Origin of the sequence: Streptomyces sp. NPDC056061 (genome assembly GCF_042266885.1) — a bacterium.
Taxonomy (GTDB): domain Bacteria; phylum Actinomycetota; class Actinomycetes; order Streptomycetales; family Streptomycetaceae; genus Streptomyces.
This window is the reverse complement of record NZ_JBHJWQ010000024.1, coordinates 57,672-115,342: the sequence shown is the minus strand read 5'-3', so window position 1 is coordinate 115,342 and position 57,671 is coordinate 57,672. Positions and strand designations below refer to the sequence as shown.

Here is a 57,671-nt window from a genome sequence, read left to right as displayed (position 1 = left end):
GGCGACGACCGCGTAGGGGGCGGTCAGTCGGGCGTCGGTGTCCAGCGTGACCGTGACACGCCTGTCGTCGGCGCGGAGTTCGGTGGCGCGGCGGCCGAGTTCCAGGCGGCACGACTCCGTGCTCCTCAGCTCCGCGGTGATGGCGTCGGCGAGCCCGGGGCCGTCGGTATGGCCGCCGAGGACGTTGTTCAGGACCGGGATGCGGTACAGGTTGCGGCACAGCGTGTCCGGCTCGATCAGCACCGAGCGCATGCCGACGCCCGCGGCCGTGCGAGCGGCGGCGCAGCCTGCGGGGCCGCCGCCGATCACGATCAGGTCGGTGTCGGTGTCGGTGTCGGTGTCGGTGCCGGTGCCGGGGGCGACCGGCGAGCCGGTGGGGGACGGTGTGTCGGCCATGGGGGTCATTCCAGCACCGCTCATCCGCCGCCGTGCACCCCTGTCGCGTTCCCGGCCCGGAGACTTCGGCGACGGCGTCGGCCTCCGGCCCGCGCCCGCCCGCCACGGATTACGGGACGGCCCCGGCTCACCGGGCCGTCACCCCTCGGCCAGCATCCGGTCCGCCACCCGGGCCGCCGCGCGGCCGTCGTCGAGGTCGCAGAAGTCCCGGCGGAAGCTCGCGTACGCCTGCGCGTACCGGGCCGCCGACGCGGCAAGGGTGCCGGCGTCGCGCAGCACCGCGGCGATGTCGTCGGTACGGGCGAGCAGCGGGCCCGGGGCCCTGGCCTCGAAGTCCAGGCAGAAACCGCGCACCGTGTCGCGGTAGTGCGCCAGGTCGTGGCTGTGGAAGAGCATCGGGCGGCCGGTGTGCGCGAAGTCGAACATCACCCCGGAGTAGTCCGTCACCAGCACATCGGCGATCAGCAGCAGTTCCGCGGTGTCCGGGTGCGCCGACACGTCGCGCACGCCGTGTTCCTCGGGCACGCTTCCGGCGGCCCGGGGGTGGCGTCGCACCAGCAGGGTGTGGCCGTCGCCCTGGGACCGGGCCAGTGCTGCCAGGTCGAGCGCCGGGTCCCAGCGGTACCGCGGGTGGACGTCGTCGGCGCCGGACGGGTGGGCCAGGTGGTCGCGGTAGGTCGGCGCGTACAGGACGACCCGGCGGCCGTCCGGGATGCCGAGCCTGCGCCGTACCCGCTCGGCGGTCTTGGCCCGGTCGGCGGAGAACAGCAGGTCGTTGGCGGGCGAGCCCACCTCCAGGACCTCGCCGTGGTAGCCGAGCGCGCGGCGCAGCACCGGGGTCGAGCGGCGGCTCGGGGAGACCAGGAACGACCACTGGGCCGCCCGGTGGGGGAGTGAGGCGTGCGACTGGTGGTCGGCGTACAGGGTGTCGCGGAGGTCGGCGCCGAAGCGGCCGAGCGGGGTGCCGTGCCAGGTCTGCACCACGGTCTGGCCGGGCCGCCGCTCGAACCACTCGGGCAGCTGGCCGGCGGCGACGATCAGGCGGGACCGGGCCAGCGCCTCGTGCCAGGCGGCGCTCCGCTCGACGACCGGGGTGGCGGAGGGCGGGACGTGGCCGTGGAGTCCGTCGGTGACCCACAGGTGCTCCGACGCCACGCCCCGGCGCACGAGTTCGGCGTGCACGGCGCGCGGCGAGCCGCCGCCGGTGTAGAGAACGGCGTCCCGCAGCGGCAGCGCGCGTCGCGCCGGGTAGTGCGTGGAGCGCAGTTCGGCCCGGCGGTACGCGCCCCGCTCGGCGACGGGGAGTACCGGACCGGCCCACAGGGTCATCCGGTCGCCGAACCGGCGCTCCAGGGCGAACTCCCGGCCGAACGAGGGGGCGTCGATGCCGATGCGGGGCGGCGGGAGCCGGACGCCGAGCGTGGTCGGCACCCGGACCGGTCGGCCGCCCAGCCGGGCCTCCCAGTGCCCCTCGGACAGCCCCGCCGCCACCGAGGGCGCCAGGAACGCGGTGAAACGGCGCCCCTCGTAGGCCCCGGCCGCCCTCTCCCCGTAGGTTCCCGCTCCCGTGCGCGGTGCGGCGTGGGTCACCGGGACGGTCACCGTCTCGCGCAGCGTCTCGTGCCGCAGGACCAGGCGGGCCGGTCCGTCGCCCTGCCGCATCGCCGTCCCGGCGCCGGTGACCCCCTCGACCCGCAGCGCGCCCTCCGCCGTCCATACGGCGGTGTCCACGAACGGCTGCCCGCTCAGGTCCAGCACCAGCTCGCCCGCCGCGTCGGCCACCACCGGCGGTGCCGGGTCCGGGGCCGCGGCGAGCGGCACCCGCGACCCGTCCGCCAGCACCAGCCGCACCCGCCACCGTGCGCCGGGCTCCGGCTCCACCTCGCGCGGCGCCCGGTGCGGTGCCGCCGGAGCGGCGGCCATCTGGGCGAGGTCGGCGAGCGGGATCCGCACCGTGAACCGGTCGTCCGCCCGGCACTCGACCGGGTGGCCGAACTCCTGGTCCGTCACTCCGTCGCAGGTCAGCACCACGGCCCTCGGCCGGGCCCCCGCGTACAGCCTGCCGGTCAGTTCCAGTTCCTCGCCGAAGCGGCGGCCCTCGCACCGGGCCGGCAGTCGGGTCAGGGACAGCCGGAGCCGTCCGCCCCGGTAGTCGAGCACCGCCCGCCGCCCGTCGCCCAGGTCGTGGACGAGCGGCTGCACGGCCCCCGCCTCCACCGCCCGGACGGCCACCCGGCGGACCGTCCCGTGGGCGGCCACCATGACCCCCACCATCCACTCGCCGTCCCGCAGCCGACGCGGATCGAGCGTCAACTCGAAGCCGGAATGTTCGTAATCATGCAGCTCCTGACCGGAGTTGATGGTTGCCTCGGGTGACGGAACGTTTCGCATCGGTACCGTGCGCAGGTGCCTGCCCCGGACCGAACGCACCATGCCCATCTTCAGCGAGTGCCGCGGCGATCCGGCCGGCAGATTGCGGATGTACGCGTAGCCGCGCAGCCGCAGTTTCCCGTCGTCGTCCCAGCGTGCTCCCGACAGCCGCGCCACCGCCGGGAGATCGGAACGGGAGACGCGCGCGAGGTCCGGCAGGCCCGGGAAACCCGCCTGCCGCAGCCCCGGCACGCCACCGACCACGAACGTTCCGGCGCCGTTGGCCCGTTCGAAGGTCAGCACGGACACCAGGTCCGCGAGCCTGCGCTCCCGCACCAGCCGCCACTTGAACCGCAGCTCCACCGGCAGTTCTTCGAGCGCGTCCCTGCCCGGCACGTCCATCCGCTCCATCCGGTCCAGGAACGCGCCCGCGCCCGCCATGAACGCCTCCCGGTACGCGGGCCCGCCGGAGGCGAGCCCCTCCAGGAAGTACACGAAGTCGTCGCGCAGGCAGGACAGGTCGTACCGCCGCCGTGCCCCGGAGTTCGCCCTCCCGCCCCGGCCCGAGAGGAACGCGCTGACCTGCTCGCACATCGCGATCCGGTCCCGGACGCCCCGCACGTCCGTGCGCCGCCGGGTGATCGACCCCTCCCGCACGCGCCAGTAGTAGACGTGCTCGGGCAGGACGTCGACCGAGCCCGCGAGGTAGTGCGCCGGGATCACCACCGGGGTGTCCTCGTAGAGCCGCCCCTCCGGGAAGGCGAAGGCGTGCTGGTCCCAGAAGGAGCGCCGGAACACCTTGTTCCAGGCGACCCGGTCGGTCAGCAGGCGAGGATCGCGGCTGATGTGTGTGCGGGCCCGGTAGGCGGTCAGCCAGCGGTACTGCCACGCCTGCTGACGCCCCTGCTCGTTCAGCCGCCACACGTTGCCGGTCGCGAGATCGGAACCCGTCGACTCCAGCGAGGCCAGCATCCGCGCGAAGGCGTCGTGGACGACGACGTCGTCGCTGTCGACGAACGCGAGGTACGGCACGTCCGGTGTGGTGAGCCGCACCCCGGTGTTGCGGGCGGCGCTCAGCCCGGCGTTGTCCTGGCGCACGTAGCGGAAGCGGCGGTCACGGGCGGCGAAGTCCTCGGCGATGGCCGTGCTGTCGTCCGTCGAGCCGTCGTCGACGAGGACCACCTCGACGGCGCCGACCGACTGCCCGGCCACCGACCGCAGACAATCCTCCAGGTGGTCCTCGACGTTGTGGACCGGGACGACGACACTGAGGCGCGGCTTCATGCCCGCTCAACCGGGTCGAACGCCACGGGTCACCGGCACTGCCCCGATCGGGTGAACGGCGGACGCGGCGGACGGCCGGTCGCGGGTGTTCGACCGCCCGTCACGGACCGGAGGACACCCCGGTTCCCGGCCGTGCCCGAACAGGGGAGAACCCCTCCGCCGGCGCCGGACGCCGCTCCCGTTCCCACGGCTCGTCGTGGGAACGGGAGTTACGGCCCGGGGAGCCTGCTCCCCGCTGCTCCCCAGGCCGTTATCCTCGGCTGCCATGCTCCTCAGCGTCGTCGTCCCCGTCCACCGCGCCCAGGGATACCTCAGAGCCACCCTGGAATCCGTGCTCGGCCAGGGGCCGGACGGTCCGGACGTGCTCGTCGTCGACGACGCGTCGCGGGACGGCAGCGCCCTGATCGCCGCCGAGTTCGCCGCCCGCGACCCGCGGGTCCGGGTGCTCAGCCTCCCCGAGCACCGCGGCGCCGGTTGGGCCCGCAACGCCGGGGCGGCCGAGGCGCGCGGGCGGTACCTGCTCTTCCTCGACGGCGACGCGCTGCTGCGCCCCGGCGCGCTGGAGGCGATGACCGGGCGGCTGGACGGGGGCGGACCGGACGTGCTCCTGCTCGGGCACGACCGGATCGACTGGTGGGGCGAGGTCGTCGCCCCGGAGCCCGGCCCCGGGGACGCCGGCGGGGCCGGGCGCGGGGAGTCGGCTCCGCGGCGGGGGACGGCGACCCGGGAGCCGGCGCCGCGCACGGCGTCCGGCCTCGTGCGCGACGGCCTGTCCACCGCCGTCCCGCGCCTGTTCCGCCGCTCCTTCTGGACCACCCACGGCCTGCACTTCACCGACGGCCCGTACGAGGACGTCCTCCCCTGCCTGCGCGCCACACTCCTCGCCGCCGACGCGGGCACCCTCGACGCCCTCGACCGGATCTGCGTCCGTCATCGCCTGCGGCGCGGCGGCACCTTCGCCACCACCCCCGGGCGCGACCACTTCGCGGTCCTCGACGCCTACGAACGGCTGCGCGCCGGGACCGGACACGACCCGCGGATCGAGGAGGCGCGCGTCCGCCACCTGAGCGCCGTCCGCGACGACCCCGGCCGGATCGCCCCCGCGGACCGCGCCGCCTTCCACCGCGCCGCCGCCCTCCCCGGCAGCTACGCCGCCCACCGCGCCCAGGAGACCGCCCGCACCGCCCGCACCCGCACCCGGGCCGCGCTGCGGGCCCGCAAGAAGACGCTGCGGGCCCGTGTCATGCGAGCCGCCTACCGCACCGACCTGCACCGCCCGCTGGACCCGAACCTCGCGGTGTACGGCGCCTACTGGAACCGCGGCGTCGCCTGCAACCCGGCCGCCATCCACGCCAAGGCCCTCGAACTCGCCCCGCACGTCCGGGGCGTCTGGGCCGTCTCCTCCCGTCACCTCGACCGCATGCCCCCCGGCGTCCCGTACGTCATCGAGGGCTCCCGCGCCTACTGGCGGGCCATGGCGAGCGCCACGTACCTGATCAACAACTCCAGTTTCCCCGGCGGGTTCACCAAGCGCCCCGGCCAGCGCTACCTCCAGACCCACCACGGCACCCCGCTGAAGACCATGGGCCTGGACCAGCGCGCCTACCCCGCCCTCACCCGGGGCGCCGGCCTGGAACGGATCGTCGCGCACGCCGACCAGTGGGACTTCTCGCTCTCCGCCAACCCGCACACCACCGAGATCTGGGACCGGGTCTACCCGTCCGGCTACGAGCACCTGAACCTCGGCTACCCGCGCAACGACGTCTACTTCACCGCCGGACCCGAACGGGCCGCCGAGATCCGCCGCAGCCTCGCGATCGACCCGGACCGCACCGTCCTGCTGTACGCGCCCACCCACCGCGACTACCGCAAGGGCTTCCTCCCCCCGGTCGACCTGGACCGGCTGACCCGCGAACTCGGGCCGCGGTACGTGGTGCTGGTACGGGCGCACTACTTCTACGGCCGCTCGGCGCACCTGGCCGCCGACACCCGGGTGCGGGACGTGACCGGGCATCCGTCCGTCGAGGAACTCTGCCTGGCCTCCGACGCGTTGATCACCGACTACTCGTCGCTGATGTTCGACTACGCCTGCCTGGACCGCCCGATCATCACCCACGCCCCGGACTGGGCCGCCTACCGGGCCTCCCGCGGCACGTACTTCGACCTGCTCTCCGGCCGCCCCGGTGACACCCCGGGCGCGGTCACCACCACCGACGACGAACTGCTGGAGACGCTGCGCGGCGGCGAGTGGCGCTCGGCGGAGGCGGCCCGGCTGCGGTCCGCGTTCCGGGAGCGCTTCTGCCCGTACGACGACGGGCACGCGGCCGAGCGCGTGGTGCGGCGGCTGTTCCTGGACGAGGGCGCGTAAGTACCGTCCCGTGCTCCCGAACGGCGGTGCGTAAGCACGGTGCGGGCGATGTCATCCGTTCGGGAGAGCGCGCGACCGGTGACCCCGGCGCGCCCTTGCGGTTGAGCCGTACGCACAGTCAGGCCCCGATGAAGGACGTCCCGCCATGCCGCCACGGCTCAGTGTCGTCGTACCCGTCCACAACATGGAGCTCTACCTGACGGACTGCCTGAAGTCCCTCGCGGAGCAGACCATGACCGACCTGGAGGTGGTGATGGTCGACGACGGATCCACCGACGGCAGTGCGGCCGTGGCCACCGGATTCGCCGCCCGGGACAGCCGGTTCCGGCTCGTCAGCCAGGCGAACGGCGGCCTCGGGCACGCCCGCAACACCGGGGTCCGGCACTGCCACCCCGGCGCCCGCAACCTCGCCTTCGCCGACAGCGACGACGTGCTCCCGCCCCACGCGTACGAACTCCTCCTCGCGGCCCTGGACGAGACCGGCTCGGACTTCGCGTCCGGCAACGTGCTGCGGCTGAAGCCCTCCGGGAAGCTCCAGCAGTCGCCCAACTTCCGCAAACCGATGGCGACGACCCGGCTGCGCACCCACATCACCCGCGACTGGGACCTCGCCGCCGACCGGATCGCCTGCAACAAGGTCTTCCGCCGCTCCTTCTGGGACGAGCACGCCTTCGCCTTCCCCGTCGGCGCGCTCTACGAGGACGTGCCGGTCATCCTGCCCGCCCACTTCCTGGCCCGCTCCGTCGACGTGCTGAACGACACCGTCTACCACTGGCGCGAGCGCGCCGGCTCGATCACCTCCCGCCGCGCCGTCGTCCGCGGCGTCCAGGACCGGGCCACGCACGTCCTCGGCGTCTCGGCCTTCCTGGACGAGCACCGCGGCGCCGCCGACAAACGGCGCTACGACGAACACGTCCTCGCCAACGACCTGTGGTACTTCATGGAGGCGCTGCCCGACGGGGACGAGGAATACCGGCGGGCCTTCCTCACGTACGCCAACGAGTTCACCGACCAGGTCGACCCCGCGGTCCTGGACGCGCTCCCGCTGCGGCTGCGGCTGATGTGGTACCTGGCGCGCGAACGCCGGACGGACGAACTGCTGGCGCTGCTCGCCCACGACCGGGCCGAACCCGGCGCCTTCGCGGTCCGGGGCGTGCGCCGGCGCAGCGCCTCCGTCCCGGTGCTCACCGCCCCGGTGCCGCCCCGGGTGCTGCGGGTCACCGAACGGGACCTGCCGCTCACCGCCCGGCTGCGGGACGCCCGGTGGCGCGACGGCAGGCTGCACCTGTCCGGGTACGCCTACATCCGGAACCTGCCCGCCGCCTCGCGCGGCAGCGAGTTCCGGGCCGGCTGGCTGCGGGCCGGGCGCCGCCACCTGGTGCCGCTGCGGCTGCGCACCGTGGTCGACCCCGAGGCCACCGCCCGTTCCCGGCAGAGCCTGCACGACTACGACCGGTCCGGATTCGAGACCGTCGTCGACCCGGCCCGGCTGCGCATCGACGCCACCGACGGACCCGAACGCCTCACCTGGCGGGCGGAGATCGGCATCGCCGGGCACGGCATGCTGCGCCGCTCCGGCCTCTCGACGAACGAGGCGGCGGCCCCGCCGCCGGTGCACCGGCCCGACGGCGACCACCGCATCGTGCCCGCCTTCGAGGGCGGCACACTGGTGCTGCACGCCGAGCGCATCGACGCCCGCTTCGAGTCGCACCGGGCGCGCGACACGGGCGACGGGACGGCCGGTGTGGTGATCGACGGCATGGTCCGTGCCCGCAGCGGCGGGGGACCGCTGCGCCTCTCCCTCACCCACCGCCCCTCCGGAACGTCCTTCGACTGCCCGGTGACGGTGCACGCGGACGCCGGGTTCCCGGCGGCGCGGTGGCGGCGCTTCACGGCCGACATCCCGCTCGCCGCCTTCGCCGGGGCCCGGCGGGCGGCGGGCGGCGGGACGACGCCCGCGCACATTCCCTACAGCCTGCACCTCGTCGGGCCGGACGGGCGCAGGACACCGATCGACGTACCGGGGCCGGTCCTCCCGGGCCGCTATCCGCTGGACGCGGACGTCCGAGAAGACGGGGACGCGGGCGGGAAGGGGGAGGGGGAGGAGGACGGCGACGCGGGCGTGCGGCGCGAGCTCGGGCTCACCGCGAGCTCGCGGGGCAACCTGCTGATCAGCGACCGCACCGTGCAGCCCGCCGCCGACCTGGCGACCTGGACGCACGACGGCCGCCTCGTCCTGGAGGGCACCTACCCCGACCGCCCGGGACGGCCCGTCGAACTGGTGGCCCGGCACGGCGGACACGACGAGGAGATCGTCCTCCCCGTGGCGTTCTCCGGGGAACCCGGGGCACGGCGCTTCCGGGCGACGCTCCGGCCCGACGCCGTCGACGGCCCCGGCGGCCCGCTCCCGCTGGGCCGGGGGCACTGGTACCTCTTCCTCCGCGAGCGGACCGCCGACGGCACCGGGGCGTACGAGGCCCCGCTGCGCATCCCGGCCGCCTCGCACCGCGCGCTCCCCGTCGCCCGCACTCTCGGCGGCCGGGAGTACACCGTCGAACGACGCTTCCACGACCAGCTGCTGATCGCCTCCGCACCGGTGCTCCCCGCCGCGGAACGCGGCCCGCGCGCCGGGCGGCTGCTGTGCGAGGCGTACCGGCGCCTGGGCACCGCGCCGCTGCGCGACACCGTGCTGTACAGCAGCTTCGACGGCCGCCAGTACTCCGATTCGCCACGCGCCGTCCACGAGGAGCTGGTCCGGCGCGGCGGCGAGCACGAGCACCTGTGGGTGGTTCGCGACCAGCAGGCACGTGTCCCGGACGGCGTCAGGGCCGTCGAACACGGTTCGGCCGCATGGCACGAGGCACTGGCGACCAGCCGGCACATCGTCACCAACACCCAGCTCCCCGAGTGGTTCGTGCGGCGCGACGGCCAGTTCGTCGTCCAGACCTGGCACGGCACTCCCCTCAAGCGGATCGGACTCGACCTCGCGGGCACTGCTCAGGCCAACGCCGCGTACATCGCCAGCATCGAGAGCCGCGCCCGCCAGTGGAGCGTCCTGGTCTCCCCGAACAGCTTCTCCACCCCCGTCCTGCGGCGCGCGTTCGGTTACGAGGGTGAGGTCCTGGAGTGCGGCTACCCCCGCACCGACCTGCTCCGCGCCCCGGACCGCACCAAGGTCGCCGCGGCCGTACGGGAGCGGCTCGGCATCCCCACGGACAAGCGGGTCGTGCTCTACGCCCCGACCTGGCGCGAGGACCGGCCGCAGGGCGACGGTCGCTACGCCCTCGATCTGCGGCTCGACCTTGCCGAGGCCGAGCGTGAACTCGGCGCCGACACCGTCCTGCTGGTACGCCGCCACTACCTCGTCGCCGACCGGCTCCCGGACTGCGGCACCGGCTTCGTCCGCGACGTCTCGCGCCACCCGGACGTCGGCGAACTGATGCTGATCAGCGACGCCCTGGTCACCGACTACTCCTCGCTGATGTTCGACTTCGCCCTCACCGGCCGCCCGATGCTGTTCCACACCCACGACCTGGCGCACTACCGCGACACCCTGCGCGGTTTCTGTTTCGATTTCGAGGCCCGCGCCCCCGGCCCGCTGATCCCCGACTCCGCCGCCCTCGTCGAGGCGCTGCGCGACCCGGTGCGCGCCACCGAGGCGCACGAGCGGGCGTACGAGGCGTTCCGCCGGGACTTCTGCGACCTCGACGACGGGCACGCCGCCGCGGCCGTCGCCGACCGCATGCTCCGGACGGACGGCCCGGTCACGAATGGCCCGTCCGAGTGATTCGGGAATGCGGATGCCTGCGTCGCTTTGCAGGGAATTGACACCTCGATACCTGTGCGTGCGCGCACCGTTGCATCACTCGGAGTCCTCGTGTTGCTACGTTCTGTATTCATGGGTATCCGAATGCGGTGCGTGACCCGGGACGTGCGGCGGGCGAGAACAGTGGTGCTCGCCGCCGCGGCCGTGGGTCTCCTCACCCGAATGCTGATCGCGGCGAACAAACCCGGTCCGGCCGACGTGCACATCTTCCGCGGTTTCGCCGAGGCCGTCGTGCGCCACGGCCCCATTCGGATCTACGAGCAGCCTTTGCCGGGACTGCCCGTCTACAACCATCCGCCGCTGGCCGGGTGGCTGCTGCTCGGCCTCCACGAACTCACCGAACTCGGAATTCCGTTCGGAATCCTGATCAGATCACCCGCCTCGATCGCCGATTTCTTCTGCGCGCTTCTCGTGTTCGAGATCGTGCGCCGCCGCGCCTCCCTCGGCGCGGCGGTCGCCTGCGGGGCGGGTGTCGCCCTGAGCCCCGTGCTGATCGCGACCTCCGGCTACCACGGCAACACCGACGCGGTCGCCATCACCTTCGCCCTGGCCGCCGCCCACCTCCTGGTGGACCGCAGGTCCCCGTCGGCCGCCGGAGTGGCCGCGGCGCTCTCGATCAGCGTCAAGTTCGTCCCGGTGGTGGCGATCCCGGCGCTGTTCGTCGTCGCGCTGCGGGCGGGCCGCCCGGCCCTGCTCCGGTTCACCGCGGGTTTCACCGCCCTGATCGCCCTCGTCTGGGGGCCCGTCCTGGTGACGGTGCCGGAGAACCTCATGGAGAACGTCCTGGAGTACGCGGGCGGCAGTTGGCGCCTCTGGGGCATCGTCCGGTTCGCCGACGTTCTCGGACTGCCGGATTCGTTCATCGCCTTCGTCCAGGGCGACGGCCATTTCCTGTTCGTGCTGGCCTGCGTGGCGGCCGGGGTGTGGCTGGCCCTGCTGCGGCCCGGCCAACTGCCGGTGATCGTCGGCTTCACGATGGGACTGCTGCTGCTCCTGTCCACCGCCTCCGCGCTCCAGTACCTGACCTGGGCGGCCGCAGGGCTCTTCGTCATCGGGTTCTGGGAGGGCGCCGCGTACAGCTGCCTGCTCGGCCTCACCGCCCTCCTCGGTTACCAGGGACGTTCCGCCGTGCGCTGGAGCGACCCGGTGCTGCACCTGGCCGAGGCCGGCTGGGCCGTCCTCGCCGTCGGCCTGGCCGTCGGGGTCCGCAGGATCCTCGCCGCCCCGCCGGTCCCGCCCCCGCGGGGCACCACCGAGGACCCGGCCGCGGTCGCCGCCCCCCGCTCCCCGCGGCCCACCGGCTCCCCCGTCGCGTGACCGCGCCACCGGGCGCCGGGCCGCCGCTCCCCGGACACCGGGCCCGCGATCACCGAACCACCCACCAGCGAGTACCGAGCACGACTGGAGAACGCCCCGTGACGGAAAGCCCGAGCCCCAGGATCGGCATCCTGGTGGTCGCGTACAACGCCGAGACGACACTGGAGCGGACCCTCGACCGCATCCCGGAGGACTTCCGGTCCAGGATCGCCGAGATCCTCATCCTCGACGACGCGAGCCACGACGCGACCTTCACCGCGGGCTGCCGCTGGTCGCAGACGGAGGGCATGCCGCGCACCGTCGTCATGCGGCACACCAAGAACCTCGGATACGGCGGGAACCAGAAGGCCGGATACGCCCTGGCCGCCGCACACGGACTCGACATCGTCGTGCTGCTGCACGGCGACGGGCAGTACGCCCCGGAATTCCTGCCCGACATGGTCGCACCGATCGAACGCGGCGAATGCGAGGCCGTGTTCGGCTCGCGCATGATGAAATCCGGATCTGCCCTCAGGGGCGGCATGCCGATGTACAAATGGCTCGGCAACCGCATTCTCACCCGCCTGGAGAACACTCTCCTCGGATCCCGGCTCACCGAATTCCACTCCGGATACCGCGCCTACAGCGTCGCCGCACTCAAGAGACTGCCGATCGACCGGAACACCGACGCGTTCGACTTCGACACCCAGATCATCGTCCAGTTGCTCGACGCCGGAATGCGGATCAGGGAGATCCCGGTCCCCACCTACTACGGCGACGAGATCTGCTACGTCAACGGCATGAAATACGCGAAGGACGTCGTCAAGGACGTCCTCGAATACCGGCTCGCCGTCAAGGGATTCGGCACCTGCCCGTGGATCCCCAAACCCGTCGAGTACGCGTTCAAGGAGGGCGACGGCTCCTCGCACGCCGTCATCCTGGAACGGATGCGCGGTATGCCGCCCGGCCGGGTCCTCGACCTCGGCTGCTCGGGCGGCCTGTTCGCCGAGCGTCTCGAAGCCCTCGGCCACGAGGTGACGGGCGTGGACTACGTCGAGGTGCCCGGCGTGCGCGAGAAGTGCACCCACTTCCACCTCGCCGACCTGGAGGCCGGACTGCCTGCGGCGATCGGCACCGACTACGACTACGTGGTCGCCGGTGACGTCATCGAGCACCTCTCCCGGCCCGAACGGGTGCTCGGCGAGATCGCCGGGGTGCTGCGGCCGGGCGGCAGGGTGCTGCTCTCCGTACCGAACTTCAGCCACTGGTACTCCCGGCTCCGGGTCGCGCTCGGGATCTTCGGCTACGACCGGCGCGGCATCCTCGACGAGACGCACCTGCGCTTCTTCACCCGGGCCAGCCTGCGCCGCACCGTCCGCGGTGCCGGGTACGACGTCCTGCACCTCGCGTCCACCGGGGCCCCGTTCTGGGCGCTGCTCGGCGGCGGGCCGCTCCCGGCGGTCCTGGGCGGGCTGTCGAAGCTGCTCACCCGGATCCGGCCGACGCTGTTCGGCTATCAGTACGTCGCCCTGCTCACCCCGCACGCGGCCGAGACGATCATCGCTGGAGAGCACGTCGATGTTCAGGACATCCTCAACCGACAGTACGTCCCCGCGGACCGGGTCGGGGTCTGAGCGGCCGACGCCCGAACCCGGCGGGGAGCGGCCGACGGCCTGCGAGGCCACCGTTCCCCGTCCCGCCCCCGCCCCGGCGTCCGGGACGCCGGGCGGCACAGTCAGGAGCAGGACCTTGACCCTCCCCAGTCTGATGCTGCTGCTGTTCGCCGTGTTCTCCTCGGCGGGCGGCCAGATCATGCTCAAGCACGGGATGAAGGGGGCCGCGGCCGCCGCCGCGCACGGCGGCGGATCCGTCGCCCTGCGCGCCGCGACCAGCCCCTGGGTGGTGCTCGGCCTCGTCGTCTTCGCGGTGTCGGCCGTCGCCTGGATGACCACTCTGGCGAAGGTCCCGCTGTCCATCGCCTACCCGTTCAACGCCCTCGGGTACCTGCTGATCGTGCTGGCCGGGGCGACCGTGCTGCACGAACGGACCTCGGTGTGGACCTGGGGCGGCTCGCTCCTCGTTGTCGTCGGCCTGGTCACGGTGATGGCAGGTCAGCAGCGTTGAGCGCGCGGCGCCGGACGGGCCCCGTCAACCGGCCCGTCCGGCGGTCCGTTCCGCGACCTCGCCCAGCAGCACCCGCCGCACCACCCGTTCCGAGGCGCGGCCGTCCCCGTACGGGCAGAACCGGGCCCGGAACGCGGCCCGCAGCGCCTCGTTCGCCGGGCTGCGCCAATCGCCGTCGCGGAAGATCCGGATCAGCTCGCCGGTGCTCCCGGAGACCGCCCCCGGGGTGTCGCCGGGCCGCCCGGACAACAGGTCGAAACAGACTCCTCTGACCGTGCGGTACGTCTCCCAGTCCGGGGCGTGCACCACGATCGGCCGGTCCAGATGGGCGTAGTCGAACATCACCGACGAGTAGTCCGTCACCAGCGCGTCCGCCGCCAGGCACAGCTCCTCGATCCGCGGATGCTCGCAGACGTCCAGGAGCGAGGGGTGCTCGGGCAGCCCGCCCCCCTCGTAGAAGTAGTGGGCGCGGACCATCACCACGGTGTCCGGGCCGACCGCCTCGCAGAACCGGACCAGATCGAGCCTGCTGGTGAACGCCGCCTCGTAGTCGCGGTGCGTCGGCGCGTACAGCACGGCGCGCACACCGGGCCGGAGGCCGAGACCCCGGCGGATCTCCGCGATCCGCTCCGGCGTCGCCGTGGTGAGGGCGTCGTTGCGCGGATAGCCGCATTCGAGGGGGCGCGCGGTGCCCGGGTAGGCGCGCGCCCACACCTCCGTGGAGTGCGGGTTGGCGGAGACGCTCCAGTCCCACCGGTCGACGCGCCGCAGCAGCCGGTCGAAGTTCAGCCCCTGGGCCGCCGCCGGATAGTCCTGCTGATCGAGCCCCATGATCTTCAACGGAGTGCCGTGATGGGTCATCACATGGACTTGGCCGGGGCGTTTGACCAGGTGGTCGGGGAAGTTGACGTTGTTGAAGAAGTACGTGGCACGGGCCAGCAGCCGCCAGTAGCGGCGGGTCCCCGGCACCACGTGGTCGATCCCCTCGGGCACCGCGGCCACCTGGTTCTCCGCCACCACCCACACACCACGCACCTCCGGGGCAAGTTCCCGGGCCTTGCGGAACACCGCCTCCGGATTGCAGCTCACCCCGCGGTTCCAGTACGCCGCGTAGACCGCGAGCCGCGGGTCCAGCGGAAGCCTGCGTTGCCACCAGTAGTACGGCCCGACGAGCGTGCGCCGGATGTGCGACCGCAGCCTGCCGGGCGCCGCGCGCAGGGTCCGGCGCAGGGCCAGTGCCGCGTCGAGGGCGCCGAGCGCGACGTACCGGCCGCCGCCCAGCAGCCGCGGTCGCAGGCCGCCCGCACCGGCCGGGAAGCGGTGACCGGCGGGCCGGTGCGCACGGTGGAAGGCCGCCACCGACCGCGCGTAGCGCCTGCGCCGACGGGTCACCGCCCCGTATTCGGCGACGAGTTCGCGTACCGCCCGCTCGAACAGCAGGACCGGCACGGGCTGCGGCAGCGACCGGTCCCGGACGAACTCCATCAGGGCGGCGTACGCGTCGACGAGCGCGTGCGGCGCCGGGGCGTCCGCGGGGTGCGCGCCGGTGCCCCGGCCCGCCGTGCCGGCCGTCCGCGGGGCGGGCAGCGGCCGTCGGCCGCGGTGTTCGACGCAGGCGAGGGGGAGCGCCGCGACGGAGGAGGCCGCGGCGAGGGTGCGCAGGGCGTACATCCGCTCCCCGTGGGGTCCCGGCCCGAAGGCCGGGCCCTGCTCCTCGTGGAAGGCGCGGCGCACGGCCCGGTTCCAGCAGACCGGTGCGATGTCGAGCAGCCCGGGGTGCTCGGCGAGGGTGAACCGGCCGTCGGGCAGACCGGCGAGCAGTTCCAGCGACCGGGCGGGCCGCGAACGCCCCCGGAACGGCCGTCGGTGGTGGCCGAACAGGAGCACGTCCGGATCGCCGGTGGCGGCCAGCCGGCCGGCGACGGCCGCCAGGGCGCCGGGGAGCAGGACATGGTCGCCCTCCAGGAGGACCAGGTAGTCCCCGGTGGCCCGCCCGGCCCCGGCATTGCGCCGCCCGTCCGGACCGGCCCCCGGCGGCAGGTGGACGGCCCGCACCCGGTCGTCCCGGGCGGCGAACTCGTCGAGCACCAGCCCCGAACCGTCGGGCGCCTCGTCGTCAACCCCGATCACCTCGAAGTCCGTGAACGACTGGCAGAGCACCGAATCCAGGCAGGCACGGAGCTGTCCCCGGGCGTGGCGGACGGGCACGACGACACTCAGCCGGGGCATGCGGGCTCCTTCTCGGACTCGGAAAGCATGTGTGCGGGGCGGGCGGGTACGGCCGACGGTCAGGGACGGTCCGCGGGCCGTGCCCCGGTCAGCCCGTCGGTGGGGGCCTGCCGAACGGCCGGGACCGCGACCTCGGCCGGGGCGCCGACCGGGAACCGTGCCGGGGCGATCGCCGGGGGCGCGGGCCGGCGCTCGGCGGGCGGCACCGGGACCGGCCGCACGGTCTCCTCGCCCAGGAAGACCCGGCGCACCACCCGCTCCGCCGCGTTCCCGTCGTCGTACGGGCAGAACCGCTCCCGGAACGCCGCCCGCAGCCGGGCGGAGCGGGGGCCGTACCAGTGACGGGTCGCGAGGATGCCGAGGAGTTCGTCGTCGCTGTGCGCGATCGCCCCGGGCGGGCAGCCGCGCAGGTCGACGCAGGTGCCGCGGGCCGCCTCGTACGCCTCGCGGTCGGCCCAGTGCAGGACGATGGGCCGGTCCAGGTTGGCGTAGTCGAACATCAGCGAGGAGTAGTCGGTGATCAGCGCGTCCGAGGCGAGTGCCAGCGCCTCGACGGACGGATGACCGGTCACGTCGATGACGCGCGGGTGCGGATCGCGCAGCGGTGCCGCCCCGTACGTGTAGTGCGCGCGGTCCAGGATCACGAAGCCGGGGCCCAGGACCCGCAGCACGCGCGCCAGGTCGAGGCCGGGCGGCACGTCGCGCCGGTAGTCGCGGTGGGTGGGCGCGTACAGCACGGCCACGGCGCCCACCGGGATGCCGAGGGACGCGCGCAACCGGGCCACGTCGTCGGCGGTGGCCCGCTGGTGGACGTCGTTGCGCGGGTATCCGTACTCCAGCGTGGCGCAGCGCGCGGAGGCCGACGGGTACACCCGCTCCCACACGAGGGTGGAGTGGAGGTTCGCGGACAGCGAGAAGTCCCACGTGTCGACGCGGGCGAGCAGGCGCCCGAAGTCCATGTCCCGGGCCGCGGCGGGGCGGTCCCGGAGATCGAGGCCCATCGTCTTCAGCGGGGTGCCGTGATGGGTCTGGAGCAGCACCTGACCGCGCCGCTTGACCAGCCGCCGGTCGAAGTTGACGTTGTTCACCAGGTACTTGGAACGGGCGAGCGCCCGCCAGTGGGCCCGGGTCCCGGGGGTGATCCGGCGGGTCGCGGCGGGCAGGGTGTGCGCGTCCTCGGGACCGCAGATCCACGCCGTGCGAAGGCCGGGCACCAGCTCGCGGGCCTTCGCCTCGATCGCCGCCGGGTTGCAGGCGTAGCCGCGGTACCAGTACGCGGCGAACACCGCCCGGTCCGCCCGGACGGGCAGCCGCAGCTGGACGTGGTAGTACCCCTGGAGCGCGGCGGCGCGCAGCACCCGGACCGCGGCCGTCGCACGCCCGCGCAGCCGTCCGCGGCACGCCCGCGCGGCCCACATCAGCCGGTACGTGCGGTGTGCGCCCAGCCGGATCAGGCCGTGGCGGACCCGGGCCCGGAGCGGGACGCGGGTACCGGGGCAGCGGTGGCGGCGGCGGTGGGCGCGGGCCCGGCGGAAGAACTCGGCGCGGCTGCCGCGCGGCAGCCGGTCCCGCGCGGTGTACACGGTGCAGAAGTGGTCGAGCATCCGGCGGAACAGCACCGGTCGCCAGGGCGCGAGCGCGGGGCGGGCGTCGACGAAGGCGAACACCCGGTCGTACTGGTCGAAGACGTCGAAGTGCTTGCGGCTGGTGGTGGCCAGGATGTTGCCCCGGCGCCGTTGCCGGTACCCGACGCACACCCGGTCCAGGACCGCGATCGAGCGGGCGGCCATCAGCGCCGGATACGTCCAGGGGGTGTCCTCGTAGTAGCCGGGCGGAAAGGCGAGTTCCTCGGCCTCGACGAACGCGCGCCGGTACGCCTTGTTCCAGGCGACCATGAGGACCTTCAGCAGGCCGGGCCGGTCGGTCAGCGCGAAGGAGGCGGGGCCGGTCTCGGCGAGGTGATCGGCGAAGGTGTTGCGCACGCTCTCGCCGTTCCAGTACGTGCGGGCGTAGTCGTAGACCAGGACGTCGGGTTCCCCGGTCGCCCCGATCCGGTCGGCGACGGCCCGCAGGGCGCCGGGAGTGAGCGTGTCGTCGCCGTCCAGGAAGATCAGGTAGTCGCCGGTGGCGCGGGCGATCCCGGCGTTGCGCGCCCGGCCCAGACCCACGTTCTCCGGCAGGTGCAGGGCCCGGACGCGGTGGTCCCGGTCGGCGTACTCGTCGATGAGGGTGCCGCAGGCGTCGGGCGAGCGGTCGTCCACCGCGATCAGCTCGAAGTCCTCGAAGGACTGGGTGAGCACCGAGTCCAGGCACTCCTGCAGATATGCCTGGACCCGGTAAGCGGGCACGATGACACTGAACCGGGGCACAACACATCCAGAGGGCGTTCGCGGTGCGTGGGGGGCGGTCCGCAAACGTCGGACGGAGTGCCGGAGTTACGTCAAGACGCGGCAAATACGGGAAACGGCAGGTGGGGTGGTCCTGTCGCGGTGAACAGGACCACCCCCGCGTTGACGCACAACCGTGCGTTTCCACGTCACTGCGGTGTCGCCGCGGCATCGCCACGACGTCACCGGGGCTTCACCCACCGCTCTCCCCGCCAGGGATCGGCCGGGCAGTCCCTGGCTAGGCCGTGTCTGACAATTCCACGCGGGCGGGCGCCGCCCCGCACGGGCCCTCGCCGCGTTGCCGAAAAGCCCTGGTAGCTCCGCTACAAGGACTTCCCGGCGCCTTGCGATGCACCGCACAGGACGACGCCCGCTGATCCACGCGGAATTGTCAGACACGGCCTACTTCACCGCGCCGGCCATCACACCGGAGACGAACTGGCGCTGGAAGGCGAAGAAGACGGCGAGCGGAATGACCATCGACACGAAGGCGCCCGGCGCCAGCACGTCGATGTTGTTCCCGAACTGCCGTACCTGCTGCTGGAGCGCGACCGTGATCGGCGGCGAACCGGAGTCCGCGAAGATCAGCGCGACCAGCATGTCGTTCCACACCCAGAGGAACTGGAAGATGCCGAGCGAGGCGATCGCCGGACCGCCCAGCGGCATCACGACCCGGGTGAAGAGCCGGATCTCGCCCGCCCCGTCGAGCCGGGCCGCCTCCAGCAGCTCCCGCGGGATCTCCGCGAAGAAGTTCCGCAACAGGAAGATCGCGAAGGGCAGACCGAAGGCCGTGTGGAAGATGACCACACCGAACGTGGTCTCGAAGATCCCGATCGCGCCGAAGAGCTTCGAGACCGGCACCAGGGCGACCTGCACTGGCACCACCAGGAGTCCCACCACCACCAGGAACCACCAGTCCCGGCCGGGGAAGTCCATCCAGGCGAAGGCGTACCCGGCAAGCGAGCCGAGCACGACCACCAGGACGGTCGCCGGGACGGTGATCATCACCGTGCTCAGCAGGGAGTGGGTGATCGTCGAATTGTCCAGCAGCCGGGCGTAGTTGTCGAAGGTGATCTGCGACGGGGCGGTGAACACCTTCCACCAGCCGTCGGCGGCGATGTCGTCCGCGCCGCGCAGCGAGGAGAGCAGCAGCCCGATCGTCGGCATCAGCCAGAACAGGGCCACCAGCACGAGGAAGACCCGCATCGCACCGCCCCCGGCGCGTGCGGCCGCGCGTGCGGCGAGGGACTGCTCGGCCCGCACCGGACCGGTCCCGGCGGACGTGGTCGAGGCGGTCGTCATCGGCGCCCCTCCTTCCGGATCCGGCGGATGTTGACGTACATCACCGGGAGTACCAGCAGCAGCAGGAGCACGGCGATGGCGCTGCCGATGCCGAGGTCCGCGTCGGTGCCGAACGAGGAGCGGTAGAGCTGGAGCGCCAGCACGTTCGCGTCGGCCAGCGAGGAGCCCGGCGAGATGATGAAGACCAGGTCGAAGACCTTCAGGACGTTGATCATCAGCGTGACCAGCACCACCGAGAGGACCGGTGCGAGCATCGGCACCGTGATCCGGCGGAACACCTGCCACTCGTTCGCGCCGTCCACCCGGGCCGCTTCGAGGAGTTCACGCGGCAGGCCCGCCAGGCCCGCGGCGATCAGCACCATCGCGAACCCGGCCCACATCCACACGTAGGAGCCGATGATCGCCGGGGTGACGAGGGTCGGGCCGAGCCATTCGACACCGTTGTACGGCTCCCGGAAGTTCTTCGCGGGGAGCCGGAGTTCGGCGCCGTCGGCCGACGCGGGCAGGGTGAACACCCCGTCCGGGCCCGCCTTCGCGGAGGCCACCACCTTGCCGTCCTTGACCGCCTCGACCTCGATGCCCCTCAGCCCGAGCTCCTCGGCGTCGATGACGTTCGGCCGCCCGCCGCCACCCTTGGTGAAGTCCAGCCACGCGGTGCCGGTGATCTTCCCCGGCTCCGCCGCGGCGGCCTTCGCCGGCCTCGCGTCCGACGGCATCTTCGCCGGTGCCACGCCGACCAGCGGCAACTGCACCGGCTGTCCGGCCCGTACCGGCACCTTGGTGACGAACGAACCGCCTTCGCCCGGCTTCAGCGGGTGGACGGGCAGCGGGTGCGCGTTTGGGTAGCCGGCCGACTCGGCGAAGGTGTCGTGCACCCCCACCCAGACGGCGTTGGCGACCCCGCGCTCCGGTGCCTGGTCGTACACCAGCCGGAAGATGATCCCCGCGGCGAGCATGGAGATCGCCATCGGCATGAAGACGATCAGCTTGAAGGCGGTTCCCCAGCGGATCCGTTCGGTGAGCACCGCGAAGATCAGCCCGAGGGCGGTGGAGACGGTCGGCGCGAACACCACCCAGATCGCGTTGTTCTTGATCGCCGTACGGATGGTGTCGTCCGTGAACAGCGCCTTGTAGTTGTCGAGCCCGGCGAAACCCGTGCCCGCCTGGTCGAGGAAGGACCGGTAGACGGAGTACGCGATCGGGTAGACCACGAGCGCGCCGAGCAGCACCAGTGCCGGGGCCAGGAACAGCGCGGCGACGACCTTGCGGGTGCCGGTCACGCTCCCGCGACGGCGTCCCGGACCACCGGAGGGTCCGCCGGACGGCTTCCTGGGCGCCGGTACCGACGGCGGCGCGGACGAATGCGTATCGGCGGGGGGCACCGCGTCGGCGCCCCCCGCTGCGGCTGTCGTCATCGCGTCAGCTCTTGTACGCCTTGGCCGCGTCGGACTCCAGTTTCGCCTGGGTCCCCGCGATGTCCTTCGGGTTCTTCAGGAAGTCCTGGAGGGTCTTCCACTCGCCCTTCCCGGGCGTCCCGCCGAACGACTGCGGGGCCTGGTCGGACATGTCGAACCGGACCGTGTCACCCGCGCCGATCAGCGCCTTCGCCATGGTGCGCTGCACCTCGTTGGGGTACGCGGCGGCGTCCAGGGCCTTGTTCGGCGAGATGAAGCCGCCCTGCTCCGCCATGATCTTCGCCGCGTCGGTGGAGGCCAGCCAGGTGAGCAGGGCCTGCGCGCCCTTGCCGTCCTTCAGGGCCACCGCCGCGTCGCCGCCCGTCACCACGGGTGACTCGGCGCCGACCGCCGGGAACGGGAACACCTTGGCGTCCGTCCCGATCTCCGCCTTCGTCTGCGCGATGTTGACGCCCACGAAGTCGCCCTCGAAGACCATCGCCGCCTTGGGCTGGTCGCCCCCGGTGAAGGTCTGGGTGACCGAGGCCGGGAACTCCGTCTGCAGCGCCCCGTCCGCCCCGCCCGCGATCAGCGACGGCTTGCCGAAGAGTTCGGCGAGGGTGGTCAGGGCGTCCTTGACGGACGGGTCCGTCCACTTGATCCGGTGCCGGGCCAGCTGGTCGTACTTCTCCGGGCCCGCCTGCGAGAGGTAGATGTTCTCGAACCAGTCGGTCAGCGTCCAGCCGTCCGCGCCGCCGACCGAGACCGGCGCGACGCCTGAGGCGGAGACGGTCTCGGCGGTCGCCAGGAAGTCCTTCCAGGTCTTCGGCTCGGACGCGCCCGCGTTCTCGAATGCCTTGGCGTTGTACCAGATCAGGGACTTGTTGGCGGCCTTGAAGTAGACGGCGTACTGAGTGCCGTCCACCGCGCCGAGGTCCTGCCAGACCTTCCCGTAGTTCTTGGTCAGCTGGGCCTTGGCCTCGGCCCCGACCGGCTTGGCCCACTTCTTCTGCGCGGCCTGCTGGATCGCGCCGACCTGCGGGATCAGCGCGACGTCCGGCGGCTGACCTCCCGCGATCTTCGTACCGAGGAAGTTGATGATCGGGTCCTGCGCCGGGACGAAGGCGACCGATGCCCCCGTGCGCTTCTCGAACTCCTTGAGGACCTTGACGAAATTGGCCTGTTCGGCCCCCGTCCAGACCGCCGCGACCGAGAGCTTCTCGCCGTCCAGCTTCGGCAGGGCGACCGACGGGCTCCCGCTGTCGCTGCCGGAGCTCTTGTCGGACTTCTCTTTTCCGCTGTCGTCGTTGCCGCCGCAACCGGTGAGGGCCAGCGCGCCGATGGCGGTGAACACCGCGGCTGCTCTGCTGATCCGATGGGTGGTGCGCATAGCTTCCCCGTCTCTCACATCGTTGTGTCCGCACAGTCCTACGCCGGGTGTACGAGCGCCGCAATACCGATCCCCACGCCAACTCCTTGATCGTGATGGGCTCGTGACGTGGTGTCAGTCGGGTGGGAGGGCGGTGCGACGCCGGGCGGGCGGCGTGCCGGAAGGGGACGGTGGTGCGTGCCGCCGCAGCCTGCGGCGGGGGACCGCGGCGCATCGGGGGGCCGGTGCGCGACTGCGACCGGAGCCGCGCACACCGGGACGGGCACAGGGGTGGCACGGGGCCGCGGGGCGGGCCCACCGGCGGGATGGGCACGGGACGGCGGGGCGGGCCCGGAGGACGGCATCGCGGCACGGGCACGACGGCGTGCGGCCGCGTGCACCGTCGGCGGGTGCCGGGCATCCGCTCTCGGCCGGCGGGCGCCCGGCGCCGGGTCTCGGGCCCCGGCCGACGGTCGGTCCGGTACGACGGTGCGGGGACGCGGGGGTACCGGACCCGTCGGTCAGGAGTGGACGGGGCCGAGCGGGGCCACCGGTTCGGCGTCCACCGACCGGGCCGCCCGTTCCAGCGCACTGGCCAGCAGGGCCAGGTCCGTCGGGCCGTTGCCCAGCTCGCGGACCGGCCGGCGGGTCGGCGGGTCACCCATCCGCTGCCACTCCAGCGGGACGACCGTGGGGCGGGACGTCGCCGTGCGCGGTATCCGTCCCGTCACCCGGCCGCCCTGGAACGGGGTAACCCGCCCGTCCGGATGGCCCAGCCTGCCGCGTCCGGGCACCGGATCCTCCGGCGAGCGCGGGACGACCGGGGCGTCGAGCACGATGCGCAGCCGGGCCCCCCGCGCCAGATCCGTGTCCTCGGTACGGTCCGGACGGGCGGACGCGGCGATCAGGTGGACGCCGAGCCTGCCGCCCTCCCTGGCCACGGCCTCCAGGGCCCGTACGACCGAACCGGCGGCGGGACGGCCCGGACTGCCCAGTGAGGGGGCGACCAGGGCGTCGAAGTCGTCCACCAGGACGACGAGCCGGGGCAGCGGGGACGGGCCGGGGGCCGGGGGCCGCGCGCCCGCGGGCCGCAACCGGAGCGTCCCGCTCATCGGGGAGTCCACGTCACCGCGCTGTTCGGCGCCGCTCGGCGGGCGCTGCCCGATCATCCGTCGTGCCGCCTCCCGCTGCTGGTGCCACGCGGCGAAGTCGTCCTGCCCGAGCAGTTCGGCACGGCGCTTCAGCTCGCCGCCCAGCGCCTGCGCGAACTCCCGCATCCGCACCGGGTCGGAGGCCGCCAGATGCGTGAACGCGTGCGGCAACTCGGCGCAGGGGCGCAAGCCCTCGCCGCGTTCGCCGCCGGCACCGTCGACCAGCAGGAGACCCAGCCGGTCGGGCCGGTCGGCGGCGGCCAGCGAGGCGGCGACGGCGCGCAGCAGCTCCGTGCGCCCGCTGCCGGACGGCCCCTCGACGAGCAGGTGGGGGCCCTCCTCCGTCAGATCCACGCCGACCGGGCCGTGCGGGCCTGCCCCCAGCACCATGACGGGCCGCCCGAACACCGGGACGGTCGCACCCGCACCCGCGGCCGTGCCGTGGTCCGGCTGCGAGCCGGTGCGCGCCGCCGGGGAACCGTGTCCGGCCACCGCTTTGCCCGCGCCGCTCCGCGCCGCGACCGGGGGAGCGTCGGCACGCGCGCCACTGACCCGGTGGGAAGGCCCCGACGCGCCGGAACGGGGGCCTGCGGCTGCCGGGGCGTCGCCGCCGGACCAGGAACCGGTCCCGGGAACGGTACGGGAGCTCGGCGGGTCCCCGGACGGGTCCTGGCGTCCGCCGTCGCCCCGGGCGGCGCCGGAGTACGGGGTGCGCCCGGAGCCGCGGGCCCCGTGTTCCGTTCCCGCCGCGTCGGTCCGGTCGGTCCCGCGGGCCTCGTACGCCGCGTCGGCGGTGAAGTCGTGGCTCACCGTGCCGATGTGGGTGACGGTGTCGCTGCCCGGGTACGGGGTGCGCCCCGTACCGCGCCCGGACGGCCCGCCCGGCACCGGGCCGCCGCCCGTGCGCTGGGCGCCCACGCGGGGGGTCGCGCCGCGCGGGGCCGGGTACGGCGTACGGCCCGAGCCGGGCGCCTCAGCCGCAGTGCCGCCGCCCGCGTGCCCGCCCGGACGTCGGCCCGGACCGTGCGACGCGGCACCGGGACGCTCATCGGCCGCGGCGGCCCAGCGGGCCATCAGGGAGGCCGGGGTGGCCCGCGCCAGGCCCAGCTCGTCCAGCAGCCGGGCGGAGAGCGGGAGCACGGCCGAGGCGGGCCGGCCGTGCGTCGACGCCGGGGCGTCCGTGCGCAGCGGGGCCAGCGCCCGGCCGAACCGCTCGGCCCAGTGCGCCGACACCGCGTCCACCGCGGCGACCGTGCCGCGGCCCGCCGCCCGGCCGTCGGCCGTGCGCAGCAGCCGCAGCGCCGTCGCCACGTCCCCGCTCAGCATCGCGACCGCCCCGCACTCGCGGAACGCGATCGAGGCGTGGCAGGCGGCCTCGTACGTCGCCGCCACCGGGGAGACAGGAGTGGCGGCCGGGGTCTCGGCGAGGCAGATCAGGTGGATTCCGGCGGCGGCCCCCGCCGCGGCCAGCCGGGCGGTGCTCTCCCGCAGCGCCGCCGAGCCGGGGTCCCCGTCGACGACCACCACGGTGAACGGTCCGGCGTACCGTGCGGCGGCCTCGGCGATCATGGTCCGGTCCAGGCTCGCCCAGCCGGGCCCGAGCGGGCTCTCGTCCAGCCGCCGCGCCAACTCCGCCGTGCGGGCGGTCGCCTGCTCGCGGTCGTACGCGAGGAGCAGCCGGCAGTCCTGGCCGTGCACCGGGCGCAGATGGGGCAGCCAGCCGAGCCAGGACCACTCCCGTCCGCGCTCCTCGGCGCTCCGGCCCCGGTCGGCGCTGATCAGGACGATCTCCAGCTCGGCGGGGGAGTGCAGCGCGGCGAGCTGCGCCACCACGGAACGCGCGAGTCCGGCGAGGCGGGTCCGGGGCCCGGCCAGGCCGAGCGAACCGGCCTCCCGCAGCCCCACGGTCACCGGCACGGCGGGCAGCTCGGCCCGGTCGGTCGTCCCCAGCCGCACCACGAGTGCCTCCGGATGGTCCGTGCCGCGCTCCCAGAGCCGGGGTCCGGGGCCGAGCGCGGTCAGCAGCACGGCGGCCGGGTCGGGCCAGGTGCTCGCCGAGGCCGCCCCCGGCGACGGTTCGGCGGCGGCCGGGTACGACGCGGCGGCTGCCGCCCCGTCCGGTCCCGCCCCGTGGGCCGGCTCGCCCCGACCGCCCGCGAGTCTGCGGGCCCAGGCGCCCAGCCCGCCCCGCCGGGGTGCCTCGCCGTCCGGCGGGTGCGGGGAACGACCGGGCGCGGCCGGGCGGCCGGTCGTTCCCGCGGCGGCCGGGTCGGAGTCGTCGGGCCGGGCGTCGTGCGGGCCGGTGCCGGGTCCGGGGAGGACGGCCGGGGCGTACCCGTGGCCGGGCCTCTCGGCGCCCCCGGCCGCCGCGCCGGACACCCGGAGGTGCCCCTCGCCGTCCGGGGCCGTCGCCAGCGTCGGCGTGCGGGCACCGGAGGTCAGCAGGAGCGCCGACTCGCCCAGCCGCAGCAGGGCGCCCGGCTTCAGCCGGACCGGGCGGTCGCGCACCGCCCTGCCGTCGAGCAGGGTGCCGTTCGTCGATCCCAGGTCCGCCACCGAGACCAGGCCGTCCTCGGCCACCGTCACCGCGCAGTGCAGCCGCGACACGTCGGGGTCGTCGAGCGGGACGTCCGCCTCGGCCGAGCGGCCGATCCTGACCGGGCCGCCGTGCAGCAGATGGACCCCGCCCGCGTCGGGCCCCGCCACCACGTGCAGCTGCGCCGGGACGGCCTCGTCGGCGGCCTCGTCCTCGCCCGGGACCTGGAGCGAGAGCACCGCCCCGTCGACCAGCGGGGGCTCGCCCAGCGCGCACCGCCGGTCGTCGAGCCGCTCACGCCCGGCGAACAGCACCACGGCGCCGCCGCCGGGCGGCCCCTCGGGGCCGGAGACGGCCGCGGCGAGTTCGGACGCCACGGCGGCGAGGGCCGTCCCCGACGGGGCGGTGACCAGCACGTCGCAGGCGCGCGCCGGGGTCTGGCCGCTGCGCGGCGCGAGGACGGTCAGCCGGATCTGCATCGCCGTCAGCGGTCCCTTCTGCGCGGGGCGCCGGGCAGGGGAAGACCCTGTGATTTCCCCCCACCCGACACGGACGCGTCGTCCGGTACAGGTTCGTCACGAGCCGCGAGGCGTCCGCGCCACAGTCCCGTGCTGAAGGCATCCTCGCACCTGCCGCCGACAGTGCGCCCCGGGGCCACCGCCAAATGATCTTGATCGGCCGGTCGCATGCCCGCCCGGGCCCGTCCGGAGGGCGCCCGGGGCGCACCGGAGCCCCGGTACACCCCTCGTTCCGCCCTCCGGTCAGGCCCGCTTGCTGTCCGGTCTCGACGTATTTCAGGTAATTCTCCCCGGCTCCGATTCGGTGCGAGGACGGGTTTTCGGACCGGATGGGATCGGTTTCGGACGCTTTTCGGGATCAGGCGTGGCAACCATCGGCTCGGAGAAGGCGTCTTGTTCCACGATCGCCCGGTGACTCCCGCGAAGGTGCCCGGCCCCGTCGGCCGGATGCCACCCGGTCGTCCTCCGGACGGGGCCGCCGGTTTGACGACAGGCCCTAGAGTGGGCCGGAACTCCTGGTACGAATCCGGGGACACCGTGAACACCACGATCTGCAGGGAGCGCATGACGTGCGGCCGGTAGGCAGTAAATACCTGCTTGAGGAGCCGCTGGGCCGCGGCGCCACGGGCACCGTCTGGCGTGCCCGCCAGCGGGAGGCCGCAGGCGCCGAGGCGGCCGTCGCGGGCGAGCCCGGCGAGACCGTCGCGATCAAGGTCCTGAAGGAGGAGCTCGCCAACGACGCGGATGTCGTGATGCGGTTCCTGCGCGAGCGCTCGGTGCTGCTCCGGCTCACCCACGAGAACATCGTGCGCACCCGTGACCTGGTCGTCGAGGGCGATCTCCTCGCCCTCGTCATGGACCTGATCGACGGCCCCGACCTGCACCGCTACCTCCGCGACAACGGCCCGCTCACCCCGGTCGCCGCCTCGCTGCTCACCGCGCAGATCGCGGACGCGCTCGCCGCCAGCCACGCCGACGGCGTCGTCCACCGCGACCTGAAGCCCGCCAACGTCCTGCTCGACGAGAGCGGCGGCGGTATGCGCCCCATGCTCACCGACTTCGGCATCGCGCGCCTCGCCGACTCCCCGGGGCTCACCCGGACCCATGAGTTCGTCGGCACGCCCGCCTATGTCGCCCCCGAGTCCGCCGAGGGCCGCCCGCAGACCTCCGCCGTCGACATCTACGGCGCGGGCATCCTGCTGTACGAGCTGGTCACCGGCCGCCCGCCGTTCGCCGGGGGCACCGCCCTCGAAGTCCTGCACCGGCACCTCAGCGAGGAACCCCGCCGCCCCTCCACGGTCCCCGAACCGCTGTGGACGGTCATCGAACGCTGCCTGAGCAAGGACCCGGACCGGCGTCCCAGCGCCGAGAACCTGGCCCGCGCCCTGCGCACCGTGGCGGCCGGCATCGGCGTCCACGCCAGTTCCGCCGAGATCGCCGCCGCGGACGGCGTCGGGGCGCTGCTCGCCCCCGACCCGGCCCCCGCCCCCGTCCCCGAGACCCCCGGCGCGGCCGACCCCACGCAGGTCCTGCCGAGCAACGCGGGCTCGTTCGATCCGAACGCCGCGACCAGCGTCCTCCAGCAGACGCCCGGCCAGGGCGCGGGCGGCGCCGAACCGACCTCGGTCATGCCGCCGGTGCCGCCGCGTCCGGACGGCGCCCCGCAGCCCGAGGACCCGCACCCCTGGCAGTCCCAGCTCCGGGCGGCCCGTGACCGCAACGAACAGACGCAGGTCCAGTACCTCGACCCGGACCAGGACCCGCTGCGCCGCCGCCCCCAGCGGCCCCAGCCGCAACCCCAGCCGCAGCCCCAGCGGCGACAGCAGCCGCCGCAGCACCGGCAGTACCCCCCGCAGAACCAGCAGCAGTACCCGCCGCAGCAGTACGCCCCGCAGCAGCAGTACCAGCCGCAGCCCCCGCAGCAGTACCAGCCGCCGCAGCGCCAGCAGTACGCGCCCCCGCAGCAGCCCGCCCCGCCGCAGCAGCCCGCGCCGCGCCCACCCCGCGAGCCGCGGCAGCGCAGCGCCAACCCCATGCGCATCCCGGGCCTCGGCTGTCTCAAGGGCTGCCTGTTCACGCTGATCCTGCTCTTCGTCGCGGCCTGGCTGATCTGGGAACTGACCCCGCTCCAGGACTGGATCGGTCAGGGCAAGAGCTACTGGCAGGCGATCAGCGACGCCTTCTCCACCGTCACCGACTGGATCTCGAAGCTGGGCGGCGGCAGCGGCCCCTGAGCGGCCGACGCATCATCAACTCTGTAGTCATGTCGACTTCCGGCGGGCGGATTCCCCTGTGATTCCCCCGCAATTCGCCCGCGGAAGTGAGGGTTGGCGCCATCCCGGGCACGCAACCCCCCGGCCGACGCGTAACTTTGTCGACCGGGGGTCATGAGCGACGGTCCATCGCCAGCCGCTGAGGGAGCAGTCTTGGCACGGAATATCGGCAGCCGGTACACCGCCCACCAGATCCTGGGGCGCGGCAGCGCCGGCACGGTCTGGCTCGGCGAGGGCCCCGAGGGCCCGGTGGCCATCAAACTGCTCCGCGAGGATCTCGCGTCCGACCAGGAGCTGGTGGGCCGCTTCGTCCAGGAGCGCACCGCCCTGCTCGGCCTGGACCACCCCCATGTCGTCGCCGTCCGAGACCTCGTCGTCGACGGCAACGACCTCGCCCTCGTCATGACCCTGGTGCGGGGCACCGACCTGCGCACCCGCCTCGACCGCGAACGCCGCCTCGCACCCGAGGCCGCCGTCGCGATCATCGCGGACGTCGCCGACGGCCTCGCCGCCGCGCACGCCGCCGGAGTGGTCCACCGGGACGTCAAGCCGGAGAACATCCTCCTCGACATGGAGGGCCCGCTCGGCCCCGGCAACGCGCACCCGGCGCTCCTCACCGACTTCGGCGTCGCCAAGCTGATCGACACGCCCCGCCGTACCAAGGCAAGCAAGATCATCGGCACCCCGGACTACCTGGCCCCCGAGATAGTCGAGGGCCTCCCGCCCCGCGCCGCAGTCGACATCTACGCCCTCGCGACCGTCCTGTACGAACTCCTCGCCGGCTTCACCCCGTTCGGCGGCGGACACCCCGGCGCGGTGCTGCGCCGCCACGTGACGGAGACGGTCGTCCCGCTCCCCGGCATCCCCGAGGAGCTCTGGCAGCTGCTGGTCCAGTGCCTGGCCAAGGCCCCTGCCTCGCGGCTGCGCGCCTCCGAGCTCGCGTCCCGGCTGCGCGAGCAGCTGCCGCAGCTGGCCGGCATCCCGCCGCTGGACGTGGACGAGCCGGGTGCCGAGCCGGAGCCCCGGACCCACGACGAGCAGCAGTACGCCCCCGCCCCCGAGGAGCCCCGCCGCCGCGGCGCGGTCCCGCTGGTCCCCGGCTCGTCCACCGACTCCAACCGCGACACCCACACGAGCATGCGCGTCCCGGCCGCCGACGAACTCTCCGGTGGCCCGCACGGCACTGCCCGCGCCCCCCGCTCCCCGGGCACGCCCCGCCCCGGCTCGGCCCGCAACAAGTCCGCCGCCGTACGCAAGCGCCGCCTGACCCTGGGCGCCGCGGCGCTGGTGCTGGTGGCGGCGCTGGGCGTGGGCGGCTGGCTGGCGTTCGGCGGCGGCGACGGGGACGTACCCCCGCAGGACACGAAGGAATCGGCCCCCGCCGCACCATGAGGGCCGCCCCGGCGAAGCGGCCCGCGAGGCCGGCCCGGACGACGCGCGGAGCGGGCTGCCCGACGGCGCGGATCCGTGCGGAGGGGGCGGTCCGGGGATGGTCCGCGCCGACAGCCGTTACGCTGGACCCGTGGCAGTCGTCGATATTTCCGAAGAGCTGAAGTCCCTCTCCTCGACCATGGGGTCGATCGAGGCCGTCCTGGACCTGGATGCGCTGAGGGCGGACATCGCCGCGCTCGAGGAGCAGGCGGCAGCGCCCTCCCTCTGGGACGACCCGGAGGCGGCGCAGAAGATCACCAGCCGTCTCTCCCACCTCCAGGCCGAGGTCCGCAAGACCGAGGCGCTCCGCGCCCGCATCGACGACCTCGAGGTCCTCTTCGAGCTCGCCCAGGACGAGGGCGACGCCGACGCCCTGGCCGAGGCGGAGTCCGAGCTGGAGTCCGTCAGGAAGGCGCTGGACGAGATGGAGGTCCGCACCCTCCTCTCCGGCGAGTACGACGCCCGCGAGGCCCTGGTCAACATCCGCGCCGAGGCCGGTGGCGTGGACGCCGCCGACTTCGCCGAGAAGCTCCAGCGCATGTACCTCCGCTGGGCCGAGCAGCGCGGCTACAAGACCGAGGTCTACGAGACGTCGTACGCGGAGGAGGCCGGCATCAAGTCGACCACCTTCGCCGTCCAGGCCCCGTACGCCTACGGCACGCTCTCCGTCGAGCAGGGCACCCACCGGCTCGTCCGGATCTCGCCGTTCGACAACCAGGGCCGCCGCCAGACGTCCTTCGCGGGCGTCGAGGTGCTGCCGGTGGTCGAGCAGACCGACCACATCGAGATCGACGAGTCCGAGCTGCGCGTCGACGTGTACCGCTCCTCCGGCCCCGGCGGCCAGGGCGTCAACACCACGGACTCCGCGGTGCGCCTGACCCACCTCCCGACCGGCATCGTCGTCTCCTGCCAGAACGAGCGTTCGCAGATCCAGAACAAGGCGTCCGCGATGAACGTCCTCCAGGCGAAGCTCCTGGAGCGCCGCCGTCAGGAGGAGCAGGCCAAGATGGACGCCCTCAAGGGCGACGGCGGCAACTCCTGGGGCAACCAGATGCGGTCCTATGTCCTGCACCCGTACCAGATGGTCAAGGACCTGCGTACGGAGTTCGAGATGGGCAACCCGGAAGCGGTCTTCAACGGTGAGATCGACGGCTTCCTGGAGGCGGGCATCCGCTGGCGCAAGCAGAACGAGAAGTAGCAGTATCCGTACGGCCGTCGGGCCCGGGCAGGTCGTCTGCCCGGGCCCGACGCGTTGCGCCTCCTGCCGCGCCGCCGGACCCGCCGGTCCCGGGCGCGGCAGAGCGGGGAACCCGGTGTGCCGAACGGGTCACAGTCGTGGTCCCGAATACCCGTCAAGAACCCCCATACCTGCCCGTACACCCCGAAACGGCCTTGACGTAATCCTTAACTGTGGACAGGGTGCTAGGGCAGCACGCTTGTGACCTCACCCACGATGGGCGGTGGGAGAAGGAACGGCGTCCGGAGCCTTCGAATCCAAGGCGGAGGAGGGAGTGATGGCGAAGCCATCACGACTGACGACCAAGCCGGAGGTGGAAGGCGCCGGACGCCGCGACGCCGCTGACCGTCGTGGGTGAGGTCGCTATGTCTGGGACAGGTGCGAACGGGGGCGGAGCGGGATGGACACGGCACGGCTGTGGCCCCGCGGAGCGAGTGACCCCGCAGGGCCGTGGACCGCATAGGGCTGCTCCGATGACGAATTCAGCTACTGGGGGTAGCAACAGATGACCAAGAAGACGCGGGTTCGCGTCGCGCGGATAGCCGCCGGTGCGGTGATCGCCGCGGGTGCCTCGCTCACCGCTGCCGGTGCGGCGTCGGCGCTCGACCTCGGCGGTTCGTCCGACGACAACGCGATCAGCGCCCAGGTGACGCTCGGGGACGACGACGAGTGCAGCCCGATCGACCCGCGCTGCAATGAGTCGGGCGGTAACGAGTCCGGCGGTAACCAGTCGGGCGGTAACGAGTCCGGCGGTAACGAGTCGGGCGGTAACGAGTCGGGCGGCAATGAGTCCGGCGGTAACCAGTCTGGTGGTAACGAGTCCGGCGGTAACCAGTCGGGTGGCAATGAGTCCGGCGGTAACGAGTCCGGTGGTAACGAGTCGGGCGGCAATGAGTCCGGCGGTAACCAGTCTGGTGGTAACGAGTCCGGTGGTAACGAGTCCGGCGGCAATGAGTCCGGTGGTAACGAGTCGGGCGGCAATGAGTCCGGCGGTAACCAGTCCGGTGGTAACGAGTCCGGTGGCAACCAGTCCGGTGGCAACCAGTCGGGCGGCAACCAGTCCGGTGGCAGCACGTCGAACGGCGGCTCCACCACCGGCAACGGCGGCACCACCGGCAACGGTGGCAGCACGGGCAACGGTGGTACCACCGGTAACGGTGGCACCACCGGCAGTGGCTCCTCCGGTACCACCGGTGGCGACGCCAACACCTGCACCGTCGACCTCGACGGTGCCAAGTGCGCCGACAACACCACCCCCGACTCCGCCGGCAACCAGCCGGTGGAGCAGGGCAAGGGCAAGGACGAGCTCGCCGAGACCGGTGCCGCCGAGACCACGTTCCTGCTGGTCGGCGCCGCGACGATGATCGCCGGAGGCATCGGCTTCCGGATCCTGCCGCGTCTGGTGGGCGGCCGCACCGTCGCCTGACGGCGACCCGGTACGTGACAGACCATGCGCAAGCACGGGGAGGGGCCCGGGACGCCGATCGGCATCCCGGGCCCCTCCCCGTATTCCTGCCCGCTCCGGCGGGCGTGTGGACCGGGTGTGGCTACACGGTCTGGTGCGCCAGCAGGGCCAGCGCTCCCAGCAGCACCACCAGCAGAGCCACGAGCGCCACGGGGCTCAGCCCGGCGAAGACACCCTGCTGCTGCAACCGCTCCCGGCTCGCCCGGCAGACGGGACAGCGGCCCTCGCTCACCGGCGCCGCGCAGTTCGCGCACACCAATCGGTCATAGGTCATGCGCTTTCCTCCTCCCGCGCGGCGGAGCCGCCTGTGGCATCTCTCCGCACAACGCTCACGGAAACGCAACCGTTCCCCCTCCCACTGTGCCAGCTCGCGCGGCTTTCGGCGCGGCCCGCCGGACAGCACCCGTTCCGTAGCGCTTCCGCCCCGCTTCCCGTCGGTGCCGTTCCGCCACAAATCACCCATCCCCGGGCGCTCGCCTGCACGCGTCAGTCCGGTTCGCGTATGGTCACGCACACCTACTCCCGGCCGACCGTGGTGCATCCGTGATCCGATTCGACAACGTCTCCAAGACCTATCCCAGGCAGAGCCGCCCCGCTCTGCGGGATGTGTCCCTCGATATCGAGAAGGGCGAGTTCGTCTTCCTGGTGGGCTCCTCCGGCTCCGGCAAGTCCACCTTCATGCGACTCATCCTCCGCGAGGAACGCGCCAGCACGGGCTCGGTCCACGTCCTGGGCAAGGACCTCGCACGCCTCTCCAACTGGAAGGTGCCGCACATGCGCCGCCAGTTGGGCACCGTGTTCCAGGACTTCCGGCTCCTGCCCAACAAGACCGTCGCGCAGAACGTGGCGTTCGCGCAGGAGGTCATCGGCAAGCCGCGCGGCGAGATCCGCAAGGCGGTGCCCCAGGTCCTCGACCTGGTCGGCCTCGGCGGCAAGGAGGACCGGATGCCCGGTGAACTCTCCGGTGGTGAGCAGCAGCGCGTGGCGATCGCGCGGGCGTTCGTGAACCGTCCCATGCTGCTGATCGCGGACGAGCCGACCGGCAACCTGGACCCGCAGACCTCCGTCGGCATCATGAAGCTGCTGGACCGGATCAACCGGACCGGTACCACCGTGATCATGGCGACTCACGACCAGAACATCGTCGACCAGATGCGCAAGCGCGTCATCGAGCTGGAGAAGGGCCGTCTCGTACGCGACCAGGCGCGCGGCGTCTACGGCTACCAGCACTGAGCACCGAGCACTGAAAGGACGCCATGCGCGCCCAGTTCGTCCTGTCGGAGATCGGTGTCGGCCTCCGTCGCAACCTCACGATGACCTTCGCCGTCGTCGTCTCCGTCGCCCTCTCGCTCGCCCTGTTCGGCGGCGCGCTGCTCATGCGCGAGCAGGTCAGCACGATGAAGGACTACTGGTACGACAAGGTCAACGTCTCGATCTTCCTCTGCAACAAGAACGACGTGTCCTCGACGCCCAAGTGCGCCAAGGGGGCTGTCACCGCGCAGCAGAAGAAGGAGATCGAAGCCGATCTGAAGAAGATGGACGCCGTCGACACGGTCACGCACGAGTCGGCCGACGAGGCGTACAAGCACTACCAGGAGCAGTTCGGCGACTCGCCCATGGCGGGCAACATCACGCCGGACCAGATGCCGGAGTCGTTCCGGGTCAAGCTGCACGACCCGAAGAAGTACAAGGTCGTCGCCACGGCGTTCGCCGGCCGTGACGGGGTCCAGTCCGTCCAGGACCAGAGATCCATCCTGGACAACCTCTTCGGACTGATGAACGGCATGAACGTGGCAGCCCTCTTCGTGATGGCGCTGATGCTGATCATTGCGTTGATGCTGATCGTGAACACCGTCCGGGTGTCCGCGTTCAGCCGACGGCGCGAGACGGGCATCATGCGGCTGGTCGGCGCCTCCGGGTTCTACATCCAGATGCCGTTCATCATGGAAGCCGCGTTCGCGGGTCTCATCGGTGGCGTGCTCGCCTGCGTGATGCTGCTGGCCGGCCGGTACTTCCTGATCGACGGCGGACTCGCGCTCAAGGACAAGCTGAATCTGATCGACTTCATCGGCTGGGACGCGGTCCTCACCAAGCTGCCGCTGGTCCTCGCGATCGGTCTGCTGATGCCCGCCGTCGCCGCTCTCTTCGCACTCCGCAAGTACCTCAAGGTGTGACGAGCGCCCCTGGGCTGCGCGGTCAACCGTCCGTGCACCCCAGGGGCGTTGTCCTAGACTCGACGCCATGTCGGGTCCCGCGCAGTGTTTCGGGCCCCGCGGCGCACGCCGCGGGGCGGCCCTGACATTGGTCTTCGCGAGTGTGCTGGCCACCGCGGCCGCCACCGGTTCGCTGCCGCGCGACGGTGCGAAGTCCTCACGCCCGGCGACCCGTTCGGTCGCCTCCACCGTCGACGGCGACGAGGTGGCGGCCGCCGCCGCCCGTGCCGTGGCCGACGGCAAGTCCGGTACGAAAGCGGCCGAGGAGGTCGTCAGCCGCAGCGGTGACCGCTGGGGCTCGGTGTACGACGAGCGGCAGTACGAGGAGTTCGAGCAGGCCCTCGACGGCTCGTACACCGGCGTCGGCATCGCTGCGAGGCGTTCTGCCGACGGCAGGGTCGAGGTGGTCCGGGTGCAGCCCGGCGGGCCCGCCGACCGGGCGGGTATCGAGCCGGGCGACCTGCTCCGCACCATCGACGGCCGACGGGTCGACCGGCGCCCCGTCGCCGAGGCTGTCGCCCTGTTGCGCGGGGACGGCGAGGACGCGGCCGCCGGCAGCGCCGTCGTCCTCGGGGTCCAGCACGGTTCGGTACTCCGGACCCGGACGCTCCGCAGGGCCAGCCTCCACACCGAGGCCGTCACCGTCCGGTGGATCGGGCGCGATCGCGTCCCGTCCGCTGCGTCCCGCCCTACCGGGTCCGGCACCTCCCCGGCGGTGATGATCGACGTCGACTCGTTCACCAGGGGCTCGGGAACCGAGGTCCGCGACGCCGTCCGCAAGGCCCCGGCGGGCGCCGGGGTGCTGCTCGACCTGCGGGGCAACTCCGGCGGGCTGGTCACCGAGGCCGTCGCCGCCGCCTCGGCCTTCCTGGACGGCGGACTGGTCGCCACGTACGACGTGCACGGGGAGCAGCGGGCGCTCTACGCGGACCCGGGCGGCGACACCGTCCGCCCCCTCGTCGTCCTCGTGGACGGCGGCACGATGAGCGCCGCCGAACTCCTCACCGGCGCACTCCAGGACCGGGGCCGCGCGGTCACCGTCGGATCGCGCACCTTCGGCAAGGGCTCGGTCCAGATGCCCAGCAAGCTCCCGGGCGGTTCGGTGGCCGAGCTGACCGTCGGCCACTACCGCACCCCCATGGGCCGAGGCGTCGACGGCCGGGGCATCACTCCGGACCTGGTGGTCGGCTCCCGGGCCGAGGAGCGGGCCGAAACAGTATTGAGTGGCCTCGGGGGCGGGGTGTAGTGCGAAAATGACCACACTATGGCCAAGCAAAAAGACACGGGGCGCAAGCTCATCGCGCAGAACAAGAAGGCGCGGCACGACTACCACATCCTCGACACCTACGAGTGCGGCCTCGTCCTGATGGGCACCGAGGTCAAGTCGCTGCGACTGGGCCGGGCCTCCCTGGTGGACGGCTTCGTCCAGATCGACGGCGGCGAGGCGTGGCTGCACAACATCCACGTTCCGGAGTACGTGCAGGGCACCTGGACCAACCACTCGGCGAAGCGCAAGCGCAAGCTGCTGATGCACCGCGCAGAGATCGACAAGCTGGAGTCGAAGGCGAGCGAGACCGGTCACACGATCGTGCCTCTCGCGCTGTACTTCAAGGACAGCCGGGTCAAGGTCGAGATCGCGCTCGCCAAGGGCAAGAAGGAGTACGACAAGCGGCAGACCCTGCGCGAGAAGCAGGACACGAGGGAGACGAACCGGGCGATCGCGGCAGCGCGCCGCCGTCAGCGCGGCACCGGCTGAGGGCAGCGGGCGAACGCCGGGCGGGGCCGCCGGGAATAGGCTGGCATCGTCGTGCGTTGGTCACGTACGATGGCATCGCACCTCACAGCGGGTGCACGCATTGAAAACACCACATGGGGATGATCGGTTTCGACAGCGGCTGTCGAAGCAGGGGAAGCGTGTCGAGGAAGCGGCAATGATCTCGTAAACCATATGTCGCAACCAATAATCGCCAACACCAAGCGCGATTCCTTCGCCCTCGCTGCCTAAGTAGCGACTTGCGAAGTGTCAGCCCGGGGGTGATCCCGACCCGGATCCTGGCATCATCAAGGGATCTAAACTTCTGAGCCCGGTCACGGGGCCCAGAAGGAAATCAAACAGTGACTGAGCCCGTCGGAGACTTGTTCGCGTGATCTCCGGGGCCGAGAAAATCGCAGCGAACTGCACACGGAGAAGCCCTGATTCCGCACCGTTGGACGCGGGTTCGATTCCCGCCATCTCCACCATCCCATGTGAACGAGGACCCCGTCGCCATCGGCGACGGGGTCCTCGTCGTCGTGCGGCACCCCGCCCCGAGGGGTCATTCCCGAGGGGCGCGGACCCCGGCCGCCGTCAGGACCAGTGCCAGGGCCGCCGCGCACAGCGGCGCCGCGTAGCCGGTCACCGTCCCGGCGTGCTCCACCAGCCGGCCGCCGGCCGCCGAGCCCGCTGCTATGCCCCCGAGCATGGCGGTCACGGCGAGCGTCATGCCCTCGTTGAGCTGTGCGCGCGGGGTGAGCCGCTGGATCAGGGTCATCCCGGTGACCATGGTCGGGGCGGTGGCGGCGCCCGCCAGCAGCAGACAGCCGGCCAGGACGGGCAGCGCGCCGCCCGTCGTGGCGGCCAGCAGTGGCAGCGACATCAGCGCCGTCATCCCGGCCAGGCAGAGCAGCAGCCTGCGGCGGACGTCCCCGGCGGGGCGCAGCGAACCGTAGACCAGCCCCGCCACGCAGGAACCGGTGGCCTGGAGGGCCAGGACCGCGCCCCCGGCATGGGCGATGGTCACGACCTCCATCGCCCCGAAGACCGCCCCCGTGGCCAGGAAGACGGCGAGCAGCGCGGGCATGCCGGGGCTGCGCAGCGGGGAACCGGCGGACGTCGCGCGCGGCGCCACCGGCGGTTCGGTCGCCCGCTGCGCGGCGAAGATCAGGATGCCGGTCATCAGCAGGATCGCGCCGGTCAGGGTGCCGGCCTCGGGAAAGAGCGCCCCGCACAGCACGGCTGCCAGCACCGGGCCGAGCATGAAGCAGAGCTCGTCCGCCGCCTGCTCGAAGGAGTTCGCGGTGTGCAGGGCCACCGGGTCGCCCCGGTGCAGATGGGCCCAGCGGGCGCGGGACATGCCGCCGGTGTTCGGGGTGGTCGCGGTGGCGGCGTACGCGGCGAAGAGCGTCCAGACCGGCGCGTCGTTGTGCACGCAGAGCACCAGGGCCAGCGAGCCGAGGACGGCGACGGCGGTGGCGGGCACCGCAACCCTGGCCTGCCCGTACCGGTCGACCAGTCGGGCCGTCCACGGCGCGACCACGGCGGTGGCGGCGAGCCCGGTCGCGGTGACCGCACCGGCCAGCGCGTACGAGCCGTGCGCCCCGGCGATCATGATGATGGCGCTGACGCTGAACATCCCCATGGGCAGGCGGGCGAGGAGATTGCCCGCGGTGAAGGCGCGGGCGCCCGGGGTGGCGAGCAGACGGAGGTACGGGTTGGCGGGGACCCGTCGCGGACGGGCGGGAACGGGGGCGCGGCGGGCGACGACCAGCACGTCCCCGGACAGGGCGAGCAAAGGGCCGGTGGGCGGATTTCTCTCGTACGGCATGGACAGCAGCCTCGTGGCGGTCCGCCCGCGGGGTCCAACACCTTCTGGGCGCGGATTGACGCATCCGTGTTGTAAATTCTCCGGGTGCCCGCTCCCGACGACGCCGCCCCGCCGCACCCCCGGACGCCCGGACGGCACGGCGACACCGACCCCCGGCTGCTCCGTGCCTTCGTCGCCGTGGCCGAGGAACTGCACTTCACCCGGGCCGCCGCGCGGCTCTACGTCGCGCAGCAGGCGCTGAGCCGGGACATCCGGCGGCTGGAACGCGAGCTGGGCGCCGATCTCTTCGTGCGCACCACTCGTCAGGTGGCCCTGACCGCCGACGGGGAACGGCTGCTCCCGTACGCCCGGCGGGTGCTGGAGGCGCACGCCGACCTCGCCGCCGCGTTCGCCGACCCCGTGGCACGGCCGCTCTTCGTGGACCTCAACACCGACGGCATGACCGCCGCCCGGGTGCTCGCCCGCGCCCGCGAGCTGGCCCCGGCCTGCGAGCTGATGGCGCGCTTCGAGAGCGGCCTCACCTGGGCGGCGGGCGAAATCCTCGCCGGTCGGCTCGATGTCTCCTTCGGCCGTGCCGCGGGGCTCGATCCGGGGGTGCGGGCGCGGCTCGGCATGCAGCCGGTGCGGTACGAGCCCATGGCCGTCCTGCTGCCCGCCGACCATCGGCTGGCCGGCCGGGAGGCCGTCGCGCCGGGCGACCTGGCCGGCGAGACCGTGTACGCGGGCAACGGGAACGCGCGGACCGAGGAGTGGACGGATTTCGCCCGGCTGCTCTTCGCCGACTGGGGCATCGAACTGGCACCCTCGGTTCCGCTCGCGGTCGGCGTCGCCGAATTCCAGCGGGTCATGGCGAAGTCGGCGTACCCGGTGCTGTGCGTCGTCGACTTCCCCCCGCTGCCGGGAACCGTGGTGCGCCCGCTGGTCCGGCCGGTACCGGTCTCCCCGCTGCTGCTGGTCTGGCGCAAGGGGCTGCGGCATCCGGGGCTCGACGCCCTGCGCGAGGCCGCGGCCCGGCTGGGTGCCGAGGGGGGCTGGCTGGTGCGGCCGGAGGGGAGTTGGCTGCCCGCCGCCGACGCCGCGCTCATGCGCGCACCGGTGCGGCCGGGACGGCAGGACCCGGCGGGCCCGGCCCGTCGGCACGGCGGGACGGACACGGCGCGGAAGTGGCCGGGGACGCAATGAGCGGGAAACATGGGAGCACCGGGCCCGTCACACGCCGTCGGCAGGCTGTTCGCACCGTCGGCGTCGGGCCGCGGTGGGACGACGAGCCGGGTGGAACGCATGCGTGAACGGAACGAACCCCTCGCGGGTTTCACCGTGGGAGTCACCGCCGCACGCCGTGCGGAGGAGTTCGGCGCCCTGCTGGAGCGGCGCGGAGCCGCCGTCCTGCACGCGCCGGCCCTGCGCACCGTGCCGCTCGCCGACGACACCGAACTCCGTGCCGCCACCCGGGACGTCATTCGTTCCGCTCCCGACGTGGTCGTCGCCACCACCGCCGTCGGCTTCCGGGGCTGGACCGAGGCCGCCGAGGGCTGGGGTCTCGGCGACCGGTTGTCCGCAGCCCTGCGCGGTGCCGAACTACTGGCCCGCGGCCCGAAGGTGAGGGGCGCCGTCCGGGCGGCCGGGCTCACCGAGACGTGGTCGCCCGCATCGGAATCCCTGGACGAGGTGCTCGACCGGCTCCTGGCGGAGGGCGTGAGGGGGCGTCGGATCGCACTGCAACTGCACGGCGAACCCGTGCCCGGCTTCATCGAGCCGCTTCGCGCCGCAGGGGCCGAGGTCGTCCCCGTCCCGGTCTACCGCTGGACGGATCCCGAGGACATCGCGCCGCTCGACCGGCTGCTCGACACCACCCTGGTCCGCGGCCTGGACGCCCTCACCTTCACCAGCGCCCCGGCCGCCACCTCGCTGCTCGGCCGGGCCCGGAGGCGCGGGCTGCTGCCGGAACTCCTGGGCGCGCTGCGCGAGGACGTCCTCGTGGCCTGCGTCGGACCCGTCACGGCCCGGCCGTTGCAGGCGCTCGGCGTCGACCCCGTACAGCCGGAACGCTTCCGGCTCGCGCCGCTCGTCCAGCTCCTGTGCCACGAACTGCCCGCAAGGAAACCGGTGTTGACGGTCGATGCTCACCGGGTCCAGATCCGCGGTCATGCGGTGATCGTCGACGACGAACCGCGCCGGGTGCCGCCCGCCCCGATGGCCCTGCTGCACGCCCTGGCCCGTCGGCCGGGCCGGGTGGTCTCCCGCACCGAGCTGCTGCGGACGCTGCCCGGCGGCGGCACGGACGAGCACGCGGTGGAGACGGCCGTGGCGCGGCTGCGCACGGCCCTGGGCGCACCCGGTCTCGTCCGGACGGTCGTCAAGCGCGGCTACCGGCTTGCACTCGACGGGGTCACGGGCGCCGGACCCGGTGATTCCTGAGGCGGCCGGGCGGCGCGGGGAGCCGGGGTTGTGGTCGTGCCGCCGGGAGCGGCGCGCACGGGAGGAACCCGACCGCGACGACGCCCGGCCCGGCCCTGACGGTCGGTCGGTCCTCCGGGCCGGTGCCCGGCCCGCTCGTCGTTGTCAGTCCCGTCCGCTATGACTGGGAACAGCGCGAGGACATGTGCGGGACGACCGACGGAGGAAGACGATGGGCACCTGGGGCGAGGGAAATTTCGACAGCGACACGGCCGCGGACCATCTGTCGGGCATCACCGGCCGCCTGGTCTCGGAGATCGAGACGGCGATGGCGGGCGACCCGGTGGGCCTGGAGCCCGACGAATACGACGGCGTGACCGTGCCGTGCAATATCGAGCTGCTGTGCCTGATAGCCGAGCAGGGCCATGTCGGCGCTGCGGTGCCGGAGGTGGCGGCGGTCGAGGGGTGGAAGAGAACGTTCATGGACGTGTGGGAGCGGACCATCGACGATCTGGAGCCCGTGCCGGAGTACAAGGAGGGCAGGCGGGCGGAGCTGATCCGCACCTTCGACCGACTGGCCGACCTGGCGAGGGAGCGGGACGCGGGGTGAGCATCCGGGCGGACGGGCGTGCCGCGTGGCGCGGGGGACGGAGGATGCGTCGCCGGAGGCGCGGGGCCATGGTGTGGGCAGCGGCATCGTGGCGTCGGGGGCGAATACAGCACCGGGATAGTCTGATCGGATGATCCATGACTCCCATCGGCTCGATGCCGAGGTGCGGCTCCGTCCCGTCACCCCGGACGACGCCGCCTCGCTCGCCGCGTCCCTTACCCGCAGCCGTGCGTACATGCGGCCCTGGGAGCCCGTGCGGCCGGAGACCTTCTACACCGAGCGCGGCCAGCGGGAACGACTGGAGGGGCTGATCGCCGACCGGGACGCGGGCCGGTCGATGTCGTGGGTGTTCGCCGACGAGCAGGACCGCGCCGTTGGTGCGATCAGCCTCAACGGCATCGTGCTCGGGCCGTTCCGCAGCGGCACGCTCGGCTACTGGATCGACGTCGAGTACGCGGGCCGGGGGCTGGCCACCGCCGCCGTGCTGCGGGTCTGCGAAATGGCCCGGGATGAGCTGCGGCTGCACCGGGTCGAGGCGGGGACGGTGCTGCACAACGTGGCCTCGCAGCGGGTGCTCGTCAAGTGCGGTTTCGAGGAGTACGGGGTGGCCCCGCGCATCCTGCACATCGACGGCGAGTGGCGTGACCACCGGATGTTCCAGCGGATCCTGCACGACGACCCGCCGTTCGACTGAACCGGCGGCCCGGCCCTCGTGCCGCGTCCGGTCTTTCGTGCCGAGCCCGGCCTTCGTGTCGCGTCCGGTCTTTCGTGCCGCGTCCGCGGCGGGGTACGCACTGGGGCGCGGCACGCACCGAGGGATCGCGAGACCCTTCGGTCACGGAGACATGCCTCGGCCACGGCGACGTGCCGTCGGAGGGGCACGGCCGGAGCAGGATGCCCCGGCATCGATCATCGCGGTGCGGGCGCCGTCGTCCGTTCCGGGAACGCCACCGGCCCGGGGCGGACGGTCCCCGGACGGCGCAGGGGTTCCGGGCCGGTCGCCCGACAGGCACTCTGGGGGAGACCTCCACCGGAGACCCGAGGCGGTGATACATACATGGCAGCGGGCAAGAGTGCGTACGACCGGCGGTTCGGCTCCGGCCGCCCCTGCCTGGACCTGGTGGCGACGGCGAGCGGCGGCCCCGGCCGCCGCGAACTCCTCGACGGCGCCGAGCGGCTCGCCGACTGGCTGGTGGCCACCGGTCTCGTACCGGGCGGCACGCACCTCGGTGCCGTCGACGACAGTTGGGTGGCACGCTTCCGGCAGTTGAGAACCCGCATCGACCGGCTGCTGACCGCCGAACTCGGCGGGCGCGGAGCCGAGGGCGACCTGGAGCGGGTCAACGCGCTCGCCGCGATGCCGCCCCCGGGGCTGCGGGCCGTACGCGGCAGGGGCGGCACGCTGGTACGGGCGCTGAGCGCCGACCCCGAGTGCGGAGCGCTGCTGGCGGCGGTGGCCCGTGACGCGGTGGAACTCCTCACCGATCCGGTGACCCGGGCCGGTCTGCGGCGCTGCGAGGCGGACAACTGCCGTCGGCTCTACCTGGACACCTCGCGCGGCCACCGGCGCCGCTGGTGCTCCGGCGAGGGGTGCGGCAACCGGGAGCGGGTGGCCCGGCACCGGCGCCGGGCGGCAGCAGCCGCGGCGATCGCCGACGCCGCTTCCGGCACGACGGGGAGAACCGGCACGGAGATCCCACCGGGCGCCCCGTGACGCTCGTGGTGCTCGTGGTGCTTGTGACACGAGTGCCACCGGAGCACGCCGCCGCACCGATGGACGCGGACCGGGGAGGTCTGGGACGCGGACCGGGCCGGGAGGTGTGGAACGGTGCGCGGGGGAGTGCCGTGAGGAATCCACAGTGTCACGGAAGTGGATCCATCATCTGTTTCCCGCGCACGGCAGGTGCGCCGTGGCCCCCCTTCGCATATGGTTGACGGCTGCCCAATGCACATCAGAAAGGGGCCTCGGTGGCCGCGCAGGATGCCGCTGTCGATTCGTTGCGGGACCGGGAAATCGGTGTCGAGCAGGAACATCTCGACGATGTTTATCGCCGACTTGAGGAGAAGATCCATGAGGCCGAATTCCTCATGGACGACGCCGTCAAGCGCGGCCAGGTCGGTACGCCGGGAGCGCTCGCCGAGCGCGATGCCCAGGTGTTCCGGGCCGGAATTCACCTCAACCGGCTGAACAGCGAGTTCGAGGACTTCCTCTTCGGAAGGATCGACCTGCTTCTCGGCAAGGACGGCGAACGCGGTCCGGACGGTGCCTACACCTCGGTCGAACCGGCCGACGACGCCGTGCGGGACGACAATTCCGCCGACATCGCGGAGACGCTGCACATCGGCCGGATCGGAGTTCTCGATTCGGACTACGCGCCCCTGGTCATCGACTGGCGGGCCCCGGCCGCCGCGCCCTTCTACCGGTCGACGCCGAAGGAGCCGGGCAGGGTGGTCCGCCGCCGGGTCATCCGCTCCAAGGGGCGCAAGGTCCTCGGGGTCGAGGACGACCTGATGCGGCCCGAGCTCACCGCGTACCTGGCCGGGCAGCCGCTGCCCGTCATCGGCGACGGCGCCCTGATGGCCGCGCTCGGCCAGGCGCGCAGTCACACCATGCGGGACATCGTCTCCTCCATCCAGGCCGAGCAGGACCTGGTGATCCGGGCCCCCGCCGCCTCCGTCACCGAGGTGTCCGGCGGCCCCGGCACCGGCAAGACGGCCGTGGCCCTGCACCGTGCCGCATACCTCCTCTACCAGGACCGTCGGCGCTACGCGGGCGGCATCCTCGTGGTCTCGCCCACGCCGCTCCTCGTCGCGTACACGGAGGGGGTGCTGCCCTCGCTGGGCGAGGAGGGGCAGGTCGCGATCCGTGCGGTGGGCTCGCTCTCCGACGAGGCCGCCGGTCCCGAGGGCGCCACCGCCTACGACGAGCCCGCCGTCGCCCGGATCAAGGGCTCCTCCCGGATGCTCGCGGTGCTGCGGAAGGCGGCGCGCGGCGCGCTGGAACGGCCCGGCACCCCGGTGCCCGGGGCCCGCGAGGGGCAGCTGTCCTTCGGCGACGCGAGCGAGTCCGCCGAGGCGGCCGACACGACTCCGGCCACCCCGGCCCGGCTGAGGGTCGTCGCCTTCGGCGCCCGCATCGAACTGGAGGCCGCCGAACTGCGCCGCATCCGGCAGTCGGTGCTCGGCGGCACCACCCCGGTCAACCTGCTGCGCCCGCGCGCCCGCCGAATGCTTCTGGACGCCCTGTGGAACAAGTCGTCCGGCCGGGGCCGCTACACCGACCCCGAACTCGCCGCCGAACTGCGTTCCTCCTTCGACGAGGACGTCTCCACCGAGACCCCCTTCCTCACCTTCCTGGACGCGTGGTGGCCGGAGCTCACCCCGCGCGGGGTGCTCGCCGAGATGGCCGACGAGCGACGGCTGGGCCGGTGGGCGCGCCGTGTCCTCAACCAGGGCGAGGTGCGCCGCCTCGCCCGCTCCCTGAAGCGGCTCGACGGCGCGGGCGACGGTCCGCTCTCCGTCCACGACGTGGCGCTCCTCGACGAGCTCCAGACGCTGCTCGGCACCCCGCACCGGCCGCGGAAGAAGCGCGAGCTCGACCCGCTGGACCAGCTCACCGGGCTGGAGGAGCTGATGCCGCAGCGCGAGGAGACCCAGCGGGAGCGGGCCGAGCGGCTGGCCGCGGAACGCACCGAGTACACGCACGTCATCGTCGACGAGGCGCAGGACCTCACCCCCATGCAGTGGCGCATGGTGGGCCGCCGCGGTCGGCACGCCACCTGGACGATCGTCGGGGACCCGGCGCAGTCCTCCTGGTCCGATCCGGACGAGGCCGCGCGGGCGCGCGACGAAGCGCTCGGCAGCCGTCCGCGCCGCCGCTTCACCCTCACGGTCAACTACCGCAACCCGGCGGAGATCGCCGAGCTGGCCTCGAAGGTCCTGGCGCTGGCGATGCCCGGGACGGAGGCACCGACCGCGGTGCGCTCCACCGGTGTGAAGCCGCGCTTCGAGACCGTACGGGACGGGGACCTGGCCGCCGCGGTGCGCGAGGAGGCGCGGCGGATGTTGGACGAGGTCGACGGAACGGTCGGCGTGGTCGTCGCGATGAACCGGCGGACACAGGCCCGCGACTGGCTCGACGGCCTCGGCGAGCGGGTGGTGGCGCTGGGCAGCCTGGAGGCGAAGGGTCTGGAGTACGACGCCACGGTCGTCGTCTCGCCCGCCGAGATCGCCGACGAGTCCCCGGCGGGCCTGCGGGTGCTGTACGTGGCGCTGACGCGTGCGACGCAGCAGCTCACGGTCGTCTCCGGGGAGCGCGACCTGCCCGACGAGGACGGCGTCCCGGACCTGCTGCGGGACTGACCGGAGCCGCGGCCGGCCCCCCGGCCCCTCGCGGGGGACCGGCCGCGACACGGGGCGGGTGGGGCGAAGGGCCGACTGCGGCGCGGGGGCGGATCACGGCGCGGGGCCGGGGGACGACCACGACACGGGGTCGGCCGCGGCGCGGGGGATGACCACGACACGGGGCGGCCGATGCCGTCGGCCTGACGCAGCAGAATCGATCCGTCTCCGGGAATCACTTTTCCGGGGTCTTTGTTAGCCTGGTATGCGGCACCGGCTCGATCCAAGCCCCCGGGCCCAACCTTCGTCGCTTCGAGCGACCACTTGCCGCGAGGCGAGCATGGCGGGTCGGTGCCGTTCAAGCAGAGGGCAGGTCCGCGTCACCCTTCGGTGGCGCGGACCTGTTCTTGTTGCTCCCGGGCCCCGTCAGGGCCTTCTCCCGGGCGTTCTCCCCGTGGCGCGTTCGCGCTCGCGGTCCCGGCACGGGCTTCCACCATACCTGTGAAATCTCGTATGGTGAAAACTGTTTTCCGAAGAGTGGCAGTCATTAACGGCTACCGGTCAGTAGGTGCGACCATCGGAAAGCACGTCCGAGGCGTAGCGCCCCGGCCGCGCAGCAAAGAAGCTAAGGAAAGCGAAGGACTCGGCCATGGCAACGGCGCCCAGCGTCTCGTACTCGATGACGGTCAGGCTGGAGGTGCCCGCGAGCGGCACTTCAGTCTCCCAGCTCACCACGGCCGTGGAGTCCTCCGGAGGTTCGGTCACCGGTCTCGACGTGACCGCCTCCGGCCACGAGAAGCTGCGGATCGACGTCACCATCGCCGCCACCTCCACCGCCCACGCCGACGAGATCGTCGAGAAGCTGCGCGGCATCGAGGGTGTCGTCCTCGGCAAGGTCTCCGACCGTACGTTCCTGATGCACCTCGGCGGCAAGATCGAGATGGCGTCCAAGCACCCCATCCGCAACCGTGACGACCTCTCGATGATCTACACCCCCGGCGTCGCCCGGGTCTGCATGGCGATCGCCGAGAACCCCGAGGACGCCCGCCGTCTCACCATCAAGCGCAACTCCGTCGCAGTTGTGACGGACGGTTCCGCGGTGCTGGGCCTCGGCAACATCGGGCCGAAGGCGGCCCTGCCCGTGATGGAGGGCAAGGCCGCCCTCTTCAAGCGGTTCGCCGGTATCGATGCCTGGCCGATCTGCCTGGACACCCAGGACACCGACGCCATCGTCGAGATCGTCAAGGCGATCGCACCCGGCTTCGCGGGGATCAACCTGGAGGACATCTCCGCGCCCCGCTGCTTCGAGATCGAGGCGCGGCTGCGCGAGGCCCTGGACATCCCGGTCTTCCACGATGACCAGCACGGCACCGCCATCGTGGTGCTGGCCGCGCTGACCAACGCGCTGCGCGTGGTGGGCAAGGGGATCGGGGACGTACGAGTCGTCATGTCCGGTGCCGGAGCGGCAGGTACGGCCATCCTGAAGCTCCTCATCGCCGCGGGCGTCAAGCACGCCGTCGTCGCCGACATCCACGGCGTGGTGCACGCCGGCCGCGAGGACCTGGTATCCGCCGCAGCCGACTCGCCGCTCCGCTGGATCGCCGACAACACCAACCCCGAGTCCGTGACCGGCACCCTCAAGCAGGCCGTCGTGGACGCCGACGTCTTCATCGGCGTCTCCGCCCCGAACGTCCTGAACGGTGACGACATCGCCGCCATGGCCGACGGCGCGATCGTGTTCGCGCTTGCGAACCCGGACCCCGAGGTCGATCCGGCAATCGCCCGTCAGACGGCCGCCGTTGTCGCCACCGGGCGCTCGGACTTCCCGAACCAGATCAACAACGTGCTGGTCTTCCCCGGTGTCTTCCGCGGCCTGCTCGACGCCCAGTCCCGCACCGTCAACACGGAGATGATGCTCGCCGCGGCCCGCGCGCTCGCCGACGTCGTCGCCGAGGACGAGGTGAACGCGAACTACATCATCCCGTCGGTCTTCAACGACAAGGTCGCGGGTGCGGTCGCCGGTGCCGTCCGGGACGCCGCGAAGGCGGTCGGCGGTGCTGTGACGGCTCCCACGTCGATCTGAACCACGGCGCGTCGCGGGTCGCGGCGCCCCAAACGCCCCTTTAGGGTGGGCGGGCGGCGCGTCCCGCATGGCCCCGCACTCGCTGCGGACCGCTTCCGCGGTATCGACGGAACGTCACCACGACGAGGAAGTGGTGCCTTTCGTGCGACTCCGGGGGGTGCCGGATTGGCTTTCCCGCCGCAGGTGGGGGCAGGATGCGTAATCGGGCGCGAGGGTCTGACGACAGACCCGGGTCCGGGGACTGTCCGAGGGCCCTGGCAGCATCGGCTTCGATCTCACGCCTCACAGGCAAGAAGAACACGGGAGTAACAACATGAACCGCAGTGAGCTGGTGGCCGCCCTGGCCGACCGCGCCGAGGTGACCCGCAAGGACGCCGACGCCGTGCTGGCCGCGCTCGCCGAGACCGTCGGTGAGATCGTCGCCAAGGGCGACGAGAAGGTCACCATCCCCGGCTTCCTGACCTTCGAGCGCACCCACCGTGCCGCTCGCACCGCTCGTAACCCGCAGACCGGCGACCCGATCAACATCCCGGCCGGTTACAGCGTGAAGGTCTCCGCGGGCTCCAAGCTCAAGGAAGCTGCCAAGGGCAAGTAAGTCGCCCAGGGCCGACAGGCCCACAGGCGCGACGAAGGGCGGCCACCCGGCACCGGGCGGCCGCCCTTTCCTGTTCCGGCCCGAGAAGGCCCGAGAAAGCCCGTTACGGGCCTTCGATGGGCTCCTGCCGGGCTCCTCCGGGCTCCTGCTGGGCCCCATCGGGCCTCACCGGGGCCTCAGCGGGGCCGTGGGACGCGTCGTCCGGGCGCTCCGGACCTGGATGGTTCCGGCATTCCGGGCATTTCGGGCCGTGTGGCGCCGGATGTCCCGGGCGTTCCGGACCTGTGCGGTTCCGGCCCGTACGGTGCTCCAGGCCCTTCGGGCCGGCCCTCCCGTTCCGTGCCGCCCCAGCCTCGTCCCTCCGGCGGTCCCGGGTCCGGTCCGTGCCGTCCCGGTTCAGCCTCCTGGTCCGTGCCGTTCCGGCCTCGGCGGCAGCGTCCTCGTGCTGCCCGGCAACGTCCTCATGCTGTCCGGCAAACGTGCTGCCCGGCGACGTCCTCGTGCTGTCCGGCAACGCGGAACGGGGGCCCGGAGCAGTGCTCCGAACCCCCGTGGTGGTCGTGGGCCCCGCGCGGGCACCGGCCCGGCGAGGCCGTCGTGCGCGGGCCCGTGCGCCCGCGCGACAGGCCCTCAGACCAGCGACCCGCCCGGCAGTTCCACCTTCGCGCCGAGCTTCTCCAGCTTCTCCATGAAGTTCTCGTAGCCGCGGTTGATCAGGTCGATGCCGTGCACCCGCGAGGTGCCCTGCGCCGCCAATGCGGCGATCAGGTACGAGAACCCTCCGCGCAGGTCCGGGATGACCAGGTCCGCGCCCTGGAGCCGGGTCGGCCCGGACACCACTGCCGAGTGCAGGAAGTTGCGCTGGCCGAAGCGGCAGTCGGAGCCGCCCAGGCACTCGCGGTAGAGCTGGATGTGTGCGCCCATCTGGTTGAGCGCGGAGGTGAAGCCGAGCCGGGACTCGTACACCGTCTCATGGACGATGGACAGGCCCGAAGCCTGCGTCAGGGCCACCACCAGCGGCTGCTGCCAGTCGGTCTGGAAGCCGGGGTGCACGTCCGTCTCCAGGGCGATGGCGTTCAGCGCGCCGCCCGGGTGCCAGAAGCGGATGCCCTTGTCGTCGATCTCGAACGCCCCGCCGACCTTGCGGAAGGTGTTCAGGAACGTCATCATCGAGCGCTGCTGGGCGCCCCGCACGTAGATGTTGCCCTCGGTGGCCAGTGCCGCGGACGCCCAGGAGGCCGCCTCCAGGCGGTCCGGGATCGCCCGGTGGGTGTAACCGTCCAGCCGGTCGACACCGGTGATCCGGATCGTCCGGTCGGTGTCCATCGAGATGATCGCGCCCATCTTCTGCAGCACGCAGATGAGGTCCTCGATCTCCGGCTCGACGGCCGCATTGGACAGTTCGGTGACGCCCTCGGCGAGCACCGCCGTCAGCAGCACCTGCTCGGTGGAGCCCACCGACGGGTACGGCAGCCGGATCTTCGTGCCCCGCAGCCGCTGCGGGGCCTCCAGGTACTGGCCGTCCGCCCGCTTCTCGATGGTCGCGCCGAACTGCCGCAGCACGTCGAAGTGGAAGTCGATCGGCCGGCCGCCGATGTCGCAGCCGCCGAGCCCGGGGATGAACGCGTGGCCGAGTCGGTGCAGCAGCGGGCCGCAGAAGAGGATCGGGATGCGCGAGGAACCGGCGTGGGCGTCGATGTCGGCGACGTTGGCGCTCTCCACATGGGTCGGGTCCAGCACCAGCTCGCCCGGTTCGTCGCCCGGTCGCACCGTCACGCCGTGCAGCTGCAGCAGCCCCCGCACCACGCGCACGTCGCGGATGTCGGGCACGTTGCGCAGCCGACTGGGCCCGCTGCCGAGCAGCGCGGCGACCATCGCCTTCGGCACCAGGTTCTTGGCGCCTCTGACGCGGATCTCGCCCTCCAGCGGGGTTCCGCCGTGGACAAGCAGGACATCGTCTGTGCCGGTCATGAATCTCGCGTTCCGGAGTGGTCGGGCAGGGGGCCAAACGAAAGGGTAATGGCCCCCCGCACCCGCCAGGACAGGGAACAGGGGGTGCGCGAACGTCATGAATTCGCCACAACACGCTCTGCTCAATGTCTCTTGCGGAGGGTTACCGTCCGCTAAGCCCTCCGTTCCGTGCGCTCCTCGTGCACCCGTGCGCCCTGAGCTGCGCGCGGTCCGCGTCGGCGACCCGGCGACCCGCCCGGCCCCCACGGGCAGCCGAGATGCGGGATCATTTCTGCCATGACCGAGGTGTCCTCGCTCACAGGGCGACTGCTCGTGGCCACACCCGCGCTCGCGGACCCGAATTTCGACCGTGCCGTGGTGCTGCTCCTCGACCACGACGAGGAGGGCTCGCTCGGCGTGGTCCTGAACCGGCCGACCCCGGTGGGCGTCGGCGACATCCTCACGTCCTGGGCCGGACTGACCGGCGAGCCCGGCGTCGTCTTCCAGGGCGGCCCGGTCTCGCTCGACTCGGCGCTCGGCGTGGCCGTCATCCCCGGGGACGAGGGCCCCCTCGGCTGGCGCCGGGTGTACGGGGCGATCGGCCTTGTCGACCTGGAGGCGCCGCCGGAACTCCTGGCCGCGGCCCTCGGCTCGCTGCGGATCTTCGCCGGATACGCGGGCTGGGGCCCCGGGCAACTGGAGAAGGAACTGACCGAGGGCGCCTGGTACGTCGTGGAGTCCGAACCAGGGGACGTCTCCTTTCCGCGTCCGGAGCGTCTCTGGCGGGCGGTGCTGCGCCGTCAGCGCAGCGAACTCGCGATGATCGCCACGTATCCCGACGACCCGTCGCTGAACTGAAGTCGCATGCTTTCAGTACCCTTGCCTGCATGAGCACTCTTGAGCCCGAGCGCGGGGCAGGTACGGGCACCCTCGTAGAGCCGACGCCGCAGGTGTCGAACGGCGACGGCGACCACGAGCGCTACGCCCATTACGTCCAGAAGGACAAGATCATGGCGAGTGCCCTGGAGGGCACCCCCGTGGTCGCACTGTGCGGCAAGGTCTGGGTACCGGGGCGCGACCCCAAGAAGTACCCGGTCTGCCCCATGTGCAAGGAGATCTACGAGTCCATGGGCGCCGGTGGCGACAAGGACAAGGGCAAGGGCGGCAAGGACAAGAAGTAGCCTCTCGGGCCGTTCGGAGGCAGACCGCGGACCGCAGACTGCGGACTGCGGACTGCCGGGGACGGCCCGCGGGGGAGCGGGACGGGGAGGTTCGGGACCCTGCGGAGCAGTCCGCAGGCGGTCCGGGCGCCGTCCCGGCCGTTCGGGCATCAGGGCTTCGGGTCCCCGGGGCGCGCGTCGACGCGCGCCCCGGGGACCTTTTGCGTGATGCGGGAGCCTTCGGGAGCGGCGGCTTCCCGGTTCGGCTTTCCCCGCCCGACCTGCCCGTCCGGCTTCCCGAACGGCCCTCCCCACCCGGCTTCCCGGACCCGGCATTCGTGCCCGGCTTCCTGGATCAGCCCTCCCCATCCGGCTTCCCGGGCCCCCGGCATTCGAGCTCGGCTTCGCGGGCCTGTCGTCGCCGCCCGGGTTTCCCGCCAGGTCCTCCCGCCCGGGTTTCCCGCCAGGTCCTCCCGTCCGGGTTTCCCGTCCATGCCTTCCCGTCCGGGCCTGCCACCTCGGGTTTCCCGATCGGGTCCGCTGTGCCCGCGACGGCCTTCGCGTTGCACGGGCTGCGTCCCCGGGTCACAGAGTGGTTGAGACCACTTGTCGGCGCCTCCACGCGCACCTAATCTCCTGCCTGTTGTGCAGAACGAAACGTGCGTTGCGCATGTTGCAATTCCTACCGGTAGGGGTGTTCCCGGATGAAGCTTTCTGCCCGAATTGCCGCACCGGCAACGGCGCTTGTGCTGGCGGGGCTCACTGCCACCGCCTGCGCGCCGCAGACCTCCGACACCGGGGCCAAGGGCGACGAGAAGACCGGCACGTTACGCGTCTGGCTCTTCCAGGAGGTTGGCAACAAGCCCAAGGAACAGGTCGTCGACGCGGCCGTCGCCGCGTTCGAGAAGGCGCACGAGGGGGTGAAGGCCGAGATCGAGTACATACCCGTCGACACCCGCGCCCAGCGCATCAAGGCCGCGTTCAACGACCCGAAGAGCGCCCCCGACCTCATCGAGTACGGCAACACGGACACCGCCGGATACGTCAAGGACGGCGGACTCGCCGACGTCAGCAAGGAATTCGCCGCCTGGGACGAGGCCAAGGACACCGACCCGACCGCCAAGCAGTCCGTCACGGTCGGCGGCAAGGTCTACGGCGCCCCGCTCTTCGTCGGCGTGCGCGCGCTGTACTACCGCACCGACATCTTCGAGGAGTTGGGGATCGGGGCCCCCAAGACCCAGGCCGAACTGATCTCCACCGCGAAGAAGATCCACCAGAAGAAGCCGGACCTGTACGGGCTGGCGGTCGGTGGCGCGTACACCTACGGCGCGATGCCGTTCATCTGGGCGAACGGCGGCGAACTCGCCGAGGAGAGCGGCGGCACGTACAAGGCGGCCATCAACAGCGACAAGGCCCGCAAGGGCATCGAGGCGTACACCTCGCTCTTCGGCGACGACAACTGCCCGGCCGCCAAGTGCGCGGCCATGGGCGGCAATGCGACCGTCACCGCCTTCGCCTCCGGCAAGGCCGCCATGGCGATCGGCGGCGACTTCAGCCACGCCGCGGTCGAGGCGGGCACGGTGAAGGGCAAGTACGCGGTGGTGCCGCTGCCCGGCGTCGCGGAGGGCTCGATCGCCCCCGCGTTCGCGGGCGGCAACAACATCGGCGTGCTGAGGAGCAGCTCGCACCGCACGCTCGCCGTGGACCTGATGAAGGCCCTGACCGGCAAGGAGGCGCAGGGCAAGATGTTCGACGCGATGGGCTTCCTGCCGACGTACACCGATGTGCGGGCCGAGGTGGCGAAGAAGGAGCCGTTCGTCGAACCGTTCGTCAAGACGCTCGGTGCCGGTGCCAAGTTCGTCCCGGCCTCGGCCGGCTGGGGTGGCATCGACTCCTCGCTGGTCCTGCCGACGATGTTCCAGGAGATCGTCAGCGGTCGCAAGGACGTGGCGGCGGCCTCGGACGACGCGGCGAAGAAGATGGACGCCGCGTTCACCGACGCGGGCTGACCATGACCGCCAACACCACGGCGTACAAGACGCCCGGCACGTCCGGCGCGGACGGACCACCTCCCCGCCCGCGCCGCCGCGCCGCCTCACCCGCGCGCCGCTCCGGCTGGACCCCCTGGCTCTACCTGCTGCCGGCGCTCGTCCTCCTCGGCGGACTCCTCGTCTACCCGATCTACCAACTTGGCCTGATTTCCTTCCTGGAATACAGCCAGGCCCAGGTGAGCGGTGGCGAACCGGCCACCTTCCAGGGACTGGGGAACTACGCCACGCTCTTCGGCGACAGCCAGTTCTGGCAGGTCCTCCTGGCGACCGTGGTCTTCGCAGCCGCATGTGTTCTGGCCACCCTGCTGGTGGGCTGCGCGCTCGCCGTCCTGCTGACCCGCATCAGGGCCGTGCCCCGGCTGGTCCTGATGCTGGCCGCGCTCGGTGCCTGGGCGACCCCGGCGATCACCGGCTCCACCGTCTGGATGTTCCTCTTCGACCCCGACTTCGGCCCGGTCAACCGGGTGCTGGGGCTCGGCGACTTCTCCTGGACGTACGGGCGCTACAGCGCCTTCGCCCTGGTGCTCATGGAAGTCCTGTGGTGCTCGTTCCCGTTCGTGATGGTGACCGTGTACGCGGGCATCCGGGCGATCCCCACCGAGGTGCTGGAGGCGGCCTCGCTGGACGGGGCCTCGCAGTGGCGGATCTGGCGGTCGGTCACGGCCCCGATGCTGCGGCCGATCCTCGTCGTCGTCACCATCCAGTCGATCATCTGGGACTTCAAGGTCTTCACCCAGATCTACGTCATGACGGGCGGCGGCGGCATCGCCGGGCAGAACCTGGTGCTCAACGTGTACGCGTACCAGAAGGCGTTCGCGTCCTCGCAGTACAGCCTCGGCTCGGCGATCGGCGTCGTGATGCTGATGATCCTGCTGGCCGTCACCCTCGTCTACCTGCGCCTGATGCGGCGCCAGGGGGAGGAACTGTGAGCGCACGCAACATGCTGCGGATCCGTCGGCCGGGCAGGCTGGCCGCCGAGGCCGCGGCACTGCTGATCGCCGCCGCGGTCGCCTTCCCGCTGTACTGGATGGTGCTCTCCGCCCTGAAACCGGCGGGCGAGATCCAGTCCACCGAACCGCGCCCGTGGACGCTGTCGCCGTCGCTCGACTCGTTCCGCCGGGTCTTCGAACAGCACGACTTCGGGCGCTACTTCCTCAACAGCCTGATCGTCGCCGGCACCGTCGTCATCGTCTCCGCGCTGATCGCCTTCCTGGCGGCGACGGCCGTGACCCGGTTCAGATTCCGCTTCCGCACCACGCTGCTGATCATGTTCCTGGTCGCGCAGATGGTGCCGGTCGAGGCGCTGGCCATCCCGCTGTTCTTCCTGATGCGGGACTTCGGCCAGCTGAACACACTCGGCTCGCTGATCCTCCCGCACCTCGCCTTCTCGCTGCCGTTCGCGATCTGGATGCTGCGAGGCTTCGTCAAGGCCGTCCCCGAGGCGCTGGAGGAGGCCGCGTACATCGACGGCGCGAGCCGCACCCGCTTCCTGTGGCAGATCCTCTTCCCGCTGGTCTTCCCCGGTCTGGTGGCCACCAGCGTCTTCTCGTTCATCTCGACCTGGAACGACTTCCTGTTCGCGAAGTCGTTCATCATCAGCGACACCTCCCAGTCGACGCTCCCGATGGCGCTGCTGGTCTTCTTCAAACCCGATGAGAACGACTGGGGAGGGATCATGGCAGCCTCAACGGTGATGACCATTCCCGTCCTGGTCTTCTTCGTACTCGTACAGCGCCGTCTGGTCTCGGGACTGGGCGGAGCGGTAAAGGACTGACTGACGTCATGGACATGGGTATCAACCTGATCCCGGCGCCCGTACGCGTCGCCGACGCCGACGGAGCGGAACCGGGCGGCTTCCCGCTGACCCCCTCCACCACCATCACGGCGGCACCGGGCACCGAGAACACCGAACGCTGGCTGCGCTCCACGCTCGGCGCCGCCTTCGGCCTCCCGCTCGCACCCGGCGGCGCAGGCACCGCGCACACCGACGGCGGCAACGGGGACGGGGCGCACACCATCCGCCTCGCCCTCGATCCGGATCTGGAAGCCGAGGGGTACCGCCTCGTCTCCGCGCCCGGCACGGGCGTCGAGATCACCGGAGGCAGCCCGGCCGGTGTCTTCTGGGGAGCCCAGACCCTGCGTCAGCTGCTCGGGCCGGAAGCCTTCCGCCGTGCGCCGGTCGCACCCGGCGCACCGCGCCTCGTCCCCTTCACACATATCGAGGACGGCCCGCGCTTCGGCTGGCGCGGCATGATGCTCGACGTGGCGCGGCACTTCATGCCCAAGGACGACGTCCTGCGCTACCTCGACCTCATCGCCGCCCACAAGCTGAACGTCTTCCACTTCCACCTCACCGACGACCAGGGCTGGCGCATCGAGATCAAGCGCCACCCCCGGCTCACCGAGGTCGGCTCCTGGCGGCGCCGCACCAAGCACGGCCACCGCGCCTCGGAGCTGTGGGACGAGACCCCGCACGGCGGCTACTACACGCAGGACGACATCCGCGAGATCGTCGCGTACGCCGCCGAACGGCATATCCGGGTCGTCCCCGAGATCGACATCCCGGGCCACTCGCAGGCCGCCATCGCCGCGTACCCGGAACTGGGCAACACCGACGTCATCGACACCACCGCCCTCTCCGTCTGGGACACCTGGGGCATCAACGCCAACGTACTCGCCCCCACCGACAACACCCTGCGCTTCTTCGAGGGCGTCCTCGAAGAGGTCCTCGAACTCTTCCCCGCCGGGACCTCGCCGTTCATCCACATCGGCGGCGACGAGTGCCGCAAGGAGCAGTGGAAGGACTCCGCGGCGGCCCAGGCCCGGATCGACGAACTCGGCCTCGCCAACGAGGACGAGCTCCAGTCCTGGGTGATCCGTCACTTCGACACCTGGCTCACCGCCCGCGGACGGCGCCTCATCGGCTGGGACGAGATCCTTGAGGGCGGCGGCCTGCCGACCGGCGCCGCCGTGTCGTCCTGGCGGGGCTACGGGGGCGGCATCACGGCCGCCGAGGCCGGCCACGACGTCGTGATGTGCCCGGAGCAGCACGTCTACCTGGACCACCGTCAGGACGGCGGCCCCGACGAGCCGATGCCCATCGGCTTCATCCGGACCCTGGAGGACATCTACCGCTTCGAACCCGTGCCCCCGGGTCTCTCCGAGGAGGCGGTCCGGCACATCATCGGCACCCAGGCCAACGTCTGGACCGAGGTCATGCAGAACCGGGCCCGCGTCGACTACCAGGTATTCCCGCGCCTCGCCGCGTTCGCCGAGGTCGCCTGGTCGCCGCTGCCGGCCTCCGCCGACCGGGACTTCGCCGCGTTCGAGCGCCGCCTCGCCGCGCACTATGCCCGACTCGACGCGCTCGGCGTCGACTACCGGCCACCGTCCGGCCCGCTGCCCTGGCAGCAGCGCCCCGGAGTGGCCGGACGCCCCCTGGAGGGACCACCCCCGAACGTGTGATCCCGGCACGGTCCGGGGCGAGGTTCCCATCCGGCTCCGGCCGTCGCGCTCCCGGCGAGTGCGGCGGCCGGAGCCGTTCCCGGTTCCGGGAAGGGCGCGTCCGCCACAGGTGCGGAACACCTCGCGACCGGCACCGGATTCGACGAGCCGCCGCAATTCCCACTTCACCCCGAAGTGGTGCGAAACGGGAGCATCTCCCCTCTCGTGGACGGATGTGTCCTTCGTGGACCCTCGCGTCGGTCCGGTCGGAAGATGTGCCAGAGTTG

Annotated in this window: 38 protein-coding genes and 1 other RNA gene (1 of these 39 only partly in view); 28 read left to right on the top strand and 11 right to left on the bottom strand. The window is 72.5% G+C overall.

Translation table 11 applies throughout. From position 1 onward, the window contains the following. On the bottom strand, window positions 1-396 hold the start of the coding sequence (locus tag ACFC79_RS28345; RefSeq protein WP_376245612.1) for an FAD-dependent oxidoreductase. 612 nt of this gene lie to the left of the window's left edge; only the first 396 of its 1,008 coding nucleotides appear in the window; it begins with the start codon at window positions 394-396; its stop codon lies beyond the left edge, outside the window. Between the two features lie 138 nt (window positions 397-534). Then, on the bottom strand, window positions 535-4,050 hold the full coding sequence (locus ACFC79_RS28340; protein WP_376245609.1) for a CDP-glycerol glycerophosphotransferase family protein: 3,516 nt from the start codon (window positions 4,048-4,050) through the stop codon (window positions 535-537). Window positions 4,051-4,315: 265 nt separating this feature from the next. On the opposite strand from ACFC79_RS28340, the gene ACFC79_RS28335 reads away from it, so the two are divergent. The 5 genes from ACFC79_RS28335 (at window position 4,316) to ACFC79_RS28315 (ending at window position 13,664) form a co-directional block, all read left to right on the top strand. Continuing rightward, window positions 4,316-6,418, top strand: coding sequence for a CDP-glycerol glycerophosphotransferase family protein (locus ACFC79_RS28335; protein WP_376245606.1), 2,103 nt, complete (start codon window positions 4,316-4,318; stop codon window positions 6,416-6,418). A gap of 145 nt (window positions 6,419-6,563) precedes the next feature. Beyond that, complete coding sequence (locus ACFC79_RS28330; RefSeq protein WP_376245604.1) at window positions 6,564-10,205, top strand: CDP-glycerol glycerophosphotransferase family protein; 3,642 nt, start codon at window positions 6,564-6,566, stop codon at window positions 10,203-10,205. A 111-nt stretch (window positions 10,206-10,316) separates the two neighbouring features. Beyond that, the gene (locus tag ACFC79_RS28325; RefSeq protein ID WP_376245602.1) at window positions 10,317-11,561 is read left to right on the top strand and encodes a hypothetical protein; all 1,245 of its coding nucleotides are present in this window, start codon (window positions 10,317-10,319) and stop codon (window positions 11,559-11,561) included. 98 nt (window positions 11,562-11,659) lie between these two features. Continuing rightward, entirely contained in the window at window positions 11,660-13,174 is a 1,515-nt protein-coding gene (locus ACFC79_RS28320; RefSeq protein ID WP_376245599.1) for a methyltransferase domain-containing protein, read from the top strand. A 115-nt stretch (window positions 13,175-13,289) separates the two neighbouring features. After that, window positions 13,290-13,664 (top strand): hypothetical protein, encoded by a 375-nt coding sequence (locus ACFC79_RS28315; RefSeq protein WP_376245596.1) that lies wholly within the window; start codon window positions 13,290-13,292, stop codon window positions 13,662-13,664. Window positions 13,665-13,688: 24 nt separating this feature from the next. Here the strand turns inward: ACFC79_RS28315 and ACFC79_RS28310 are convergent, their stop codons facing one another. From ACFC79_RS28310 to ACFC79_RS28285, 6 genes are all read right to left on the bottom strand, one after another. Further along, a complete protein-coding gene (locus ACFC79_RS28310) occupies window positions 13,689-15,893 on the bottom strand; it encodes a CDP-glycerol glycerophosphotransferase family protein (protein ID WP_376245593.1) in 2,205 nt (734 codons plus the stop codon). 59 nt (window positions 15,894-15,952) lie between these two features. After that, window positions 15,953-18,262, bottom strand: coding sequence for a CDP-glycerol glycerophosphotransferase family protein (locus ACFC79_RS28305; RefSeq protein WP_376245591.1), 2,310 nt, complete (start codon window positions 18,260-18,262; stop codon window positions 15,953-15,955). A gap of 420 nt (window positions 18,263-18,682) precedes the next feature. After that, complete coding sequence (locus tag ACFC79_RS28300; protein WP_376245589.1) at window positions 18,683-19,582, bottom strand: carbohydrate ABC transporter permease; 900 nt, start codon at window positions 19,580-19,582, stop codon at window positions 18,683-18,685. Then, window positions 19,579-20,997 carry a carbohydrate ABC transporter permease gene (locus ACFC79_RS28295; RefSeq protein ID WP_376245586.1) on the bottom strand — a complete coding sequence of 473 codons (1,419 nt, stop codon included), beginning with the start codon at window positions 20,995-20,997 and terminating at the stop codon, window positions 19,579-19,581. The genes ACFC79_RS28300 and ACFC79_RS28295 overlap by 4 nt, the downstream gene beginning before the upstream one ends. Window positions 20,998-21,001: 4 nt before the next feature. Beyond that, window positions 21,002-22,366, bottom strand: coding sequence for an ABC transporter substrate-binding protein (locus ACFC79_RS28290; protein ID WP_376245583.1), 1,365 nt, complete (start codon window positions 22,364-22,366; stop codon window positions 21,002-21,004). A gap of 500 nt (window positions 22,367-22,866) precedes the next feature. After that, window positions 22,867-26,511 (bottom strand): FHA domain-containing protein, encoded by a 3,645-nt coding sequence (locus ACFC79_RS28285; protein ID WP_376245581.1) that lies wholly within the window; start codon window positions 26,509-26,511, stop codon window positions 22,867-22,869. A gap of 608 nt (window positions 26,512-27,119) precedes the next feature. Here ACFC79_RS28285 and ACFC79_RS28280 point away from each other — a divergent pair. The 4 genes from ACFC79_RS28280 to ACFC79_RS28265 all read left to right on the top strand — a co-directional run bounded on the left by ACFC79_RS28280 (window position 27,120) and on the right by ACFC79_RS28265 (window position 32,917). Further along, window positions 27,120-28,784 carry a serine/threonine-protein kinase gene (locus ACFC79_RS28280; RefSeq protein ID WP_376245578.1) on the top strand — a complete coding sequence of 555 codons (1,665 nt, stop codon included), beginning with the start codon at window positions 27,120-27,122 and terminating at the stop codon, window positions 28,782-28,784. Window positions 28,785-28,976: 192 nt separating this feature from the next. After that, window positions 28,977-30,215 (top strand): serine/threonine-protein kinase, encoded by a 1,239-nt coding sequence (locus ACFC79_RS28275; protein WP_376245575.1) that lies wholly within the window; start codon window positions 28,977-28,979, stop codon window positions 30,213-30,215. Between the two features lie 130 nt (window positions 30,216-30,345). Beyond that, window positions 30,346-31,452 (top strand): peptide chain release factor 2, encoded by a 1,107-nt coding sequence (gene prfB, locus ACFC79_RS28270; RefSeq protein WP_376245572.1) that lies wholly within the window; start codon window positions 30,346-30,348, stop codon window positions 31,450-31,452. 544 nt (window positions 31,453-31,996) lie between these two features. Continuing rightward, entirely contained in the window at window positions 31,997-32,917 is a 921-nt protein-coding gene (locus tag ACFC79_RS28265; protein ID WP_376245569.1) for a hypothetical protein, read from the top strand. A 121-nt stretch (window positions 32,918-33,038) separates the two neighbouring features. Here the strand turns inward: ACFC79_RS28265 and ACFC79_RS28260 are convergent, their stop codons facing one another. Next, complete coding sequence (locus tag ACFC79_RS28260; protein ID WP_376245566.1) at window positions 33,039-33,230, bottom strand: hypothetical protein; 192 nt, start codon at window positions 33,228-33,230, stop codon at window positions 33,039-33,041. Between the two features lie 269 nt (window positions 33,231-33,499). Here ACFC79_RS28260 and ftsE point away from each other — a divergent pair, with 269 nt between their 5' ends. The 5 genes from ftsE to ssrA all read left to right on the top strand — a co-directional run bounded on the left by ftsE (window position 33,500) and on the right by ssrA (window position 37,410). Further along, entirely contained in the window at window positions 33,500-34,189 is a 690-nt protein-coding gene (gene ftsE / locus ACFC79_RS28255) for a cell division ATP-binding protein FtsE (RefSeq protein WP_376245564.1), read from the top strand. Window positions 34,190-34,212: 23 nt separating this feature from the next. Continuing rightward, on the top strand, window positions 34,213-35,130 hold the full coding sequence (ftsX, locus tag ACFC79_RS28250) for a permease-like cell division protein FtsX (protein WP_376245561.1): 918 nt from the start codon (window positions 34,213-34,215) through the stop codon (window positions 35,128-35,130). Window positions 35,131-35,197: 67 nt separating this feature from the next. Next, complete coding sequence (locus ACFC79_RS28245) at window positions 35,198-36,415, top strand: S41 family peptidase (RefSeq protein ID WP_376245559.1); 1,218 nt, start codon at window positions 35,198-35,200, stop codon at window positions 36,413-36,415. 18 nt (window positions 36,416-36,433) lie between these two features. After that, window positions 36,434-36,925 carry an SsrA-binding protein SmpB gene (smpB, locus tag ACFC79_RS28240; RefSeq protein WP_376245556.1) on the top strand — a complete coding sequence of 164 codons (492 nt, stop codon included), beginning with the start codon at window positions 36,434-36,436 and terminating at the stop codon, window positions 36,923-36,925. 115 nt (window positions 36,926-37,040) lie between these two features. Then, window positions 37,041-37,410, top strand: a transfer-messenger RNA (tmRNA) gene (gene ssrA, locus ACFC79_RS28235). 74 nt (window positions 37,411-37,484) lie between these two features. On the opposite strand, the gene ACFC79_RS28230 is transcribed toward ssrA, so the two are convergent. Then, window positions 37,485-38,753, bottom strand: coding sequence for an MFS transporter (locus ACFC79_RS28230; protein ID WP_376245553.1), 1,269 nt, complete (start codon window positions 38,751-38,753; stop codon window positions 37,485-37,487). 84 nt (window positions 38,754-38,837) lie between these two features. On the opposite strand from ACFC79_RS28230, the gene ACFC79_RS28225 reads away from it, so the two are divergent. The 8 genes from ACFC79_RS28225 (at window position 38,838) to ACFC79_RS28190 (ending at window position 48,779) form a co-directional block, all read left to right on the top strand. Then, window positions 38,838-39,935, top strand: coding sequence for a LysR family transcriptional regulator (locus ACFC79_RS28225; protein WP_376245550.1), 1,098 nt, complete (start codon window positions 38,838-38,840; stop codon window positions 39,933-39,935). 99 nt (window positions 39,936-40,034) lie between these two features. Further along, window positions 40,035-41,171 carry a uroporphyrinogen-III synthase gene (locus ACFC79_RS28220; protein ID WP_376245547.1) on the top strand — a complete coding sequence of 379 codons (1,137 nt, stop codon included), beginning with the start codon at window positions 40,035-40,037 and terminating at the stop codon, window positions 41,169-41,171. 211 nt (window positions 41,172-41,382) lie between these two features. Beyond that, a complete protein-coding gene (locus tag ACFC79_RS28215) occupies window positions 41,383-41,760 on the top strand; it encodes a DUF4259 domain-containing protein (RefSeq protein ID WP_376245544.1) in 378 nt (125 codons plus the stop codon). Window positions 41,761-41,890: 130 nt separating this feature from the next. After that, entirely contained in the window at window positions 41,891-42,454 is a 564-nt protein-coding gene (locus ACFC79_RS28210; RefSeq protein WP_376245541.1) for a GNAT family N-acetyltransferase, read from the top strand. 363 nt (window positions 42,455-42,817) lie between these two features. After that, complete coding sequence (locus tag ACFC79_RS28205) at window positions 42,818-43,474, top strand: CGNR zinc finger domain-containing protein (RefSeq protein ID WP_376245538.1); 657 nt, start codon at window positions 42,818-42,820, stop codon at window positions 43,472-43,474. A 254-nt stretch (window positions 43,475-43,728) separates the two neighbouring features. Then, complete coding sequence (locus ACFC79_RS28200) at window positions 43,729-46,122, top strand: HelD family protein (RefSeq protein ID WP_376245535.1); 2,394 nt, start codon at window positions 43,729-43,731, stop codon at window positions 46,120-46,122. Window positions 46,123-46,750: 628 nt separating this feature from the next. Then, window positions 46,751-48,184, top strand: coding sequence for an NAD-dependent malic enzyme (locus tag ACFC79_RS28195; protein WP_376245532.1), 1,434 nt, complete (start codon window positions 46,751-46,753; stop codon window positions 48,182-48,184). A gap of 313 nt (window positions 48,185-48,497) precedes the next feature. After that, window positions 48,498-48,779 carry an HU family DNA-binding protein gene (locus tag ACFC79_RS28190; protein ID WP_003968811.1) on the top strand — a complete coding sequence of 94 codons (282 nt, stop codon included), beginning with the start codon at window positions 48,498-48,500 and terminating at the stop codon, window positions 48,777-48,779. A gap of 630 nt (window positions 48,780-49,409) precedes the next feature. Here ACFC79_RS28190 and murA read toward each other — a convergent pair. Then, complete coding sequence (gene murA / locus ACFC79_RS28185; RefSeq protein WP_376245529.1) at window positions 49,410-50,750, bottom strand: UDP-N-acetylglucosamine 1-carboxyvinyltransferase; 1,341 nt, start codon at window positions 50,748-50,750, stop codon at window positions 49,410-49,412. Between the two features lie 276 nt (window positions 50,751-51,026). Between murA and ACFC79_RS28180 the strand changes: the two genes are divergently transcribed. The 6 genes from ACFC79_RS28180 (at window position 51,027) to ACFC79_RS28155 (ending at window position 57,405) form a co-directional block, all read left to right on the top strand. Beyond that, window positions 51,027-51,587: a YqgE/AlgH family protein gene (locus tag ACFC79_RS28180; RefSeq protein WP_376245527.1), complete on the top strand. Its 561-nt coding sequence runs from the start codon at window positions 51,027-51,029 to the stop codon at window positions 51,585-51,587. A gap of 29 nt (window positions 51,588-51,616) precedes the next feature. Next, the gene (locus tag ACFC79_RS28175) at window positions 51,617-51,910 is read left to right on the top strand and encodes a DUF3039 domain-containing protein (protein WP_072484142.1); all 294 of its coding nucleotides are present in this window, start codon (window positions 51,617-51,619) and stop codon (window positions 51,908-51,910) included. Between the two features lie 683 nt (window positions 51,911-52,593). Further along, complete coding sequence (locus ACFC79_RS28170) at window positions 52,594-53,898, top strand: extracellular solute-binding protein (RefSeq protein ID WP_376245524.1); 1,305 nt, start codon at window positions 52,594-52,596, stop codon at window positions 53,896-53,898. Window positions 53,899-53,900: 2 nt separating this feature from the next. Continuing rightward, complete coding sequence (locus tag ACFC79_RS28165) at window positions 53,901-54,869, top strand: carbohydrate ABC transporter permease (protein ID WP_376245521.1); 969 nt, start codon at window positions 53,901-53,903, stop codon at window positions 54,867-54,869. Beyond that, window positions 54,866-55,714: a carbohydrate ABC transporter permease gene (locus ACFC79_RS28160; protein ID WP_376245518.1), complete on the top strand. Its 849-nt coding sequence runs from the start codon at window positions 54,866-54,868 to the stop codon at window positions 55,712-55,714. The genes ACFC79_RS28165 and ACFC79_RS28160 overlap by 4 nt, the downstream gene beginning before the upstream one ends. A 14-nt stretch (window positions 55,715-55,728) precedes the next feature. Continuing rightward, window positions 55,729-57,405 carry a beta-N-acetylhexosaminidase gene (locus ACFC79_RS28155; RefSeq protein WP_376245679.1) on the top strand — a complete coding sequence of 559 codons (1,677 nt, stop codon included), beginning with the start codon at window positions 55,729-55,731 and terminating at the stop codon, window positions 57,403-57,405. The last annotated feature ends 266 nt before the right edge of the window (window positions 57,406-57,671 follow it).

Coding starts and splice junctions, on each gene's coding strand:
- ACFC79_RS28340 (WP_376245609.1), bottom strand. CDS start 4,050: ATGAAGCCGCGCCTCAGTGTCGTCGTCCCGGTCCACAACGTCGAGGAC.
- ACFC79_RS28335 (WP_376245606.1), top strand. CDS start 4,316: ATGCTCCTCAGCGTCGTCGTCCCCGTCCACCGCGCCCAGGGATACCTC.
- ACFC79_RS28330 (WP_376245604.1), top strand. CDS start 6,564: ATGCCGCCACGGCTCAGTGTCGTCGTACCCGTCCACAACATGGAGCTC.
- ACFC79_RS28325 (WP_376245602.1), top strand. CDS start 10,317: ATGGGTATCCGAATGCGGTGCGTGACCCGGGACGTGCGGCGGGCGAGA.
- ACFC79_RS28310 (WP_376245593.1), bottom strand. CDS start 15,893: ATGCCCCGGCTGAGTGTCGTCGTGCCCGTCCGCCACGCCCGGGGACAG.
- ACFC79_RS28300 (WP_376245589.1), bottom strand. CDS start 19,582: ATGACGACCGCCTCGACCACGTCCGCCGGGACCGGTCCGGTGCGGGCC.
- ACFC79_RS28295 (WP_376245586.1), bottom strand. CDS start 20,997: ATGACGACAGCCGCAGCGGGGGGCGCCGACGCGGTGCCCCCCGCCGAT.
- ACFC79_RS28290 (WP_376245583.1), bottom strand. CDS start 22,366: ATGCGCACCACCCATCGGATCAGCAGAGCAGCCGCGGTGTTCACCGCC.
- ACFC79_RS28285 (WP_376245581.1), bottom strand. CDS start 26,511: ATGCAGATCCGGCTGACCGTCCTCGCGCCGCGCAGCGGCCAGACCCCG.
- ACFC79_RS28265 (WP_376245569.1), top strand. CDS start 31,997: ATGACCAAGAAGACGCGGGTTCGCGTCGCGCGGATAGCCGCCGGTGCG.
- ACFC79_RS28260 (WP_376245566.1), bottom strand. CDS start 33,230: ATGACCTATGACCGATTGGTGTGCGCGAACTGCGCGGCGCCGGTGAGC.
- ftsX (WP_376245561.1), top strand. CDS start 34,213: ATGCGCGCCCAGTTCGTCCTGTCGGAGATCGGTGTCGGCCTCCGTCGC.
- ACFC79_RS28245 (WP_376245559.1), top strand. CDS start 35,198: ATGTCGGGTCCCGCGCAGTGTTTCGGGCCCCGCGGCGCACGCCGCGGG.
- smpB (WP_376245556.1), top strand. CDS start 36,434: ATGGCCAAGCAAAAAGACACGGGGCGCAAGCTCATCGCGCAGAACAAG.
- ACFC79_RS28230 (WP_376245553.1), bottom strand. CDS start 38,753: ATGCCGTACGAGAGAAATCCGCCCACCGGCCCTTTGCTCGCCCTGTCC.
- ACFC79_RS28220 (WP_376245547.1), top strand. CDS start 40,035: ATGCGTGAACGGAACGAACCCCTCGCGGGTTTCACCGTGGGAGTCACC.
- ACFC79_RS28215 (WP_376245544.1), top strand. CDS start 41,383: ATGGGCACCTGGGGCGAGGGAAATTTCGACAGCGACACGGCCGCGGAC.
- ACFC79_RS28210 (WP_376245541.1), top strand. CDS start 41,891: ATGATCCATGACTCCCATCGGCTCGATGCCGAGGTGCGGCTCCGTCCC.
- ACFC79_RS28205 (WP_376245538.1), top strand. CDS start 42,818: ATGGCAGCGGGCAAGAGTGCGTACGACCGGCGGTTCGGCTCCGGCCGC.
- ACFC79_RS28195 (WP_376245532.1), top strand. CDS start 46,751: ATGGCAACGGCGCCCAGCGTCTCGTACTCGATGACGGTCAGGCTGGAG.
- ACFC79_RS28190 (WP_003968811.1), top strand. CDS start 48,498: ATGAACCGCAGTGAGCTGGTGGCCGCCCTGGCCGACCGCGCCGAGGTG.
- murA (WP_376245529.1), bottom strand. CDS start 50,750: ATGACCGGCACAGACGATGTCCTGCTTGTCCACGGCGGAACCCCGCTG.
- ACFC79_RS28180 (WP_376245527.1), top strand. CDS start 51,027: ATGACCGAGGTGTCCTCGCTCACAGGGCGACTGCTCGTGGCCACACCC.
- ACFC79_RS28175 (WP_072484142.1), top strand. CDS start 51,617: ATGAGCACTCTTGAGCCCGAGCGCGGGGCAGGTACGGGCACCCTCGTA.
- ACFC79_RS28170 (WP_376245524.1), top strand. CDS start 52,594: ATGAAGCTTTCTGCCCGAATTGCCGCACCGGCAACGGCGCTTGTGCTG.
- ACFC79_RS28165 (WP_376245521.1), top strand. CDS start 53,901: ATGACCGCCAACACCACGGCGTACAAGACGCCCGGCACGTCCGGCGCG.
- ACFC79_RS28155 (WP_376245679.1), top strand. CDS start 55,729: ATGGGTATCAACCTGATCCCGGCGCCCGTACGCGTCGCCGACGCCGAC.